Annotated in this window: 55 protein-coding genes and 1 pseudogene (2 of these 56 only partly in view); 21 read left to right on the top strand and 35 right to left on the bottom strand. The window is 44.0% G+C overall.

Going from position 1 to position 57671, the window contains the following annotated elements; all coding sequences use genetic code 11:
• Window positions 1-212, bottom strand: partial view of a Gfo/Idh/MocA family protein gene (locus tag A136_RS06175; RefSeq protein WP_017060561.1) — the 5' end (the start) only. The gene continues 769 nt to the left of window position 1, outside the view; only the first 212 of its 981 coding nucleotides appear in the window; it begins with the start codon at window positions 210-212; the stop codon falls past the left edge of the window.
• 219 nt (window positions 213-431) lie between these two features.
• Between A136_RS06175 and A136_RS06170 the strand changes: the two genes are divergently transcribed.
• Both A136_RS06170 and A136_RS06165 read left to right on the top strand, forming a co-directional pair.
• Entirely contained in the window at window positions 432-914 is a 483-nt protein-coding gene (locus A136_RS06170) for a GNAT family N-acetyltransferase (protein WP_017064907.1), read from the top strand.
• Between the two features lie 2 nt (window positions 915-916).
• Window positions 917-1690 (top strand): L,D-transpeptidase family protein, encoded by a 774-nt coding sequence (locus tag A136_RS06165; RefSeq protein WP_017064906.1) that lies wholly within the window; start codon window positions 917-919, stop codon window positions 1688-1690.
• Window positions 1691-1794: 104 nt separating this feature from the next.
• Here A136_RS06165 and A136_RS06160 read toward each other — a convergent pair whose 3' ends face one another.
• The 8 genes from A136_RS06160 to A136_RS06125 all read right to left on the bottom strand — a co-directional run bounded on the left by A136_RS06160 (window position 1795) and on the right by A136_RS06125 (window position 10176).
• Window positions 1795-2532, bottom strand: a complete 738-nt coding sequence (locus tag A136_RS06160) for a sulfite exporter TauE/SafE family protein (protein WP_017064905.1) — start codon at window positions 2530-2532, stop codon at window positions 1795-1797.
• Window positions 2533-2692: 160 nt separating this feature from the next.
• Window positions 2693-3412: a glycerophosphodiester phosphodiesterase family protein gene (locus A136_RS06155; protein ID WP_017064904.1), complete on the bottom strand. Its 720-nt coding sequence runs from the start codon at window positions 3410-3412 to the stop codon at window positions 2693-2695.
• Between the two features lie 56 nt (window positions 3413-3468).
• Window positions 3469-4779, bottom strand: a complete 1311-nt coding sequence (gene ugpC / locus A136_RS06150; protein WP_017064903.1) for a sn-glycerol-3-phosphate ABC transporter ATP-binding protein UgpC — start codon at window positions 4777-4779, stop codon at window positions 3469-3471.
• Complete coding sequence (ugpE, locus tag A136_RS06145; RefSeq protein WP_017064902.1) at window positions 4769-5611, bottom strand: sn-glycerol-3-phosphate ABC transporter permease UgpE; 843 nt, start codon at window positions 5609-5611, stop codon at window positions 4769-4771. Before ugpE ends, ugpC begins: the two co-directional genes overlap by 11 nt.
• A gap of 38 nt (window positions 5612-5649) precedes the next feature.
• Window positions 5650-6531 (bottom strand): ABC transporter permease subunit, encoded by an 882-nt coding sequence (locus A136_RS06140; RefSeq protein ID WP_017064901.1) that lies wholly within the window; start codon window positions 6529-6531, stop codon window positions 5650-5652.
• A gap of 242 nt (window positions 6532-6773) precedes the next feature.
• Entirely contained in the window at window positions 6774-8066 is a 1293-nt protein-coding gene (locus A136_RS06135) for an extracellular solute-binding protein (protein WP_017064900.1), read from the bottom strand.
• Window positions 8067-8371: 305 nt separating this feature from the next.
• Window positions 8372-8974 carry a 2OG-Fe(II) oxygenase gene (locus A136_RS06130; protein ID WP_017064899.1) on the bottom strand — a complete coding sequence of 201 codons (603 nt, stop codon included), beginning with the start codon at window positions 8972-8974 and terminating at the stop codon, window positions 8372-8374.
• Between the two features lie 170 nt (window positions 8975-9144).
• Window positions 9145-10176 carry an L-dopachrome tautomerase-related protein gene (locus tag A136_RS06125; RefSeq protein ID WP_017064898.1) on the bottom strand — a complete coding sequence of 344 codons (1032 nt, stop codon included), beginning with the start codon at window positions 10174-10176 and terminating at the stop codon, window positions 9145-9147.
• 354 nt (window positions 10177-10530) lie between these two features.
• On the opposite strand from A136_RS06125, the gene A136_RS06120 reads away from it, so the two are divergent.
• The gene (locus A136_RS06120; RefSeq protein ID WP_017064897.1) at window positions 10531-11319 is read left to right on the top strand and encodes an MBL fold metallo-hydrolase; all 789 of its coding nucleotides are present in this window, start codon (window positions 10531-10533) and stop codon (window positions 11317-11319) included.
• Between the two features lie 75 nt (window positions 11320-11394).
• Here the strand turns inward: A136_RS06120 and A136_RS06115 are convergent, their stop codons facing one another.
• Window positions 11395-11823, bottom strand: coding sequence for an ATP-dependent zinc protease family protein (locus A136_RS06115; protein WP_017064896.1), 429 nt, complete (start codon window positions 11821-11823; stop codon window positions 11395-11397).
• A 32-nt stretch (window positions 11824-11855) separates the two neighbouring features.
• On the bottom strand, window positions 11856-12761 hold the full coding sequence (rimK, locus tag A136_RS06110; RefSeq protein ID WP_004740040.1) for a 30S ribosomal protein S6--L-glutamate ligase: 906 nt from the start codon (window positions 12759-12761) through the stop codon (window positions 11856-11858).
• Between the two features lie 602 nt (window positions 12762-13363).
• Between rimK and A136_RS06105 the strand changes: the two genes are divergently transcribed.
• Together A136_RS06105 and A136_RS06100 are read left to right on the top strand one after the other, a co-directional pair.
• Complete coding sequence (locus A136_RS06105; RefSeq protein WP_017064895.1) at window positions 13364-15148, top strand: SgrR family transcriptional regulator; 1785 nt, start codon at window positions 13364-13366, stop codon at window positions 15146-15148.
• A 187-nt stretch (window positions 15149-15335) separates the two neighbouring features.
• The gene (locus A136_RS06100) at window positions 15336-16397 is read left to right on the top strand and encodes an MBL fold metallo-hydrolase (protein ID WP_029235265.1); all 1062 of its coding nucleotides are present in this window, start codon (window positions 15336-15338) and stop codon (window positions 16395-16397) included.
• Between the two features lie 147 nt (window positions 16398-16544).
• Here the strand turns inward: A136_RS06100 and A136_RS06095 are convergent, their stop codons facing one another.
• Window positions 16545-16970 (bottom strand): MarR family winged helix-turn-helix transcriptional regulator, encoded by a 426-nt coding sequence (locus A136_RS06095; RefSeq protein WP_017064893.1) that lies wholly within the window; start codon window positions 16968-16970, stop codon window positions 16545-16547.
• A 97-nt stretch (window positions 16971-17067) separates the two neighbouring features.
• Between A136_RS06095 and A136_RS06090 the strand changes: the two genes are divergently transcribed.
• The 4 genes from A136_RS06090 (at window position 17068) to A136_RS06075 (ending at window position 20417) form a co-directional block, all read left to right on the top strand.
• Window positions 17068-17559, top strand: a complete 492-nt coding sequence (locus A136_RS06090) for a DUF2798 domain-containing protein (protein ID WP_017064892.1) — start codon at window positions 17068-17070, stop codon at window positions 17557-17559.
• Between the two features lie 34 nt (window positions 17560-17593).
• Window positions 17594-17899, top strand: coding sequence for a DUF3861 domain-containing protein (locus tag A136_RS06085; RefSeq protein WP_017064891.1), 306 nt, complete (start codon window positions 17594-17596; stop codon window positions 17897-17899).
• A 205-nt stretch (window positions 17900-18104) separates the two neighbouring features.
• A complete protein-coding gene (locus tag A136_RS06080; RefSeq protein WP_017060576.1) occupies window positions 18105-18869 on the top strand; it encodes a hydratase in 765 nt (254 codons plus the stop codon).
• Between the two features lie 189 nt (window positions 18870-19058).
• Window positions 19059-20417 carry a Na+/H+ antiporter NhaC family protein gene (locus A136_RS06075; protein WP_017064890.1) on the top strand — a complete coding sequence of 453 codons (1359 nt, stop codon included), beginning with the start codon at window positions 19059-19061 and terminating at the stop codon, window positions 20415-20417.
• A gap of 104 nt (window positions 20418-20521) precedes the next feature.
• On the opposite strand, the gene A136_RS06070 is transcribed toward A136_RS06075, so the two are convergent.
• Window positions 20522-21082 (bottom strand): cysteine hydrolase family protein, encoded by a 561-nt coding sequence (locus A136_RS06070; RefSeq protein WP_017064889.1) that lies wholly within the window; start codon window positions 21080-21082, stop codon window positions 20522-20524.
• An 89-nt stretch (window positions 21083-21171) separates the two neighbouring features.
• Between A136_RS06070 and A136_RS06065 the strand changes: the two genes are divergently transcribed.
• Entirely contained in the window at window positions 21172-22104 is a 933-nt protein-coding gene (locus tag A136_RS06065) for a GlxA family transcriptional regulator (protein WP_017064888.1), read from the top strand.
• A gap of 110 nt (window positions 22105-22214) precedes the next feature.
• On the top strand, window positions 22215-23282 hold the full coding sequence (locus A136_RS06060; protein WP_029235264.1) for a helix-turn-helix domain-containing protein: 1068 nt from the start codon (window positions 22215-22217) through the stop codon (window positions 23280-23282).
• 21 nt (window positions 23283-23303) lie between these two features.
• Here the strand turns inward: A136_RS06060 and A136_RS06055 are convergent, their stop codons facing one another.
• The 4 genes from A136_RS06055 to A136_RS06040 all read right to left on the bottom strand — a co-directional run bounded on the left by A136_RS06055 (window position 23304) and on the right by A136_RS06040 (window position 28161).
• Window positions 23304-24317: an alpha/beta hydrolase family protein gene (locus A136_RS06055; protein WP_017064886.1), complete on the bottom strand. Its 1014-nt coding sequence runs from the start codon at window positions 24315-24317 to the stop codon at window positions 23304-23306.
• Window positions 24318-24441: 124 nt separating this feature from the next.
• Entirely contained in the window at window positions 24442-25602 is a 1161-nt protein-coding gene (locus A136_RS06050) for a multidrug effflux MFS transporter (protein ID WP_017064885.1), read from the bottom strand.
• 310 nt (window positions 25603-25912) lie between these two features.
• Window positions 25913-26293 (bottom strand): hypothetical protein, encoded by a 381-nt coding sequence (locus A136_RS06045; RefSeq protein ID WP_017064884.1) that lies wholly within the window; start codon window positions 26291-26293, stop codon window positions 25913-25915.
• 155 nt (window positions 26294-26448) lie between these two features.
• Window positions 26449-28161, bottom strand: coding sequence for an RluA family pseudouridine synthase (locus A136_RS06040; protein WP_017064883.1), 1713 nt, complete (start codon window positions 28159-28161; stop codon window positions 26449-26451).
• 291 nt (window positions 28162-28452) lie between these two features.
• Between A136_RS06040 and A136_RS06035 the strand changes: the two genes are divergently transcribed.
• Complete coding sequence (locus tag A136_RS06035) at window positions 28453-28905, top strand: NUDIX hydrolase (RefSeq protein WP_017064882.1); 453 nt, start codon at window positions 28453-28455, stop codon at window positions 28903-28905.
• 17 nt (window positions 28906-28922) lie between these two features.
• On the opposite strand, the gene A136_RS06030 is transcribed toward A136_RS06035, so the two are convergent.
• The 9 genes and pseudogenes from A136_RS06030 to A136_RS05990 all read right to left on the bottom strand — a co-directional run.
• Window positions 28923-29360 (bottom strand): bifunctional diaminohydroxyphosphoribosylaminopyrimidine deaminase/5-amino-6-(5-phosphoribosylamino)uracil reductase RibD, encoded by a 438-nt coding sequence (locus A136_RS06030; RefSeq protein WP_017064881.1) that lies wholly within the window; start codon window positions 29358-29360, stop codon window positions 28923-28925.
• Window positions 29361-29485: 125 nt separating this feature from the next.
• Window positions 29486-30040 (bottom strand): nucleotidyltransferase family protein, encoded by a 555-nt coding sequence (locus tag A136_RS06025; RefSeq protein ID WP_017064880.1) that lies wholly within the window; start codon window positions 30038-30040, stop codon window positions 29486-29488.
• The gene (locus A136_RS06020) at window positions 30040-30327 is read right to left on the bottom strand and encodes a putative quinol monooxygenase (protein ID WP_017060584.1); all 288 of its coding nucleotides are present in this window, start codon (window positions 30325-30327) and stop codon (window positions 30040-30042) included. Before A136_RS06020 ends, A136_RS06025 begins: the two co-directional genes overlap by 1 nt.
• 935 nt (window positions 30328-31262) lie before the next feature.
• Window positions 31263-32120 carry a hypothetical protein gene (locus tag A136_RS06015; protein ID WP_017064879.1) on the bottom strand — a complete coding sequence of 286 codons (858 nt, stop codon included), beginning with the start codon at window positions 32118-32120 and terminating at the stop codon, window positions 31263-31265.
• Window positions 32120-32974 carry an ABC transporter ATP-binding protein gene (locus tag A136_RS06010; RefSeq protein WP_017060586.1) on the bottom strand — a complete coding sequence of 285 codons (855 nt, stop codon included), beginning with the start codon at window positions 32972-32974 and terminating at the stop codon, window positions 32120-32122. Before A136_RS06010 ends, A136_RS06015 begins: the two co-directional genes overlap by 1 nt.
• Complete coding sequence (locus A136_RS06005; protein WP_017060587.1) at window positions 32971-33342, bottom strand: GntR family transcriptional regulator; 372 nt, start codon at window positions 33340-33342, stop codon at window positions 32971-32973. Before A136_RS06005 ends, A136_RS06010 begins: the two co-directional genes overlap by 4 nt.
• Before the next feature lie 223 nt (window positions 33343-33565).
• On the bottom strand, window positions 33566-35311 hold the full coding sequence (locus tag A136_RS06000; protein ID WP_017064878.1) for an EAL domain-containing protein: 1746 nt from the start codon (window positions 35309-35311) through the stop codon (window positions 33566-33568).
• 835 nt (window positions 35312-36146) lie between these two features.
• Entirely contained in the window at window positions 36147-36626 is a 480-nt protein-coding gene (locus A136_RS05995) for a type II secretion system protein (protein ID WP_017060589.1), read from the bottom strand.
• A 250-nt stretch (window positions 36627-36876) separates the two neighbouring features.
• A pseudogene (locus A136_RS05990) lies at window positions 36877-37981 on the bottom strand (putative bifunctional diguanylate cyclase/phosphodiesterase); the annotation flags it as partial.
• 182 nt (window positions 37982-38163) lie between these two features.
• Between A136_RS05990 and A136_RS05985 the strand changes: the two are divergent.
• Together A136_RS05985 and A136_RS05980 are read left to right on the top strand one after the other, a co-directional pair.
• The gene (locus A136_RS05985; RefSeq protein ID WP_017060591.1) at window positions 38164-38853 is read left to right on the top strand and encodes a response regulator transcription factor; all 690 of its coding nucleotides are present in this window, start codon (window positions 38164-38166) and stop codon (window positions 38851-38853) included.
• Window positions 38846-40195, top strand: a complete 1350-nt coding sequence (locus A136_RS05980) for a sensor histidine kinase (protein WP_017064877.1) — start codon at window positions 38846-38848, stop codon at window positions 40193-40195. Before A136_RS05985 ends, A136_RS05980 begins: the two co-directional genes overlap by 8 nt.
• A 123-nt stretch (window positions 40196-40318) precedes the next feature.
• On the opposite strand, the gene A136_RS05975 is transcribed toward A136_RS05980, so the two are convergent.
• Window positions 40319-40855 (bottom strand): GNAT family N-acetyltransferase, encoded by a 537-nt coding sequence (locus A136_RS05975; RefSeq protein ID WP_017064876.1) that lies wholly within the window; start codon window positions 40853-40855, stop codon window positions 40319-40321.
• A 226-nt stretch (window positions 40856-41081) separates the two neighbouring features.
• Between A136_RS05975 and A136_RS05970 the strand changes: the two genes are divergently transcribed.
• A complete protein-coding gene (locus tag A136_RS05970; RefSeq protein ID WP_017064875.1) occupies window positions 41082-42347 on the top strand; it encodes an HD-GYP domain-containing protein in 1266 nt (421 codons plus the stop codon).
• A gap of 134 nt (window positions 42348-42481) precedes the next feature.
• Here A136_RS05970 and A136_RS05965 read toward each other — a convergent pair whose 3' ends face one another.
• The 4 genes from A136_RS05965 to A136_RS05950 all read right to left on the bottom strand — a co-directional run bounded on the left by A136_RS05965 (window position 42482) and on the right by A136_RS05950 (window position 45225).
• The gene (locus A136_RS05965) at window positions 42482-42931 is read right to left on the bottom strand and encodes a PTS sugar transporter subunit IIA (RefSeq protein ID WP_017064874.1); all 450 of its coding nucleotides are present in this window, start codon (window positions 42929-42931) and stop codon (window positions 42482-42484) included.
• Window positions 42928-44184, bottom strand: coding sequence for a PTS ascorbate transporter subunit IIC (locus A136_RS05960; protein ID WP_017064873.1), 1257 nt, complete (start codon window positions 44182-44184; stop codon window positions 42928-42930). The genes A136_RS05965 and A136_RS05960 overlap by 4 nt, the downstream gene beginning before the upstream one ends.
• A gap of 10 nt (window positions 44185-44194) precedes the next feature.
• On the bottom strand, window positions 44195-44464 hold the full coding sequence (locus A136_RS05955) for a PTS sugar transporter subunit IIB (RefSeq protein WP_017064872.1): 270 nt from the start codon (window positions 44462-44464) through the stop codon (window positions 44195-44197).
• Between the two features lie 284 nt (window positions 44465-44748).
• Window positions 44749-45225, bottom strand: coding sequence for a hypothetical protein (locus A136_RS05950; protein ID WP_029235263.1), 477 nt, complete (start codon window positions 45223-45225; stop codon window positions 44749-44751).
• A gap of 613 nt (window positions 45226-45838) precedes the next feature.
• On the opposite strand from A136_RS05950, the gene A136_RS05945 reads away from it, so the two are divergent.
• From A136_RS05945 to A136_RS05935, 3 genes are all read left to right on the top strand, one after another.
• A complete protein-coding gene (locus tag A136_RS05945; RefSeq protein ID WP_017060598.1) occupies window positions 45839-47047 on the top strand; it encodes a NupC/NupG family nucleoside CNT transporter in 1209 nt (402 codons plus the stop codon).
• A 321-nt stretch (window positions 47048-47368) separates the two neighbouring features.
• Window positions 47369-47638 carry a hypothetical protein gene (locus A136_RS05940; protein WP_017064869.1) on the top strand — a complete coding sequence of 90 codons (270 nt, stop codon included), beginning with the start codon at window positions 47369-47371 and terminating at the stop codon, window positions 47636-47638.
• Window positions 47639-47683: 45 nt separating this feature from the next.
• Entirely contained in the window at window positions 47684-48301 is a 618-nt protein-coding gene (locus A136_RS05935; RefSeq protein ID WP_017064868.1) for a class I SAM-dependent methyltransferase, read from the top strand.
• 144 nt (window positions 48302-48445) lie between these two features.
• Here the strand turns inward: A136_RS05935 and A136_RS05930 are convergent, their stop codons facing one another.
• The gene (locus A136_RS05930) at window positions 48446-49588 is read right to left on the bottom strand and encodes a DUF3541 domain-containing protein (protein WP_017064867.1); all 1143 of its coding nucleotides are present in this window, start codon (window positions 49586-49588) and stop codon (window positions 48446-48448) included.
• 283 nt (window positions 49589-49871) lie between these two features.
• On the opposite strand from A136_RS05930, the gene A136_RS05925 reads away from it, so the two are divergent.
• On the top strand, window positions 49872-51227 hold the full coding sequence (locus A136_RS05925) for a diguanylate cyclase (protein ID WP_017064866.1): 1356 nt from the start codon (window positions 49872-49874) through the stop codon (window positions 51225-51227).
• Window positions 51228-51390: 163 nt separating this feature from the next.
• Window positions 51391-53040, top strand: a complete 1650-nt coding sequence (locus A136_RS05920) for a DEAD/DEAH box helicase (RefSeq protein ID WP_017060608.1) — start codon at window positions 51391-51393, stop codon at window positions 53038-53040.
• Window positions 53041-53594: 554 nt separating this feature from the next.
• Here the strand turns inward: A136_RS05920 and A136_RS05915 are convergent.
• Window positions 53595-55124, bottom strand: a complete 1530-nt coding sequence (locus A136_RS05915; protein ID WP_081090203.1) for a DUF3612 domain-containing protein — start codon at window positions 55122-55124, stop codon at window positions 53595-53597.
• A 169-nt stretch (window positions 55125-55293) separates the two neighbouring features.
• Here A136_RS05915 and A136_RS05910 point away from each other — a divergent pair, with 169 nt between their 5' ends.
• The gene (locus A136_RS05910; protein ID WP_017060610.1) at window positions 55294-55890 is read left to right on the top strand and encodes a malate synthase; all 597 of its coding nucleotides are present in this window, start codon (window positions 55294-55296) and stop codon (window positions 55888-55890) included.
• Window positions 55891-56020: 130 nt separating this feature from the next.
• Here the strand turns inward: A136_RS05910 and A136_RS05905 are convergent, their stop codons facing one another.
• A complete protein-coding gene (locus A136_RS05905) occupies window positions 56021-57037 on the bottom strand; it encodes a GGDEF domain-containing protein (RefSeq protein ID WP_017060611.1) in 1017 nt (338 codons plus the stop codon).
• A gap of 458 nt (window positions 57038-57495) precedes the next feature.
• On the bottom strand, window positions 57496-57671 hold the 3' portion of the coding sequence (gene cspE / locus A136_RS05900; RefSeq protein ID WP_004740083.1) for a transcription antiterminator/RNA stability regulator CspE. 37 nt of this gene lie beyond the right edge of the window; 176 of the gene's 213 nt are visible here — the last part of the coding sequence; its start codon lies beyond the right edge, outside the window; the stop codon is at window positions 57496-57498.

Raw genomic sequence — 57671 nt, 5'->3', positions numbered from 1 at the left:
GAAGCGATGTACACGGCTTCTACAGTGTTGTCATTGGCCAATGCGTCGAGTGAGTCATACGTGGTTTCAACGTCAAATTCTTGGGCGAACTGTGCCGCGCTGTCTAGATTTCGAGAGTAAACCGCAGCAAGTTGCATCGATTGAGATTCGTGCGCAGCTTGAACAAACTTTTGTGTAATCCAATTGGTTCCAATTACAGCAAACTTAATCATATAGGTATCCAGTCGTTAGTCGTCGTTAGTATATTGATTCTGCAGAGATAGTAGCACTCAACGGCTGGCAATGTGCCTGAGATTTACGGAACAATTTCCCTAAACATAGTGCCTAATATTAATGTTCAGCCTTCACAGAGCGTCTGAGTTGACCAGTGTAACGGTGCACAACTAAGCCATTTTTGCTAAGGTGTTATTGAATTCAAACAAGGTGATGATATGCAAATCCGGACGGCCAAGGTAACCGATATTAACGCGATCTTAGCGCTCTCTGAGCAGATAAACCGTCAACATCATCTTGGTGCGCCTATGGTATTTGCACCAGCGTCACAAGGCTTGGCCGACAGTGAAGAGTATTGGTTAGGTTTGATGCTTGACCCACTTGGCGCTTTCTTGGTTGCAGTAGACGACAAGCAAGTCGTTGGCTTTTTAGCGGGTAAGGTAACGCAGAACAAAGGCGTCAGTTTTATTCAGCCGCACAAGGTGGCAAGGGTCAATACGATTGTGGTGAACGATCAGGTTCAGAGCAAAGGTGCTGGTCGAGCGTTAATGAAGTCTTTTAATCAATGGGCGCAGGCGAGAGGAGCGATAGAACTTAGGTTGGAGGTAATGGAGTTTAACCAACAAGCTCAGGGTTTCTATGAGTCGTTAGGAATGGAAACTCAGTCACGAACCATGTCCATGCGTTTTGAGGAGATCTAAAGGTGCGTCTGTTTCTGCCTTTATCACTGTGTTTACTGTTTGTGGCTTCGAACGCGAATGCTGAGCAAGTCGTGGTCGAGAAAATAGTCTCTGACGCGACCGCTATCGAAACCATCGTATTCGAGTCTGCACCGGCTCATTCTCAACGTGTCTCAACGTCTTCATCTAACTCAACCTCTTCCACGAGCTCAAACTCCGAGCATGTGATTATTGTGGATGATGTTCTTAACAGTAGCCCTGATGAAAAGGTAGCTCAGTTTTCTCAAGGGTCATCGAAACGTCCACCTCAAAGTTCCTCTCGACAGTTTTACAACGTACCGGATAGCGCATCTGAGATAGATTCGCTGTCGCAAGTGGTTACGTTAGTTAAAGTCGATAAATCGAAACGTAGGATGTATCTGCTAAAAGGTGAAGAGGTGATTCAGGAGTTTCGTATTGCGCTAGGCAAACAACCGAAAGGGCATAAACGCTTTGAAGGGGACAACCGAACGCCGGAAGGGGAATACCAGCTCGATTATGTGATGGAAGAGTCGGACTTTTATCGCTCAGTACATATTAACTATCCGCAACCTTCGGATATGCAATGGGCAGAGCAAAATGATGTAGATCCTGGAGGAAACATCAAAATCCATGGCATCAAAAACGGCGAGCGTCGTTCGCCGAGCTTTATTCAAAGTTTTGATTGGACGGATGGCTGTATCGCGTTAACCAATCAAGATATGGATGAGTTTCTTCAACTTGTAAAAATGGGTACCCCTATCCATATCGAATGGTAGTCATTGGTACCCAGTTTTCTTAATCACTTTCCGCAGTCAATTAGCGCAATCAATTCGCGAAACCAATTCGTAAAAGCAACGTCCAAAATTAAACGCTAAAGCCGTTACAGTAAGACTCGACCTGCACTGAATATTGCAATCACAATCAGCAATGCAATGGTGACTGGCTTAAACTTCGCTCCACCAAATCTCTCGAACAGTTTAGAACCCACATAACCGCCAAGCATGCTGCTTGGTAGAAGCGCGAGAGTCAGCCAAACTACATCGCGGTCGACTAACCCAGCGATAGATGCCGAAACAAATGCAGTGGAATCCGCCAAGACAAAGAAGGCTATCAGTCCGGCTCTAGCAATGTGCGGAGCGACTGGGCTTGCCAATGCATGAGTGCCAATTGGAGGTCCTGACATCGAAGCCGCGCCGTTCATTACACCTGCAAGGCTGCCTAGAATATAGGGAGCAAATCTAGGTTCGCTTTTGTACTGGAAGCCTTTATAGATCATAAGCGCAGACGCAAAAATGAAGGCACTGATGATCAAGATGATCGTGTCTTGGCTAACGGATTTAAGCAGAAGTAGGCCGACTGGTGTGAAGGCAAAACAAGGGATAAATACCTTTAAAACCCAGCGCCAGTTAACATGCTTTCGAACTTTAGGCAGTAATTGAACATTGCCTAGGAGATCGATCAACATGAAGACGGGAACCAGTTCGATAACAGGCTCGAATAACGCACTTAATGGCAATGCCACTAAGGTGAAACCGAAACCTGAGAAGCCACGAACAATAGCGGCGAAAATGAAGATTGCACCCAAAATTGGGAAGGTTGGACTAAAAATGAGATCCATAAATTAAGTAACCAATGAAGCCGTCTAAATAGAGCGAGCTAATGAAACCAAGTGAGTAGCGGAATGTACTCCTACTCACTTGTGTTTGCTACCTAATTTTAAGGTTTCCCGAGAGTTAATTTTAAAGTCTCTCGGGGTTGTTTTTGCGGTATTTGCTTGGTCAATTTATAGAGGTAAATTGATTTGGAAAATCAGTGAATACGGCATCTACTTCTGAGATGAATTTGAAGTGAGACGGATCGTTTACTGTGTAGCACCATGTTTGGATGTTTGCTTCACTGAGTGTATCAAGATCGCTCTGATTCACATGCTCGTAGTTCATGTGACAGCTGAACGCTTTAACCTCGTCAATCAACATCAAGTCGGCTTGAGTCAGTTGCTCTGTGATCACACCTACGCGGTATCTCGGCAGGTGACGAGCCATTTCAGAAACGACTTGATGGCTGAAACTTGAAAGCAGAACTCTGTCGGTGTCTAGATTTGAACGAATCAACTCGGTATGCAGCAAATCAACGACATGAGGCGCTTGATGTCGACTGTCGACTTTGATCTCTAAATTCACGCTGAGATCATGCTGTTCAGCAAGCGCGAGCAACTCTTCCAACGTTAATATTCTTTCACCTGCGAACTGCTCAGACTTCCAACTGCCAAAATCAAGCTGACGCAGTTCTGCAAGGGTGTGTTCGTCGACACGCCCCTTGCCATCGCTGCAGCGCTCAAGGGTGTGGTCGTGACAAACCACAAGTTGATCATCCTGAGTTGGCTGAATATCTACTTCAATCCATTTCAAGCCGAGTTTAGCGGCTTGTTCAATGCTTGCTTTGGTATTTTCTGGGTGAGTACCTGCTACACCCCGATGACCTACGATGATAGACGACATAATTAATCCTTCTTAAAGACGCACCGTAAAAACGCATTAAATATCAGTGTACTCGATTAAGCGAGGGCTGTCGTTATGCTTGTCGTCTCTTCGCGTGACTCTTGTGAAGTAAAGTTATTCGGCTGAATACGCTTTCCACGACTGTCAAAAATATGCAGGTTAGATTTATCAATGCTTAATCCGAGCGGCAGTACTTGGCATAGTGTCGTTTCTGGCGTGACGGCGATAAAGGGTTGGTCGTTCACCAGGCCATGAACCAATTGATTCGGCCCCAATGGCTCAACCACACTGATACGCAGTTCGAGAGGCAAGGTGTTCATTTTTAATTCGGAACAAACCTCAGAGTGTTCAGGGCGAATGCCAAGCGTGATAGTCGCGTTCTTAACGTGCGCGTACTCTGGCAGGTACATTTGTTGATCACCGATTTCAAGATAGCCATCATCGAGCGTGGCAGTTAGGAAGTTCATCGCGGGGCTGCCAATAAAGCTTGCCACAAAGGTACTGGCAGGCTGGTGGTAAACTTCTCTTGGTGTGCCGACTTGTTCTATCTGACCTTTGTTGAGAACCACGATTCTATCTGCCAGTGTCATGGCTTCGACTTGGTCATGAGTCACGTAAATACTGGTTACGCCTAGCTCGCGTTGTAGCTTTTTGATTTCTAACCTCATGTGAGCGCGCAATGAGGCATCTAGGTTAGACAAAGGCTCGTCAAACAGGAACAGTTGAGGGTCGCGTACAATCGCTCGTCCCATAGCAACGCGCTGGCGCTGACCACCCGAAAGCTTGGCTGGCTTGCGGTCTAGGTACTCTTCGATCTTTAGTGTCTTGGCGACTTTCTCAATCTTCTCTTCAATTACGTGTTGGCTGACACCTCGGTTCTTTAAACCATAAGCGAGGTTTTTGTATACCGTCATGTGAGGGTAGAGTGCGTAATTTTGAAAGACCATTGCGATATCTCGTTGAGCTGGCTTTTCGTTATCAACACGGCGGCCACCTAAGTGAATCTCTCCGCCAGAGATGCTTTCCAACCCCGCAATTGAACGTAGGATAGAAGACTTGCCGCAGCCCGATGGGCCAACCAATACAAGAAATTCACCCTTTTCGATCTCAAGCGAGACATCTTTCACTGCACGATGACCATTCTCATAAGTCTTTACCAAGTTTTTGATGCCTAACATGGTAGGTGCTTTGTGCGTATGGTTGTGAGTGGCTTGGGTGTGCCCTAACGTTTGTTTTAACTTTGGCATCGGGGTGTCCTCTGTATTTTTGTGGATAGCTTGGTGAGAAGGCAGGTGAGATATCTTGTACTCAGCGAGTGATTGAATGCGGTTATCGTTCATTTGATTTTTGTCGTTATTATTTTTCACTTTCTACTAGCCCTTTTACAAACCAACGTTGAAATACAACCACCACTAAAACGGGTGGCAACATAGCTAAAATCACCATGGCAAAAACATAGTCGTAGCGCGGTAAACTGGTTTCATTGATGTTGTTGAGTACTTGTTTGATGCCCATCACGATGGTGTTGTAGCCTTCGTCCGTGGTCATCATGATTGGCCACAGATATTGGTTCCAACCCACCACAAACATGATGATGAAGATTGCGGCAATCATGGTTTTAGACAGTGGCAGTAAGATGTCGACAAAGAATCGAAACGGACCTGAGTTATCTAGCTGAGCGGCTTCTAACAATTCATCGGGGATGGTTTTGAAGAACTGCCTAAAAAAGAACGTCGCGGTGGCTGAGGCGATCAAAGGCAGAATTAAACCTGTGTAGCTATTAAGAAGCCCAAGCCCGGCGACAACCTCATAGGAAGGGATAATGCGCACTTCTAATGGCAGCAAAAGCGTCACGAAGATCAACCAGAACCAAGCTGTGGCATAAGGCAACCTGAAGTAGACCAAAGCATACGCGGCCATCATCGAAATGATGATCTTACCGATCGCAAAACCTAGCCCCATGATCATCGAGTTGGCGATCATTTTGCTTGCGGTGACTTCGCCACTGAAGCCCATGCTTTTGTTCCAAGCTTCGCTATAAATGGCCGTAAAGTTATCGCCTGGTAGCCATTGCAGGCCTTCGCTGACAATGGTGTTTGGGTTATGCGTCGAGCTGGCGAAGATGAGCCAAATAGGGACCAACATAAACAGCATCCCAGCAATTAAAATTAGGTGGTCAGAGACCTTATTACTTTTCATAAATAACTCCTGTCGCGTTAAAACCTAGCTGTAGTGGGTTAGTAATGAACACGCTTTTCTACAACGCGAAACTGGATAAATGTAAGAGTGAGCACCAATAGCAACAACACAACTGACTGCGCAGAGCTGCCGCCTAAATCTGCGCCAACAAACCCGTCTCGATAGACCTTGTACACCAACGACGTTGTGCCGCCACCCGGGCCTCCATTGGTCATGGTGTCGATCACGCCAAAGGTTTCAAAGAACGAGTAGGTGAGGTTGATGACCAGAAGAAAGAAGCCTGTAGGTGCGAGTAGCGGGAAAGTAATGGTCCAGAAACGTTTTGAGTCGCTGACACAATCGAGCATTGCCGCTTCTTTTACGGCGTAAGAGATCGATTGAAGTCCAGCTAGAAAGTAGATGAAATTCACCGAAACCTGTTTCCACACCGAAACCAAAATCAGAGCAAACGTGGCATCCACAGGGTCGGTTTGGAAGCTAAAGTCCCAACCTATAACCGCAAATATCTCGGTAAACACGCCAATGTGTGGGTTAAACAAGAAAGCACCGATTACGCCTGCAATCGCAGGAGCAACCGCGTAAACCCAAGTAAGAGTGACCTTGTAAGCGCCTTGTCCGTGAATGATGTTGTCGGCTTTAACCGCGAGCAGCAGCGCTAAGGCAAGCGATAAGAAAGAGACCACGATTGCGAACATTAATGTGAAGCCAATCGAGTTCAAATACTCGCTCGATTCGAATAGCATCTGATAGTTTTCGAACCACACGAATATCGATGAGGTGCCCCAAGGGTCTTCTAGCATGAAGGACAGGTAAACTGCCTTTGCCGCAGGGTAGATAAAGAAAACCGCAATGATGAGTATCTGAGGCGCCAAAAATAGGTAAGGCAGCGGAGAGTGAAAGAATTGCTGACGTCGTTCCACAGGGTAATCCCCAAAAATTAGTGACTGTTATCACTGTTAGTTACGGTGAGCACTAGCGCTATAGCAAAGGAATGCATCCAGTTGAGTTGTAGTTTTTGGAGCAAGAAATGGCGCTAGTGAAGAATCTCCTCACTCCTTGCCATTACGTTTTTAATGACGCAGTGACAAGTGGTGAGGAGCAATGAACGGCTTTGGTTTGTTAAGCCTTTAGCTCAGTAATCTGCTTTGGTTAAAAAGCCAAATTAGTTCATCGTACGAGCGAAGCGTTTCAGCAGTTTGCTGCTCTCATCTTCGACTTTATCTAGGCTATTCTCGACGCTAGAGCGGTCAGCGAAGATATTGTCGAACTCACGATGCATCACTTCACGAATTTGAGGGTAGTAACCTAAGCGGTAGCCCTTAGTCCATTCGCCCGATTTTAGGCTTAGCTGCTTAACGCCCACTTCTGCATCTGGTTGTTCGTTGTAGTAGCCAGACTCTTTCGCTAGCTCATAGGCAGCCGTTGTTACAGGTACATAACCAGTGGTTTTGTGCCAGTAGACTTGAGTTTCAGGCTTAGTCAGGTAATCAAAGAACGCTGCGACACCTTTGTCTTGTTGTTGGTCATGGCCATTGAGTGCAAACAGAGCTGCGCCGCCAATGAAGGTTAAGCCTGCGTCTGGGTTAACCGATTTCCAGTATGGAAGGTATGTGGTGCCGAGTTCGAAAGGTACGCGGTTACGTAAGCCACCGAATGAGCCTGAAGAACCCATCCACATCGCCACTTCTTGGCGCTCGAAAGGGGTTTGGTTTGCATCCCAGTCGCTGCCGTAATACTTGTAGTAACCTAGATCTGACCACTCTTTCATCTTGCTAACGTGCATCATCATGTCTTTGGTGTTGAACATGATCTTAGTGGACAAGCCATCGTAGCCGTTGTTTTGATCTGCGACTGGCAGGTTGTGGCGAGACTTAAAGTTCTCAAACATGATCCACGGCGTCAGAGATTGAGAAAACGCGATGTGTCCTTCAGCCTTCAGTTTCTTAGCGACCACTTCTAGTTCTTCATAAGTTTTAGGCGCGTCTGCACCCACTTCCGCGAGAAGATCTTTGTTGTAGTAAAGAACCGGTGTCGAACTGTTGAAAGGCATACCAACCATCTTGCCTTGGTTGTCGGCATAGAAGTTACGAACGCCTGCTAGGTAGTCGTTTGAATTAAAGTTGTAACCCGACTCAACCAGAATATCCTGTACCGGTTTCGCGACGTCTTTCGCGTTCATGATGGTTGCTGCGCCTGCATCGAAGACTTGCAGAATATTGGGTGCTTCACCTGCTCGGTATGCCGCGATACCGGCTGTTAAGGTCTCTGTGTATGAACCTTTGTAGATTGGCGTGATCTCGTAATCATCTTGTGACGCATTAAAGTCGGTCGCAATTTTGTTTACTGTTTCTCCAAGCTGGCCGCCCATTGCGTGCCACCAAGTGACTTGAGTCGTTGCGAACGCTGGCATTGCCGCTGTCGCAGAAAGAACGCCTGCCAAAATTAGCTTATTCATCTTCATTTCCTTTTGGATGAAATCGATGTCGAGGTATTGGATTAGAGTGTTAACGAGACGGTAGGGGTGTCGTTTGAAGCTATCTTGAACAGGGCGTATTTCACTTAAGTGGCTAAACCGTTTCACTGATATGAAAGATTCATTTCGATTTCATTTAAGAGAAAAGTTATTGATGGTTTTAATATTTATTGCGTGCGGTTTTTAAGAGGTATGTTGTTCAATACTCGCTCAATATTTGTTCCATAAAAAAGCCTCTCGAAGGAGAGGCTTTGAATAAGCTAGAGCTTGTTATAATCGGCTTTGTTCTAGTGTGCGATATCGAGTTGGTTGTCTTTCACGCCGTTAATACGGAACCAACCTGCAATACTGAATCGCTCTGTGTTTGTCGGCAGTACCTCGTGTGGGAACTGTTCAGATAAGAACACAAATAAGCGGCCTGACTTTGGTGGAATGGTCGTGATGTGGTTGTCTTTTAGGTCGTAAACCACAAGTTCACCAGCGTCTTCTTCTGTCCACTCATCATTCATATAGAACACAGTGGTCAGGCGGCGGTTTTCATTGCCCTTGAAACAGTCTAAGTGCTTCTGGTAGAAGTCGCCTTTTTCGTATTTAGCAAAGTGCGCTTCGTACTCGAACAGACCCAAAAAGAACGCTTGGTTTGCCGCTAAACGAATTTGTTCCATTTTGTCTAGGAACAGAGATGCTGGCTGACCCATATCGCGGCGCACCCATTGAATCTTGTCACTACGAATGGTCGACTCTCGCGTTACTTCATCGTTACGGCCAATCCTAGCCTTTTTCCAGTTCTCTGGAATGCAATCCCTCAATGCCACCACTTCTTCATGAGTTAAGAAGTCATCCCAAACGAAATAACCTTGGGTAGAAAGAGCATCGATTAGTTGGTTCATGTATAGCACTCAGACAATAAATTAGAGGCGCATATATAGTCCGAATAACTGAGGTCACCAAATCACATGTTTTGTCGTTACGATAAATGTCTTTCGTTTACTCGTAGAAATAGGGAAGGGGCTCTTCAGAAAGGAAAGTGAGCCAGTATAAAAGGCTCACTTTCGTTTGATTATCGGCCGGTCGTTCCTGTCGCCAGTGCTTTGATTTTTACGACTTCGAATGGTCTGATGCCAGTATCTTTGCCGTTATTTAAAGCTGCGGTTCGGTTCAGTTGATTGACAGTTACATAAACATAGCCATCAGGACCAAATGACATGCCATCAGGCCAAGTTTGGTTCTCTGACAGCGTCGCAATAATTCGGTACCCTTTTGGTGTGGACACACCAATTGCATTGTTCTCAATATCCGTAACATAAACGTTCTGAGCACTGTCTACAGTAATACCATCTGAATAAGGTTTGTCTGCGTATCTTTTAATATTGTCTGCGACAGTCTTTCCATCGTTATCGAACTCACTCGCTTTCACTCGATAAATAGTGCGTCCGTTGACAGCTCCGAAATAGACCCATTCGTAAGATGGATCGATCGTGATTGGGTTTAACGCAAAACCAGTTTTACTGTCGGCTTTCATAGATGGGTGGTTTTCTGCCACTCGAACCGCTTCTCCCGTCTTTAGGTCAACCGTTACAAAGGCTGGAATGGCTTCACTTTTTAGATCGTTCTGGGTCATATCAGCAATGATAATACGTTGTCTTTTTTGGTCCAGAGCAAAGTCTTGTAGAAAGCTTGTCGGTTTTAGAACAGAGGCGGGTATATTTATCGTTTTTACTAATGCTTCATTGCGAGTATCCCAGCCCGTTATGGTATGAGTTGCCAGATCGAGAATCCACGCGACTCCGTTATCATCGGTACGAATGGCAATGACAGCCTTAAATTGAGAGTTTTCACCTTGTGCATATTTCATCGTCGGATATGGCGTTTGATTTCCAGCCACGCTTAACTCGATGACTTTAGTCGTTGGATGATCGAGCGGGTGAACGCTTAATAATAAACGCCCATCTGGTGTAACCGAAGGGTTACCTGGGCGTTCAGTCATGGTCGCGACCACGGTAGCTTGTTTTGGAGTGATCTTTGTCTCTGCATGTGCATAAGTCGACAAAATTGCGCTCGCTAGTACGGTGTAGATTATTGTTTTTTTCATTTTCTTTCCCTTGATAATTTACGCAAATGTTACCAATGGGTTAACAATCATCAACAGCCTTGTATTTGTCACACTTTCAAAATAAATTTGATAATTAGCTTTAACCTATTCATATTGGTGCGTATTGATAATCAGTTAAATTGAACTTAGTTCTTAAAAATCATAATGATGAAGGGGTTGTAATATTGTGATTACCTTTTTCGAGTAACAGGTTCATCTTTTTGTTATCAGTGTCAGTAATTTTGAACTCACAAAACCACATTTCGTTGATCTTTGCTATATTCTGGTTAGACCACTTGTTGCTGAACTGTTAATTTGTTCTGAACGGCAGGAATAACGAATAGGAATACGGTTTTGCAACTCCATACCATCAAAGGCTATATCCAAGACATGTATCTCGTAGAGTACCCTGACAGGTTGTTGTTACTTGATGGTGCGTGCCGAGCTGATATTCCCCATCTTAAAGTTTTCATTGAAGATGATCTTGGCCGTGAATTTAGCGACCTACACACAGTGGTTGTGACGCACATGCATCCAGATCACGCAGGGGCAGCGCACAAACTCAGAAAGCTCACGAATTGTAATTTGGTTGCAGCAAATCGAGATAAGGATTGGTACCACGGCATCGATGGCATATTGATGCATTTGACCGATTTGGCATTAGCACGGTGGATGGCGAACCGATTGGGCAAGCCTAAAGCAAATCTATGGTATTCAAGAAAGTTAAAGCCTGATTACAAGCTTTCAGATGGGGATAGCATTCCGGGGTTCGATGATTGGTTGGTTCTAGAAACCCCGGGCCATACCGACCGTGATCTCTCTGTTTATTGCCCATCACACAGCGTTGCTTATGTGGCTGATTTAATGGTCGAGGTTAAGAAGAAACTGATTCCGCCTTTCCCAATTTTTCATCCCAATAAGTATCGAGAGTCGGTATCGCGTATTTATGACATGCAGCTCGAAACCTTGCTGGTGGCGCATGGGGGACAAGTGAACTTGAGTGAGCAAGCGTTTGAACATCTGCTGATGAGTGCGCCAAGAAGACCAGTGACACATTGGCGAGTGACTAAAATCAAACTCAAAGGTTTGGTAAAATCTGTTTGGCGGTTTGGGTTTAAAGATAAAAAAAATCGCCATAAATAATAAAGGCCAGTCTCAAAGACTGGCCTTTATTAATACGCGTTGTTGACTCACTATTTGAGCTGTGGAGCAGTTCAATTAGTGAGAAATTAGAAATTCGCCCGCTGGGTCAACAATCACTTTGTCACTCATGCCTTGACGACCAAGCAGCATCATATAAGTCATATCTTGACGGTTGCTTAGTGTGATATCGATAGGCCATTCCTGACCGCCGATTTTTAGCATGGTTTCAATCACACAACGGTGTTCAACTTCGCCGTTCGATGACTTGATTCTTTTACTTGTTTTCAGCTTCGCCTTGCAGCGCACTGTTTCTTCTAAGTGATAAACGTCTGGGTGAAGGTCGAACTCTACGAATTTCTCACCATTTGATTTAACACATAGTAGATTGTCTACGTGTAGAGAAGAGGTTTTAGCCCCTGTATCAACACGTGTATGTAGTCCAGTTATCCCTAACTCTGGTAAGCAAAGTGCTTCGGTATTCCCTATGATCATTTTATTGTTCATTTTCTTTCCAATCATGAGTTATCGGTATTCAATCAGCCCTTGCCACGAGTACGGTTAGCGTTTGGTTTTGCATTCTTCTCGATGAATTCGAAAATCATGTCTGCTACATCTTTACCCGTTGCTTTCTCGATGCCTTCTAGGCCTGGAGAAGAGTTTACTTCCATTACTACTGGGCCGTTCTTAGATTGTAGGATATCTACACCACATAGGTTTAATCCCATGATTTTCGCTGCATTGATTGCTGTTGCGCGCTCTTCTTTGGTTAGTTTAACCAGCTGAGCAGTGCCGCCACGGTGCAGGTTAGAGCGGAATTCACCTTCACCAGCTTGACGCTTCATTGCAGCAATTACTTTGTTGCCAACAACAAAACAACGGATGTCTGCGCCATTTGCTTCTTCAATGAACTCTTGAACCAAGATGTTCGCTTTTAGGCCCATGAACGCTTCGATAACGCTTTCTGCTGCTTTGTTTGTTTCAGCTAAAACTACACCGATACCTTGAGTACCTTCAAGTAGCTTGATCACAAGTGGCGCGCCACCTACGTTTTTGATCAGGTCTTGAATTTTGTCTGGGCGGCTAGCGAAACCTGTTTTTGGTAAGCCAATACCTTTACGAGACAACAGTTGTAGTGAGCGCAGTTTGTCGCGAGAGCGACTGATTGCTACTGACTCATTGATACAAAAAGTGCCCATCATTTCGAATTGGCGAACAACCGCAGTTCCGTAAAAGGTAATGGAAGCGCCAATACGTGGAATAACAGCATCGTATTGAGGTAGCTCTTCACCCATGTAGCGAATCTTCGGATTGTTACTCGCGATATCTATATCACAGTGCAACGTGTCGATAACATCGACCTGATGACCACGTGCTTCTCCAGCCTGCTTTAGACGAGCGGTAGAGTATAGATTTTCGTTGCGAGAAAGAATTGCGATACGCATGGCGTTTCCTTAGTTAATACCTGATTGGTAACTGCAAATAAATTAGTTGTTAGCTGAGCTTTCAGTTTTTTCTGAGGCTCCTTGCTTGCTTCGGGGCGAACCTTAAGGCTTTTCGTTCAACTAAGAAAACGAATTAAATTTGTCGAGTCGACAACGGAAATTTATCGATTGTGTGAGCTATTGGTACAGCAGGCTTGAGAGGGGAATTGGAATGGAAAAGCGAGTTGAAACCTAACTCATATTGGGGGTAGGAGCATATTAGGTTGTACCCAACTCGCGTTTACTCGGTGCTAAAAAGTGTACTAATAACGCCAGTTACATAGATCTATAAGTGTTCGTAGTGCTTCTCTTTCGAGCTTACTGCAGGTGCTTTTTAGCTTGTTAAGATAGTATTTTCTCATGGTCATTACTCTCTCTGGTTAGGCTTTATTTACAACCTATGGTTTGTTGCTGACCCGTTCATTATGGATAATTAAGAGGAACTAAAAAACAGATGTTATTTTTATTGGTTGTTCCTGTTTTGGTCGCATTACACTACTTTTTGATGAATGTGTTTTATAATGGGCTTAATTAGGAAGAGCTATCTTTAAAAGGTTCATTATTTGTCTGATCTAAACATGATGCGTTACTACACGCGGCTAGAGTCGTTCGAGCCAAACATTTCTCATTCAGTCACCCTAGCCGAAGTAGCGGATATGCTGTTTACAAGCTTGCGTCACGCTCGAACCTTACTTGGTAAGATGCATCAAGCTGAATGGGTGGTGTGGGAGCCAAAAGTTGGCAGGAATCAACGCTCTAACTTAACACTGCGTTTTAGCAATTCAGAGTTGGCGCAGCATGTTGCAAGTAAACTGATAGAGCAGGGCAAGTACGAAAAAGCACTTTCCATATTGGATAATGACCGCGCTGTGTTTGGTTCTTTACTGCAAGAAACTTCCGGCGCGACCATGCGTGAAGGGCTGCTGCACGTTCAATTAACCTATAAGCGTAAGTTTGAGGATTTGTTTCCGCACCATATACACCGCAGTAGCGAACGATTTTTGATAAGACAGGTTTTTAGCTGCCTAGTGACGTGTAATGGTAAAGGTGAGTTAAAGCCTGAATTAGCTCACCATTGGGAATATGACACAGAGCAACTGGTTTGGACTTTCTATCTGCGCCCCGGTCTGACTTTTCATGATGGGCAGCCAGTAGATGCCAAGCAGCTGGTTGCTTTGTTTACTGCTCTACAAGCTCTGCCTTTCTATCAAGCTGAGTTAGATCATGTCGCTTCCATCTACAGTGAGCAGCCATTAAGGATCAGTTTTAAATTAACCCAAGCGGACACCGGGTTCGCGGGCTTATTGGCTGGCGTTAAGTATTCGATTCAACCTGCTGCGCAAGTCACACGAGAGCCATCGCCATTAAATTCGGTCTCTCATGCTGTGATTGGAACCGGCCCCTTCAAAGTGGTTGAGACCAATAATGAACGAATCAAGCTTGCCGCATTTGAACACTATTATGGTTGCCGCTCGTTAACCGATGAGGTGACTATCTGGCAGTTTGAGGAATCAATGACGGGCACTGCTCGTTTCGATGACAGCCAAATGCACGTATCGCCTTATGGAAATTCTTCTTGTTTCCATCAATTAGGGAAAAGCGATGCGGAGCTTGTTTCTGCAGACACAGATGGCCTTCGTAGCCGAGTCGAGGATGGGTGCTTATTTATCCTGTTCAATCAGAATTCAGCGGCAACTCCGCTTAATAATGAGCAGCGAAAATACCTTTCACAACTGACCAACCCACAAGCGATTTTATCTCAGTTGGAAAAAAATAAGGGTTTGTTCAGTGTCTCTTTAGCTCAAAACATACTGCCAAGTTGGCAAAAACTGTATCGAACGCCTTCGAAAGAAGCACAATTACCGAAAAAGATGAGTATTGCAGTTTACGACTATTATGCGTTGTACCGATGTGCCATCTGCGTTTCAGACATACTCAAACGATATGGTGTGGAAGTGGAGGTGAACACCTACAGTTTTCGAGAATTGGCACAACTTTCTCAGAGTGGCGATTTAAAAGAAGACTTGGTGTTGTGCAACCTGAATCTCGATGATAATGCCCCGTCTTCGCTGTTTTCGTGGATGATGAATGATCCTGTTTTGCACTCTGCTTTGGGAGAGATGAACAGCGATTGGCTCAAGCAGCGCTTGGATAGTCATAAAGCATCCGTGGAACTGCCTAATTACTTGGCAGAGCTAGAACCCATCGCGTCTACTCTGATCTCAGATTATTGGTTAGTGCCTATGTTCCACCACTTACAGACCGTTCGTTTCCAAGGGATTCTGAAAAACGTGGCCATCACAAACTGGGGATGGCCAGACTTCAAGAATGTATGGTCTGCTGATTAATCTTTCTTACTAACTAAATAACTAAGTTAACTCGTTGCCAAAGTTGGTTTTTCCAAAATCGACTTTGACACGCTTACGTCTAGATAAATTAAAAATTACACTCTGTGGTTTACTTTTTGGTTTTGGTATGTAAACTAGTCAGTGTAGTTTTTGAGTTGGGTCTTTCCCAACGGTTGAAGAGATACCAATGAAAAAATATCTATTACCGATTTTAGGAGTACTTGCCGTGGTCGCTATCGTAAGCACAGGTTCACAATCAAACGACAATCTAGATAAGCTTCCAAAGAAGTTTGTAAACAGTGAGCTGGAATACAAATCGGGTATGTCTGATATTTTTTCAATCTTGAAAGCATACGTGACTGTGGAAAGAAACGAGCCCGTGCCGCGCGCTGCATTGCCTTTGATTCCAATGACAGCTGAGCAATTGATCGAAGAACAAGACGACGTTGCTTACCGCTTAGGTCACTCCAGTGTGATGATGAAACTGGATGGGAAGCTAGTGATGACTGACCCTGTGTTCAGTGATCGTGCATCACCCGTGCAATGGATGGGGCCAAAGCGTTTTCATCCAACACCAATTACGCTGCAAGAGCTACTCGATATTGATGTGGTGGTGATCAGTCACGATCATTATGACCATTTAGACAAAGGTGCCGTTAAGGTGCTCGCCGACAAAGTGGGGACGTTCTTAGTGCCATTAAGAGTGGGCGCACTATTGGAAAAGTGGGGCGTGGATAAAGAGAAGATCATCGAATTGAACTGGTGGGAATCGGCAACGGCCTCAGACATTGAGTTCACGTTAACGCCGACACAGCACTTCTCTGGACGTGGCTTGCTTGATCGTGACCAAACACTGTGGGGTAGCTGGGTTATTAACGCTTCAGACAAGAAAGTCTTCTTTAGCGGTGATTCTGGTTACTTCAGCGGCTTTAAAGAGATTGGTGAGCGCTATGGGCCGTTTGATTTAACCATGGTTGAAACGGGCGCGTATAACTCTCTTTGGGCGGATATTCATATGTTCCCAGAGCAGAGCGTTCAGGCCCACATTGACCTGCAAGGTAAGGTGATGATGCCAATCCACAACAGTACCTTCGACCTTTCTATGCACGATTGGCAAGACCCAATGGAACAAGCTCTGGCGATTAGCAAAGAGCGAGATGTGCAAATGGTAAGCCCCGTGATGGGTGAACGTTTGGTGATCTCAGAGCCGGTACCCGTTCAGGCATGGTGGAAACTGGCATCGAATTAGAGCTGTTACCTAATTAGAACGGACATCTAATTAATACTCTCATCTAAGTGAGAAGTAGTCATACTGCTAATCTATATAAAGCCAGTTGATACAAAAAACGCCACCGATCATTCGATTCGGTGGCGTTTTTTCGTTTTATTTTGAAGATCAGCTTTCTAAGTTCTGCGCCATTTTCTTCGCAATTTTTCTGAATTGCTCTAACTCATCTTCGGCCATGCCTTTGGTCATTCTCTTCAGCATGTCTCGATCGATATCCGAGACCTTAGTCATGATCTCTTGACCCTTATCGGTCAGAACCAATAACTGGCTACGCTTGTCTTCTGGGTTCGGAGATTTTTTCACAAGTTCCTGACTGATCAAAGCATTAACCAATCGAGTGACCTGTGCTTTATCGCGATTTAGGAAGTGTGCGATATCGATAGCCGTACATGGAGACTTCTTGGTAATGATCTTCATGACACGAATGTTCATTGGTGCGATCTCAGAATCCAAGCTCTCGATCTGCTCGCTCATTTGACGTTTCAAAGAGTGCACTAAACGAAAGATAGATTCTAGCGATGTGTTATCAGACATAAACGATCCTTAGAAATATAGTTGACATTATCAACCACTGTATTTATAGTTGACATTATCAACTTAATTGTTCATGAATTCAAGACAGGAAATAGATGTGACGATTCAAGCAACTCTAATTCCAACTCTTCCTGAGCAAAAAGGCACACCGGTTTTATACAAAATTTTGGTCATGGTGAGCTTAATGCTGACGATTGGCGGCAGCTTAACGGCGGTGATGACCTACATGAATATCGGATTCGGTGAGGCATTCATCGACAACTGGCTCTCTTCGTTAGCCCTAGTTGCCGTAATTATGATGCCAATTGGCGTGGCAATGATGGCTTTGGTTACTAAGTTGGTCGCCAAGGTATTACCCAATTACGGCGAGAAAGCTCGCAACCTAATCGTGGGATTGATTATGGCTTTTATCATGGAGTCCATAATGGCATTTGTAACAGCGGCAAATAATATTGGATTTTCGGATACATCGGCGTTTACCAGTGGATGGTTTAATGGATTTATTGCTGCGCTTCCTATTGGCCTTACGATCATGGTCGTGATGTCGATGACGGTTAAACCTAAGCTCGAACGATTCATGAAGAGCTAGCCAACACACTTTTTAAGCATTGTAGGAGATCCACATGACAGTATTCACAGGCAAACATAACAACTACCGTATCACTATCGAAGAAGTGAACATCAAAGAAGATCGTGAACTGCAAACCATGCAGTTTGAAATTGAAGACAGAGAAAACATGTTCGCGATTGTTGAGAAGATCAAACAAGACATCGGCTTAGACGAACAATCAGCAGCGCGACTAGGGGTGAGTATTCGTTTACTTGGCCCTATGATGATGCAAGATAGAAAGCACCCTCTGTTTGTTGATTTCATGCCTCACTTCAGAAACTTCATGCAGAATCTGAAGAAGACGTTGAAAGGGCAGTAAAGCCTGAACATCAGTAATACATCGAAAAGTCAGTAATCAAATTACTGGCTTTTTTACATTTAAATCAAAATAGTTTCAGTTGTTTGCGTCTAGAATATGCGAAAATTGATGGCTGAATTTTCGGTGTAGCACCGTTGTTGAATTGTCTATTCAAGCTTTAAGAAATCCGATATTATACTGGTCATAAAACTAAAGGTGGTATTATATGACAAATGTATTTAAACAAGCAGCTGAAGAACTGTTGAGTCGTCGTGTTGCTGGCACCAAAGCACCAAGATTGGACGAACAGTACCGTCCGAATAACTTGGAAGATGCGCTAAAGATCCAATCTTCAATGATCGATTTGAAAAGCGATAAAGTCGGCGGTTGGAAGTGCTTACTTCCTCTGGCTGAAGACAAGTTTGTTGTTGCGCCAATCTTCTCGGGCAGCGTTCAACAAGGCGAAGTTTGTGAACTGTTTGCTGACAACGGCGTAGTACGCGTTGAGCCTGAAATCGCATTTACGCTTGCTAAGAGCCTGCCTGCAAGCCAAGAAGGCTACAGCGAAGAGCAAATCAACGAAGCGATTGGTTCTTGCCACATGGCACTTGAGTTAATGCAGTCTCGTTTTGCGGATGACAGCGGCGCTGAGTTCTATGAAAAGCTGGCCGATGGCCTAGTAAACCAAGGTCTATTTATTGGCTCTGAGATTGATCGCGAAAAAGCGTTCACTTCTGCAGAGATCAGTATTGAAGTGACTCAAGGCGAGCAAGTTCAAGCATTCGACGGTAAGCACCCGAATACACTGCCACCAAGCCCAATTTACTGGCTGATTAACTACATGACACGTCGTGGTGTTGATTTCCAAGCGGGTGAAGCCATTATCACGGGCTCTTACTGCGGTATCGTGGAAATGGAATTCGATAAGCCAACGACCTTCCACTACGAAGGCATTGGTGAATACCAAGTAACGTTCAAGCAGAAACGCTAACTTCTAGCGGCGCACTATCTGTTATCGAAAGGCTGTTTACTGATGAGTAAATAGCCTTTTTTATTACGTGATGCTTAATAGGGTTCTTATTACTTTGCATTAAATTAGGCGTTTAGACGTCTAGACGTTGACAAGTTCTAAGTGTGACATTAGTCTGCTCACCTTCCTGTTCTATTGTGTTGTCGTTCCATGTCCAATTCAAAAAATTCTAACGCGGTAATTGCCCCTTCTGCAGTGGCGCTTATCCCTCTGATCGTTTTCCTTGCGCTGTTTATTGGCGTGGGTACATACCTGTCGCTACAAGGCGTCGATTTTGCTTTCTATCAGCTTCCAGCTCCGATTGCGGCTCTGCCTGCCGTGATGTTAGCGTTGCTATTGAGCAAAGATAAATTGAACCGTGCGATCGAGCAGTTCTTAGGTGGTGTGGGTCACAAAGACATTATTGCAATGTGTATGATCTACCTATTGGCGGGTGCTTTTGCGGCTGTAGCTAAAGCTTCTGGTGGCGTGGACGCGACGGTAAATCTTGGTCTATCTGCTATCCCAACGAGCATGATCCTACCGGGCATCTTCCTTATTTCGGCGTTCATTGCGACGGCAATGGGTACTTCTATGGGTACTATCGCTGCGGTTGCTCCTGTTGCACTAGGCATTGCTGACTCAGCTGGCATGAGTATTCCTCTAACCGCTGGCGTAGTGCTAAGTGGCGCTATGTTTGGTGACAACCTTTCTATCATCTCTGATACCACGATTGCCGCGACACGCTCGCAAGGCTGTGAGATGAGAGATAAGTTTAAAGAGAACATCCGCATTGCACTTCCTGCTGCACTTATCGCGATTGTTATCTTTGCTTTCAACAGCACGGCAACTCAAGTTCCTGAAACAGGCCCAATTGAATGGCTGAAAGTCCTTCCGTACATCACTATCCTAATCCTTGCGGTATCGGGCATGAATGTGTTCGTTGTGTTGACGATTGGTATCTTGCTAGCGGGTGGAGTGAGCCTAGGTTCTATTGAGAACTACGGTATGACGGATTACGCTCAAGATATCTACGCAGGCTTTGGCAACATGCAAGAGATCTTCTTACTGTCGATGCTGATTGGTGGTTTGAGTGAGCTGATGCGTCGCCAAGGTGGATTAGCATTTCTGACTAACTTAGTGAGCGGTTTGATTCGTGCATTTGGTTCTTCTCACTCTAAGCAAGCGAATGGTCGTGCGAGTGAGCTAGGCATTGCTGGCTTGGTATCTATGGTGAACCTATGTACTGCAAACAACACGGTAGCGATTATTGTGTCTGGTAGTGTGGCTCGTCAATTGGCGGAAGAGAACAATGTGTCTCCACGTCGTTCTGCAAGCTTGTTGGATATCTTCTCTTGTGTGATTCAAGGCGTATTGCCTTACGGTGCGCAGGTATTGCTATTAGGTTCGGTATTTAACCTATCGCCTTTGGATATTGTAGCCAACTCTTACTACTGTTTTGCTCTTGCAATCGTGGCTGTGGTTGCTGTGTTTATTAAACACCCAGCACGTCAAGTGGCTCAAGCTTAGTAACAATTGACCAAACTGAGTGCTCACTGGCTCTGATAAGAAGGCTCCTTAATAGGAGCTTTTTTGTGTTTGTAATGAATAGACTGAAAATTTGGGCTTACTTGTTAAAGAAGACTTTCAAGCTCACTGGCCGTTGCGACATTGCAGTAACCAAAGCTCAGTGCAGCCATGAATGCGGCATGAACATGCGCCGCTGGAACCTTAACGCCATTGAACTCCATGTCTAAGGTTGTGCAAGCGTCATGCGCTACGTGGCATTCATAGCCTAAGTCGGTTGCTGCACGAGTCACAGCATCAATACACATGTGGCTCATTGCGCCAACGATGATCAGCTTTTCAACGCCTTGCTCTTTTAGCACCTTGTTCAGTTCGGTGTCTCTAAAGCTATTGATTTGATGCTTTACTATGACTGACTCACCGTCTAGCGGAGTCACGCTGCTGTGGATTTGAGCACCGTCTGATTCTGCTAAGAAGAACGGAGCATCAACCGTCGGAAACTCATGACGTACATGAACCACAGGAAGTTGCTTGTCTCTGAAAGCGGATAATAACTGTGCACCTTTTTCGGCTGCTTTCTCTGTTTCAGACAGCGACCATTTTGCACCTTCGTATGAAGGGAAATAGTCATTTTGAAAGTCGATAAGTAGTAGTGCAGTGTTCTTCATATTCTATACCTTTGTATTTAGTGTGTTGCGGTGTAGGGATATTATGAATACTCTGTAGTTTTTATCGCACGTCAAAAATGACATACTCTATGGCAATAGTGACAAAATCAGTAATGGTCGAAATCATCGACTATCCAGGCTCTCTGCAAAGTGCCGTGTTTGGAGTGAAAGAGTTTTTGCAGATGGCAAATTCTCTTGAACCTTCGGTTGAGAAGACTCAATTCAACGTTCAGATCCAAGCGCATGACAGTGTTAGCGTATCGAACGCCGATATCATCATACTCCCACCGAATTTAGATGGTTGTTACTATCTAGAGCCGAGTGACACCTTGCTTGAGTATCTGATTGAGTCTCACCAAAGGGGGGCGATACTTTGCTCAGCTTGTGCGGGTGTGTTCATTTTGGCAAAAACAGGTTTGTTAGAAGGGCGAACCGTGACCACGCACTGGCAAGCGCAGCAGAAGTTTACGGAGCTTTACCCACAGATCGCCGTTGATATCGACAAAATCTTGATTGATGATGCGGATGTGATGACCGCTGGTGGCTTGATGTCGTGGATGGATCTCGCTTTGTTTATCCTGACTAAATACACAACACCGACCAATACTCGTAATCTAGGTAAATACCTAGTACTCGATACGGGCTTGAGAGAGCAGCGCTACTATCAGAGTTTTGTGCCGAACTATGCTCACGGCAATGACAAGATTGTCTCGGTGCAGCGTTTTATTCAGAAGCATCATCATCTCCCTTTGTCGCTCGATCAATTGGCAGAAGAAGCCTTCATGACACGAAGAACCTTTATCCGACAATTTACTAAAGCGACCAGTTTTACGCCTATCAATTATATCCAACACGTACGTATTCAAAGCGCATGCGAGTTATTGGAAAGCTCGCACAAACTGGTAGAACAGATCAGCTATCTAGTTGGCTATGAGGACGTGAACAGCTTTCGAAAAGTCTTCATGAAAATCATCGGGTTAACACCATCAAGATTTCGTTCTAGATTTCTTTCTGAGGAATGATTTACCATAGATTGATATTCAATACTTATCACTCGAACTGATTCAATGGTTCACTTACTGAATATGTGACGTGATATTGAAATGATCTTTTCTCGAACATAAATGGAATTTTGATGCTCGCTATTCCCTTGCCATTTGTTGCTGCTCTTTTGTTATTTATCACGGCCGTTTTGCTTCGATATCGTTACCCACAAACAAGTCAAAAACCATTTTGGTTTATCATGTTGTGTGCATTGATGATTACTGTCGTTGGGCTACGTTGGACGTTTGATATTGCACTGTTCCGTTTCTTACAACCGGTTCTAGGGGCAAGTGTACCGGTGGCTGCGTGGCTCTGCTTTGCGGGAGCTCATCGAAGTAAACCTTTGTCTCTTTTGCATTGCTCAGGCCCAGTCGTTGTTCTGGTTGGCTCCTTTTCTTATTCGTATATTTGGGATGGGACGATTGATCTATTGTTGATCTCGCTATATCTCAGCTATGGCTGCTTGTTGTTGAAATCATCGTTTAACTTCCCAGAGCACGTCAGGCTGAGTGATGTATCGAATGTTTTGTATGCTGAGCGTACGGCAGGTATAGCCTTACTGTTTTCGGCTCTCGTGGATAGCATTATTTCGTATGATATTTTGCTGCTTAACGCACAACACACCGACTTAATTCTGTCTATTGGTTACCTAGTTCTTATTCCCGCAATTGTTGGGGCTGCAGTCGTTGTGAGTACTAGCACGGCACCAATTCAGGAACAAAACCAACAGCAGAGTGAACTGACAACGTCAAACCATTATCCTGAAGCAATTGATGTATCTCCGGCATCGTCGACAAGCTTAAAAGTGGATGAAGAAGTCACGCAGATCGTCGCTAAGTTTGATGCGTTAATGAAGGATCATCAGGTGTTCAAAGATCCAGATTTGTCCCTGAATCGAGTGGCGAGAAAGCTAGGTATCCCAGCTCGAAAAATATCGTCTGCGGTTAATCAAACTCACCACCAGAACATTTCAAAGGTGATTAACGCCTATCGAATTGAGCACGCTAAGACTCTCCTGATGCAAAGTGATGAAGCGATAACTGACATCTTCCTTAGTTCAGGCTTTCAGACCAAGTCCAATTTCAATCGCGAGTTTTCAAGGATAACTGGGCAAACTCCGAGTGAGTATCGAAGTTCGCCGCAAGTGTTAGATTGAGTGTGTTTACTTTTCAGTTTATCAATTCAGAAAGCTAATGATGTCGTTTAAGATCAATTGATGTAGCTGGTCGCGTGATGTACCAACGCCATCTTTACAAATAATGCCATCGCCTGGCACTTCTTCTTCAAGCATCGGTACTGCCCCAGGTTTGCAGCTTTGAATGAAGCTGAAATGGGTAGCGCTTTCATAGACCTTATAACGTCTTAAATTAAGAGGCATGTGCTCAGCAATGTAGCCAGACTCTAATGCTTGAGGTAGGTCCCCAATATCAATCCCAGCCGCCAATATTAAGGTTGGCACTGTAATGTCATTTAAGTTGCCGACTGAGAAACTGCGAGCAAGCCCCAGATCAAGGCTAACTACACGTTGAATTCGAGGGTCTGAAAGGTTTTTACTGCTTGGTTCTGAGGGTTGGGCTTGTGATAGCCCTAATTCATCAGACAGCCCACAGGTACGCGGGTTAGGGTATATAAGACACTCGGCTTCAAAGGTCGCTCTATCTATTTTCGCTCCTGCCAATTGCATCACTGTCCAGCCTCCTAACGAGTGTCCGATTGCAGCGATATTGTTGGCGTTAACAGTTTGCTTCCATTGAACTTCGCTTAACAGGTAATCGATGGTTCGAGTGATGTCTCGCGGCCTTTCCCACCACTTGGCGGCTTGCTCTGGAGATTGGTCGAAAGAGGTGGTTCCCGGATGGTCAGTGGCCGCTACGATGTAGCCACGACTCGCAAGTTCGGTCGCCAACCAGTTTTGGTTTCGCCAGTTTCCTCGGTAGCCGTGTGATAGAAGTACTACTGGAAAAGTGCCTGATTGAATCTCAGCATCTTTGATGACTTGCGTACCGACGAAGGCTGGGTTATCGCCAATCAAGGTTGTGTCTGATACATCTTGTGTGGGATACCAAATGGCAGTGTTTAGCGGGCGATTAGGATTGTCAGTTAAGGTTACTTGAGTGAATCCGACACCGGAAGCGATGGATGGAGCACAAAGGAAAAGTAGGGATGTGAACAGTAAATGTATCCATTTCATGGTTTAACTCCAATTGAGGTGATTGGAGCCAATATGCGCTAAAGCCAGTGAGGGCGAGACCTCAAACACGATCGAGGACGCCCTAAATCGTGTTTGAGTACAAACTTAGCTATTTTGGATGTGCCTAATTCAGCTTATTAGTCACGAACTCTTTATTTCTTACCATCAGCCACATCAGGCCGCCTAGCGTACCGACGGATAATTGAATAAAGCCTAGGTTTTCAATTAGTGACTCTGGGCGTATTGAAACCAACACCATGCCAAGCGAGCCACAAATCATGCTGAAGAACTGTATCAGTGCGACGGCAGAGCCCGTGTCATGATCTTGTTGATTCAACATTAAGTTGGTGCCCGGTACTCGCATGATGATCGCCATTAATGTTGCTGGAGCAGCGATGAACATAAAGAACCAAGGGGACAGGTCGCCAATGGTTAGGGTGAAGATGCCCGCAAGCGCCAATAAAGCAAAACATCCTGAGATGACCTTTTGAACCGGCATTCGGTAGGACAACTTCATGTAAATTGTTGGACCAAATGAGGCGCATAATGCATTGAATGCGAACGCGTAGCTAAACTGTTGTTCGGTCAATCCAAAGTGATCGATGTAGATATAAGAACCCGCCGCAAGAAAGCCCATCAACGCCATCGGTATGATAGAGAAAATGACCAGTAGCTTGAGGAACGAGCGGTTTTTCATGACCACGCCCATTCTTCCCCATGAACGGAACATGGAACCTTGGTATTTGGTTTCGAGCGTTTCTCGGTAGCAGCAAGCTAATACTGACGCAAATGCACCAAAAATGGCGAGGGTGACGAACATCATTCGCCAAGACGCAATTTTCAGTAGAAAGGCACCAAATACAGGCGCAACCATTGGCGCGATGATCACCAGTGACATGATAGTCGCCATGATCTTTTCACGTTCTCGGCCGTCATAAAGATCTTTGACAATGGCGGTAGCGATAACGGTGATAGCACTGCCAGCAAAGGCTTGGAATACACGAGCACTAATCAACTGTTCGATGCTATTGGTCATCGCGCACAATATGCTCGCGACCATATAGCTCGCTAATCCAATTAATAGGATCGGCTTACGACCAAATTTTTCGCTGAGCGGCCCCCAGAACAAAAGACCGATGGCGTAAGTAACGAAGTAGCTGCTCAGGGTTAGGTTGACCATTGATCGGTCAGTATTAAACACCTCGACCATCTGCGGAAGCGCAGGTAAGTAAAGGTCGATGGTCAATGGAGGGAAAGCACTTATTATGACGAGAAAAAATAGCATACCGGTCTTTCCCAGTACTGGTTGTGGTCTCTTCAAGGTCGCTCTCCGTTGTCCAAGGTAGGTTTCTAATTGATGTGATATTGATATACAGAAGGTTAAGGCACGTCAGACAAGAAAGATAGAGTTGTTCAAGAATATGGTGAAAGTATCGATGAACTTATCTCTATGAGTCCGAATCTACGAAGTCGGTTTGTATACTGAATTGTATTACAAAACATTATTACTTTTATAGCTAACGAGTTCAATCAGTTAGTAGCAGGGTAGCTTGTGATCGCCAACGACACATTGTAATGATTATCGAGTTGGCTTGTTATCTTTTCTTTGGGCGCTTTTCGACTAAACCGTTACGCTCTAAACCGCGTCTAACACTGCTGCATAGCTTACCAAAGCGGCGCAGTTCCTCGAAGTTGGGGCCTTGGCCAATGGAAATACTGTGCTCCCAATACATTAACTCACTGTCGACCATCTCTAGTAGTTTCTTAGAGCAACCCGAGCAATTTCCTTTTGGACCACAGATAAACGTCTCTGACTCGTAAAGTGGGAGTTCGTTTTTAACTTCTTCAATTAAGTTAAGCATTGCCGAGTTTAAGTCTGGCTTTTTGGATGTAAGTGGCTTCAAGCTCGGTGCTTGAGTCGCAATTAATGGGGAAGTCAGTTTGTTAGGTTGTAAATTCAAAGCAGCTGATGACATATCAAAGGCCTCAAGGAGAGAAGAAGGTGGGCATGCTACTCTTCACAACAAAGTGAATCTTGATGTAGTGCAATAAGCGTGGATATATACCCAAAAGAGGTAGGAGCCACAAGCGGTTGTGACTCCTTATCAAAGCTCGGTACTAATGAGAGATTTTAGAATTCGGCGTCGAACTGGAATTCCATCCACTCTTTGGTGACTGGGTGGTGCAGCGCAAGTCTTTCTGCGTGTAAGTGCAATCGGTCGGCTTTATTGCCATACAAGCCGTCACCGACGATAGGCATGTTAAGGCCTTCTTGGTGTGAACAGTGAACACGCAACTGGTGTGTACGCCCTGTTTTAGGATGCAGGTAAACCTTAGTGGTTTGCCCGTTTCGCTCAATCACTTCCCATTTGGTTTCTGCTGGCTTGCCGTGTTCGAAGCAGACAATTTGACGAGGGCGGTCATACAAATCACCACGCAATGGCAGTCGAACATAGCCTTCATTTTCTGTTAGAACGCCTTCAATCATTGCCACGTAACGCTTTTCGACTTCACGAGTAATGAACTGCTTCTGTAAGCTCTTGTTCGCACGTCGTGTGAGAGCGAAGATTAGAATGCCAGAGGTCGCCATGTCTAAGCGATGAATCACAAATGGGCCTTCAACATCGGGATGCATTTCTTGAACACGTGTGTAGGCGGAATCTTTAATGGTTTTACCCGGCACGGATAGAAAACCTGCTGGCTTGTGTACTACCACGATGTGCTCATCTTGGAACAGAATATCCAGCTCTTTGCCTTCTGCTGGGTTCTCTAGCAATGGGTTTGGATCGACTTCTAGGCCTTTCATCATATGGCCTAAAATCGGCACACATTTACTCTGACAAGAAGCGTAGTATTTCTTGTGCTTGCGGATTTCCGACTTTGGAGAGCGGCCCCACCAAAATTCAGCCAATGCCAGTGGCGTGTAACCATGTAAGTACGCGTATTGCAGCAATTTAGGCGCAGCGCATTCGCCAGAGCCAGCTGGTGGTATCTTGTTTGGCGTGTTTTCAAAGATTTGGTTAAGGTCTTCAACGCTTCCTTCCGCATTTTGGAAAGCGTATTGTGAAAACAACTTGTGTTGAAGCTGATGAGAAATGTGTGCTCTTTGCTCTTTTAGCTCAGCCAGTTGAGTGTTGAACACATCAACTTTAGCTTGCAACACTTGCAGGGTCTGTTCCCAGTTAAGTTTTAGGTACTTCTGCTGGTTCTTGTCGGCAACACTGGCTTTGTTTAGCTCATTATTTAGCTGTTCGAAAGTTTGCTCATCAAGGTTTTCTTTACCTTGTTCACGTTGTTCTTTACGCGTTTTTCGGCCTTCAATAATCAATAGACGTTGAGCTTCAATCTCTTGCTCGGCTTGCGCTTTTTGCTGTGCCAGTTGCTCGCACAATTCAAGGTATTCAGTATTTGCTTGCAGCGCTTTAAACTCAGCGTTGACAGCCATCATGTCGGCTGTGTCTTGATGGAAAAAGCTGTCGCTGCTGAGCATGTCGAACACGGGCGGTACAAAGTGAGGCAGTAGGTTTTGGTCGGCGATTTTCCCTGAAAAAGCAGAGAAGTACCCCAATTCACCTTCAGGGCTTTTCACCAATAACACACCAAACATTTTGCCGCGACCAGCGTCAGAATCCAGTCCGAAGTCATGCTGCCAGTCGGTTTGAGTTTCTAGATATTGTTGAAGCTGATGAGAAGCGATTTCACACAGTGGGTGCGGTTCGTAGTAGAACGGGAATGTGAAACGCTCAGGCAACGAATATGACTCGATCGGCTGTTGAAAACGAGTGAAGCAATGCTCAGGTGTGTGGCTGTTTTCTGAGTCGTGCGTTGGTTTTGATGAGTGCATAGTCGTATTAATACTTATATCGTGGTGATAAATGGTTGTGAGTCTACTGTGTATGTTTAGAGACGTTAAACACAGTACAAGGCGGCGATTCTACTCTTTATCGAAAAGCGCCTCAAATAAGAAATGGTTCTATTACTGGATAGCTAAGCGAGACGGTTAATACTGAACCCATGAGTTATAGCTTGAACACCATTAATTGATGAGTAACTTCTCGTTTTTAATCATAGAAGACAATTTAACAAACCAAGGGTGGTAGCCTTGCTGCCCTCTTATGAAAACTAAGGTAACGTTATGATTCCACTCAATACTTCGATTGTTTCCGGTGTCGCTATTTCAGAGATCGACGGACAAATGAAAATGCTATTAATGAAGCGTGTTAAAGGTGAGTTTTGGTGTCATGTCGCAGGCTCGATTGAAGCGGGAGAAACAGGCTGGCAGGCTATCGTGCGCGAGTTTGAAGAAGAGACCCAAATTAAAGTGGAAGCTTTGTATAACGCGCAGTTTCTGGAGCAGTTTTATGAGGCGCACGTGAATGTGATTCAGCTAATCCCCGTGTTTGCAGTGCTATGCTCGCCCAACCAAGTGATTGAACTAAATGATGAACACACAGACTACCGTTGGTGCAATTTAGAAGAGGCAAAAGCGTTAGCGCCGTTCCCTAACCAACATGCCGTCTACGATCATATCTGGTTGTATTTTGTCGATAAGCCAGTCAATCCGCTTTACCGAGTGAAATTGAACTAATACTGGCTGTTTAAGATCTAGGACTTACCAAGGTAAGGGGTTAAAAAGGCGCTCACTTGCGCTTGGCATAACCCCACATCCACCTTCACGCCGTGCGATTCAAGGATCGCAACTCCACGACCATTATTACGAGGGTCTGGGTCTAGCATCGCCACCACTACGTGTTTTACACCTGCTTTAACCAATGTATTGGCGCAAGCGGGTGTTCTGCCGACAAATGAACATGGCTCTAAAGTTACGTAAGTGGTAACCCCTTCCATTGTTCCGTCCGTTTTGTCGTTATAGCTATTGAGCGCTTCGACCTCGGCGTGGTTTCCGCCGACTTTTTGCGTGTATCCAACAGATACCACCTTATCGTTCCTCACCAAAACGCAGCCTACTGGCGGGTTTGGTTGGCAATCAGGTAAGGCTTGGCGCGAAGCTTCGAGTGCTTGCAGCATGTATTGTTGGTTCATGGTCGTTACTCAGTATGACGAGGGCGCAGCAGTTGGTGAAGTGCGCGTTTGATTTGAGAAGTGGGGCATGTTCGATCTGATTGGGATTTTAGTCAATGGTTTTAGCATTTGAACTCTACCGCTAGTTAACTGTGACTCATCGTTAACTTGGGCCACTGGGTTAGCCAACCTTTGGATTGCACTCTTTGATCAAAGATATCTCGGTTACGCTTTGAATTGGGTGTGATTTGCAAATCAAACAAACTCTCTAAACCAAAAGATGAAATACACTCGACGTCTCCATTGAGGCTTTGCTTTACGGCGACGGCGGTTTCTTTCTCTGGCCAGTAACTCATCGCATCCAATGAGCCTTGGTAAGGTTCATCCCCATTTCTGGTGTGCATGCAGGCTTGATTGCGAACTTGCCAATTCAGTTCGGGTAACCGCTGTTTAAGCAGAGCCTCGTATCTAAGGTCCGATTCGTAGGAGGTATCAATGGGATCAAAGTAGATCACATCAATATCATTGAGTGGAGTCGGGGAGGCATAACCATGCTGGTGATCCCAAACGAGGTTTCTCACAAAGCCCGCAACGACGTAACACTGCGGTAAATCCAACTGAGCGACACAGTCTAAAACCTTCATTCGTAAGGGATCTTGTTTGATCAACGTGACGATGCGTTTGGCTAGCGGATGTATCATTATGATGTCGGAACATCAGTGACTTGGTAATGACGTGTCACGTTCTGGGAGATTTCACCCCATTCAGAGGCTTTTACTCGCTGTTGGTGCATTTCGAATGCTTCTCGGCTAGTGAATTCTTCATACACTTCAAAGCGATTAGGTTGAAGCGTGCTTTGACTGACTCGAAACACAATACAACCAGGTTCTTCTAGTGTCAGTTCTTTGTGCACAACCAAGGCATGTGTCACTGCTTCTAGGTCGTTGTCTGGCACTAGAATATGCCCTTGCAGAATTACTTTACTCATAATTACGTCCATTTAATTACGTCTATTTAATTTGGTCCATTATGGCTTTTTTCTATCAAAAGCTCTATCCGTTACAAACATAATCCCATTTTGATGTTGTAACGTATAGGCTAATGTGGCGATTATTAGTTCACATTGAATGCATTTTTTAGTTACACCGTAACTTTAAGGGTGATGTAATCAATAAATGATAAGACACTGGAACTAAATCAGCGTTGGTCCGGTCTATTAAATTAGTATCATTGAACTGTATTGATACTGAAATGAATTTGTCATCTGAGAGAACTAACCTTAATTTTGAACAGCGGCTCATAGGATTGATTTGAGCCATAGTTGATATCTAGGTCGTACTTTGATGTAAATGGTACTCAAAACTCTATATATTTTGTGATTTGTATCATTGATCTGGGCATCAAACACCGTTAGATTCGAATAGTTGGCAATAAAAATAGCTCATGAAGAGCAGTTAAAGAAAAGGAAATATCCCTTATGAAAAAAATGAGAAGAGCACAGCTTCATCGCGTTCGTATCCAATACTGGAAAGACACGTCAAAAGAAGCATCAAAGAAATAAGCTTTAATCGTAGAGCTTTAAAAGCTGAAAAGCTTAATCAAATGTAAAACGCAACAAACTGATTTCATTAGCACTCTCAAGGACCTTCATCTGGTCGGCGACTAACGAAATCATCCCCAAAGAGCTGGCAGGCATTAACAACAATGCAATTCAATGTCAGCTCATTAATACCTCCTCTAAGTTTATCTTCGTTTGTTAAACCTGTTACCCCAAACTAAAGCTTGTTCCTTGTTCCTTGTTATCGCATCCCTGTACTCGTTAACGTCTTGATAATAAAAAAGCTCCCGATTTCTCAGAAGCTTTGATTTAGATTTTGATATCTGATGTGACTGCTCGATAAAGGCTCGTGCTTAGGATAGACTCTAACGTTGGAACAGCGTCTTTAAGCTCACATCGTCCGTTCTATTTAGCTTTAGGCTCAGTAGATAGCCACCAACACCGATCAGTGCGTAAATACCTAAAGATAAAATCGGCGCTTCTGCAATCGCACTTAATGGGTTGCTTGCTATGAGTACATTCATTGGTAATGACGCGATGAGAGATAGGAAGTCATTGATGCCATAGAACCCAAACACTGCGACAGAGAGGAACTTAATCGCATAGCTTGAGATGAAAATGACAAGCAATGGAGAGTTTACCAGCTGCGAAATCGCTAGAGTGACGGTTGCCAGTGGCAATAAAACCAGTGCAACTAACATCATTCGTCCAAAAAACACGACCCAGTTGCTCAGCACATAAAACAGAGATTGTTGTTCAACCAATAGCGCCAGTTGTTGTTCACTTGAGACGTTCAATATCCAGAATAGAAAATCTGCGAACAGTACTAACAATGCACAGATAGCCGGAATCACCACTAAACCGAAGCCGAGTTTCACACCGTGAGTCATTACGTTAGATACCGGCATACTTCTCCAAAACATCGAACTGCCTTCTTGGCGCTCTTTACGCAGCGTTTTAGGGATGTAAAGCGTTGATAGGATCAGTGAAATAAGGCCCGCGCCAAAGTAGATCACTGAGTTGAGGTCTTGTGCGAACTCTCTGTGGATGTCGCTCACGTCACCGTTCACTTGCATTTCGAAGAAAAACTCATGCTGCGCTGCGCCATTGAAGAACAGACTAACGAACAGTAAGAAACCACATAACGCGACAAACAGAGGCAATCGAGTGTTAATTTTGTGCTCGATGAGTTCTTTTTCTAGCATGTAAAAACTTGGATGCATTATGCCTTCTCCGTCTGTGTTGCAAGGAATAGATCTGCGAGACCAACGTTATAGATGTTACCCAGTGATTCAACCTGCGCTTTGTATTGACCTTCCAATAACCACTTAGTGGTGCCCAGGCCTGATTGCGAGGTCAGTGGGTTGAGTTTCTGTATCTCGCTTGAATGGTTATTTGCGACTTCGATAATGAAATAGTCATTTTCGATGTCTTCCATGCTCTTTTGCAGCACACAATGGCCTTGTTTTAAAATCAGAACATCCGTTAATAAATGTTCAATCTCTGAAACCTCATGGCTTGCAATGATCATGGCGCGTTCGCCGTCGTGGAACCACTCAAGTAGATGGCGATAAAAAGTATCGCGGTACAGTAAATCTAGGCCAAGTGTAGGCTCATCTAAGATCAACACTTGGGTGTCAGTCGCGATGATGATCGCAAGGTGAAGTTGTACCTTCATTCCCTTAGAAAGCTGCTTGATAGTCGAAGAGAGCTTGATGTTGGTGCTGCTTAGCGTCTGTTCTGCTTTTTGCTTGTTGAAGCTAGGGTGTACACCTTGGGTGTATCTAAGCAGTTGCTTAACGGTCATCCACTCGGGTAACACGTTAACATCTGAAATGTACGACAAGTGCAGCATGAGTTCTGCATGCTGGTGGATAGGGTGGTAGCCATTAACCTCTATCTCACCTTGATAGCTGTGTCCACCAAGCAGTGATTTGATCAGTGTCGATTTCCCTGCGCCATTATGGCCCAGCAGTCCAAGCACTTGCCCCGGTTTTAACTCAAAGCTGATGTTCTCGACACCCACTTGATTTGAATAGGTTTTGGTTACGTTTTTCACGGAAAGTAACGTACTCATGACTTGTCCTTTATATGTTGTGCTAGCTGTTTCACGAGTTCTTCGACACTCATATCAATGATGCTTAGCGTCTCAGCGATGGCTGGGATCTGTGTGTTGATGAATGATTGGTGTGCGGACTCTTTCAATTTTTGAAGTGCCCCTTCGGCCACATACATGCCTTGGCCGCGTTTTTTCTCTACCAAGCCTTCATCCACCAGTAACTGGTAGCTTTTCATGACAGTAAGGTGGTTGATCTTGAGATCGGCGGCAACCGCACGCACAGAGGGCAATGCTTGTAGCTCTAGCCAAACACCCTGAAGAATTTGGTCACTGATCTTGGCGGCAAGCTGCCTAAAGATCGGCTGGTCGTCTTTCCATTCGGTCATAATTAAAACTGCATGGTGATATACATGTGTATAACACTAACCTATTTATTCGAGTTGGCAAGGATTTTATGAAAGTGCATCGGGTATTTTTATGTTTAGATAAAGCACGTTTGGTGGGGAGGGCACTTGAAGCCTACATCCTTGTGGGCTCTCAAGCAGCTGTATAAGCGATGATTATTTGAATAGGGAATGGTTGCTGATCAAGATTTCTATTAGGCTGGGCCTATTGCTCCTTTGAGTCATTAGGCCGGCTATACAGGTAACCTTGATGTAAGTTGTAGCCTAACTGACACAAGATATATTGCTGCCTACGCGTCTCGACACCTTCATAAATCATTGTGATATTTGATAGGCGTCCAATCTCCGAGATATTGAGCAATACACCCTGATGATGCTCTCCTGACTCGATATCCTTAACAAAGCAACGATCCAGTTTTAGATAGGCCGGAGAGATAACATTGATGATTTCGATGTTGTTATTGCCCGTACCAAAGTCATCCAGAGCGATAGTGATACCAAGCTTTTTGATATCCTTAATGTTATCGATAACCTCACACCCATAGCCAATGTTCGAATATTCAGTAATCTCTACGACAAACTCATTCGCTTCCATCGCGGCTAAATGCTCTCTGAGCCTTGCGAAGTTCGACCCTACCAAAGCACTCGGACACACGTTGACACCATAGATCTCATGGCTGTTGTTTAACTTCGCTTTTCTGACTGTCTCGATGAGTAAAATAGTATGAAAGGTGAGTAAATTGGTGCGTCTCATGGTGTTGATGAAGCTTAAAACGCCAACGTTACGCACACGAGATAACAACTCGTAGTAGAGAACGCAGTTGTCTTCGGTGTTGATGATCGGCTCTTCTTCAAAGGAGATGTGTTTCCAACGAAACAGGTAGATCACGAAACCCAGAATATAGGAGCGATAAAGCAGGGTGGCGAGTATCAGAGAAAGCGCAATCCATAGTGCAACAATGTCGTCACTGTAGAAGGTGATGGTTGCACCCGTTGGTAGGGAGGTTTGATAGATAGATTTACTCTCTTCGCCAAGGTTTAAGATGTGGTAACCATTCTTCTGGATGGAAATCGAATCGACTAATAGAGGCAATAGTGAGTTCTTGTATCGAGCTTCGATAGATCGTTTAGATATTCGAGCAACCATCTCAATGTCGTGCTCGGTATCCATGAAGCGTGAATAGGCAAAGTCAGCACTATCGTAGAAGTCGTCTAATTGATTGAGCTCTATCATCTTAGAACGTGTTTTAGAGATATAGCAGGAGTCATAAGGTGTGGTCATGACGACAGAATCAAGGTTGAGCGAGTGCCTTAGCGAGTGCACAGCCCCGTGGCTATCGCAACCGTAGTCCATGACTTCTGTGGCAATGTGTTTGGTGTTCTCACTGTATTCATTCGCAATCTTCGTCGTATAAAGGATTTGGGAAAAGTAGACAACGAATAGGAAAAAGGAAGAGATGGTGAACACGGCTATCAGAGCCTTAATCAGCTCTCGATGATAGGTGTTGAACATCAGTTTCAACATCTCGAACTGGCTGGGCTTGAACTGGTTGATGTCGTACTTAGGTGCGATACGGTTGGTTGAGCTTTTATCGAGATCGATAAAGTAACCTACCTTATAAAGGTTAGAGATAAGTTCGCTATTATTATCTACCTTCGCTTTCTTACATAAGCTTCGATATTTCTTTCTTATAGAAGCAATAATATTTTTTAACGCGTATAAGCTAAACTCTTCGTCAAAGTGTAATTTAAAAGATTCTTCAACATCTCGTGCAGATTGAGGGTTTGATATTGACGAGTGTTCAATAAGGTATTTGAAAACAAAACTCTCTTTACTATTAAGAGTTTCCTCTGATATCTTATTACTGTCTCTTTTTATGTATATTTTTTCTTCATTGTAGATTAGTTGCAAGCTCTCATTATTGTTATTTATATTGAAAGAACAGTGCATAGCTTAACTCCTAAGCGATAGTTATTATATTTGTGTGATGGATATGTGATGGCTGGGATTTTCATTCAACACAAGAGTTCGATCTAAATAATATAACCAAAATGTCACCATTTTATCTCAAGATGTTGATACTAATCGCAGAATTTGGGCTTTAATGAAAGGTTATGGAGATGTTCACCCAAATGTTGAATTTATAAATGAAAGCCAATGATTTACAAGGGGTAAGGGGGATTTATCCATTTGTTTTGGTATTTATCCATTTCACAGCTTCTACGCGGTAGGTTTAGCGACTGGATTTAGAGGTTTCTAATGTAGCTTCTGATGGTATTCATTCGGTTTATCGATGTGTGAGATTTATCATAATTTTTCATGATAAAATTAAATTATGTCATTTTATGTGATATTAATATAATTTATGTGGCGTATTGTTTTGGTGATTTAATTAAAGTAATCAATGATAGAATTAATTATATTTGTTGAATGATTGACTTTAATTTATTCTGTTACGAAATTTAAATAATTAAACTTTAAGGTGGGATATTTAAAATAGGGAAAGGATGATTTTTATCATGATGTGTTGATTAAAGAATTTTAATTGAATTATTATTGACATATGTATCAAATATGTGTCTATGTAAATATTAGTCGGCTAGTGATGAAAATAAGATATGAGTGAGGTTGGTGTTATACCATGAGCACTGCCTAAAAGTATAAGCAGCAGCAAGTTAGATCAATTAGTGTTATTTTTGAGCAAATGTTAGCGTAACCACATGATATTCAAAGATCTGTTGCGGTGGCTTTGTGTTAACTATGGAAGCGTGCAATCGTTGAGTATTTAACATGCACCATCAAGCACCACGATCTGTGGTTCTTTTTCTGGCTGATAAAGCACCTGACAAAAGTCTCCTTCTGGCGAATAGGTGTAGTTTTCGGTGTCGAAAGAGATGGCGGCTACTCTTTCTGCATTGCTGCCAGAGTCTACTTCTTTGTTGATGACATGAAGCTCTGTTGCGTCGATATTGAGCAGTCTTCTTAGTGAGTCAACATAGGCGATTGGGTAACCATGACAAACGTAGTAGGTCTCAATCTCCGTCTTTTCAACATAGTTGCACTCATCCTCAACGCCAGCAATCGCTGACTTCGCGTAGATCATATCGATACCCGTGCGAAGGTTACCAGCCACATCATGTATTTTACTCGCCCGAGCACTTCCTTGAACGTCTAAGAACTTGACCATAGCTGTCGCCGAAACGATCGCTAAAATTAATACAGAGATGATGAGTTCTAAAAGAGTGAAGCCGTTTTGTCTGTTCATGGTTACCGATTATTTACTCTGCTAAAGGGACGGAATGAGGGTAATCTAAATACCAAAGTCATTACAATTAGTGGGTATAATGGTTTGGTGTTTTATTGTGTGAATTTCTAAGTAATTTTCTTTATAAACAATAGCTTAATTATTTCCTCTTACTGTTAAACGCTATGTAAGCATACGTAAGCGTACACACCCACAGCAGCCGATTGTTTAGGAAGTATTCAAACGACTTAATTTATTGATAAATAAGTCTTTAATTGTAGGATTGTCGACCATTCAAAAACTGACTTTCGACTTCATTTGAGGGAATTGGTTTACTAAATAAAAATCCCTGAAGATACTGGTATCCACAATCGATTAAGAACGCTTTTTGCGTTTCGGTTTCGACACCTTCAGCAACCACTTTTAGCCCCAATTTTTCACAGATAGCATGGGTGGCTTGGACAATCGCTTTGCTCCCTTTGTGTGAACCGTGGACGAAGCTTTTATCGAGTTTCACGGTGCTAATCGGTAAGTCATGCAACATCGACAGTGACGAGTAGCCTGTGCCAAAGTCATCAAGGTGAAGCTCTACGCCCAATTTAGAAATATCGCTTAACGCTTGCCTGACTTCACCATGCTTGAAGATCATGGAAGATTCGGTGATCTCAAGGGCGATGCTTTGAGGTTGGATATTGTAGAAGTTCAACATTGCTAATAGCTGCTCGGCAAAGGTCGCGTGCATCTGAATACTCGAAATATTGATACTCATCATCAACTCACTATCAAACTCACGTTGCCATATCGATAGCTGTTTGAGTGCAGAGTTCAGAACCCATTTCCCGAGCGGTACAATCTGCCCCGTCTCCTCCGCTAAGCTAATAAACTCATCAGGGCCTATGTTACCTAGCTCTTTGTCTGACCATCGAAGAAAGGCTTCAAACCCTTTCACCTTGTCGCTGTTGGTGTTCATGATCGGTTGGTAGTGGGATATTTTGATTTCGGCAGGTGTGGGCAATCACAATGAATTCGTCGCCACCAAATCGCCCAATCATACACTTCTCATCTACCAGCTGTTTTAGACGCTCACCAACCTGTTTTAGTAGTTGGTCTCCGACAGTGTGCCCATAAGTGTCATTTACTAATTTGAAGCCATCAAGATCGACAAACATCAATTCAAACGGTGAGCGATAGGCAATGCTGGTTTCTAGAAGGTTGGTGATGCCACGGCGATTATAAAGCTCCGTTAAACAGTCGTGTTCTGCGTTGTATCTAGCTTTTATCAGCTTCTCTTTTTGCTTAGTTGTACAGGTTAGGTTTAACAGTAGTTCGCTTTTATCAAAGAGCCACTTTCCTTGCACATCAAAATGGTGTGCTCTGAAGGAGGAAACCTTGATAAACCAAGGCGCACCGGTTGTTGGTTCTCTATTCTGTAAACGTGTATGTACAAAAGTGATTACTATGTTTTGCGTACGGTAAATGTAGGGCTCTGATTCCAATATTGATGATCTATGACCAGTATATATACTGCCTTCGCTTTTAATAAATACTGGTGATAGGAATGTCGAAAACCAAAGTGCTCATTGTTGAAGATGACCAAGAGATAGCTCGTCTAACGACGCTTTACCTCGAAGCTGAAGGTTACAATGTTAGCGTTGTTCATGAAGGGAACTTGGCACTTGAAGCGATCCGTAGTATTGAACCTGATTTAGTGCTGTTGGACTTGATGCTTCCAGGGATGAGCGGCGCGCAAATTTGCCGTCAAGCCCGTGAGTTTTACAATGGAATGATTTTAGTGCTAACGGCTTCCGCCGATGAAATGAGCGAGGTCAGCTTGTTTAAATTTGGTGCGGACGATTACGTTGCCAAACCGATTCGTGGCCATGCCTTGTTAGCGCGAATTGAAGCGTTATTGCGTCGAGCGACTCCCGTAAAAACTGCGCAAGAAACTACGGCTGAAAAACAGTGCGATATTGTAATCAACAGCTCTGCTCAAAGTGCCACGCTCTACGGCCAAAACCTCAAGCTTACTTCTGCTGAATTTGAAATCTTAAACCTTCTCGTTAATAACATCTGTCAGGTCGTGACTCGAGACCAGTGCTGTCAGTTATTTAGAGGGATAGATTACGCGTTCAACGACCGCTCGATTGATATGCGCGTGTCTGGGTTACGCCGAAAGCTGCGCATTCACGCAAAAGACAAACAGTTGATTCGTACGGTTCGCAACAAGGGGTACATGCTGGTTGCGTAAGTTCATTGCTACGAAGCTTCGCTCGGTTTCGATGTTTGCTCGCTTATACCTTGGGATTGTGACTGGGATGTCGGCAACGATATTTTTGTTCTTGAACCTTGGTGAGGGGTACATGCGACGCACCGAGATCGAAACCTTCCTCAATGATGGCATCTACTTTGCGGAGCAGTATGTTCGTCAACACAATCAAGAAAACTCACTCTATAAAGAGCTCGATAGAACAGGCTACCAACAATTTTATATCTTCAATTTACGCCTGTTGGAGAATTGGTCGGGCGAGGCGCCTTGCCAACAATGTGAGTTATACACAACCTTAAACGGTGTGCCGATATATCTAAGTGATGACAACCTCTATTCGACCGTGTTTCAGCTACCAAACTCTAAATTCAGTTTTGGGTTCAGTGAGGTAGGGGACTTTTTCTCTCCTGACATTGAATGGTACGAAGACTCAGAACGACACTTTTTGTTAGGGCTGTTGTTGGCTGTGATTGTGGCGATTGGAGCAAGTGTTTACTTACCTGTGAGGCGTTTTCAAGAAAGAATAGAGTTGCTCGTCGAGAAGCAGAAACAGTTTGGTAAGGGCAAGCTTAGTACTCGATCTGACATGGACGACATCCATCCTGTTTCTGATTTGGCTAGCAGTTTTAACTTCATGGCTGAAGAGATCGAAAGCAAAGTAAAACAAAGTCATATTTTCGCTCAAGCTATCCCACACGAAGTACGAACTCCGCTAAGTCGTATTCAACTGGCGACCGATATCCTAAGAAGGGGAGCCCCCGATAATCATCAGGTTCTTTTCGATGACATTGATACCTACATTGAGGATATCAACGAGCTCACGTCAGAAATCATCATGCTGTCGAAGTTGAATGTCATGGATAACTCTTTCTTTGAGCTCGTTAAAGTGACCTCCGATCTTCGTGAGTATTGCCTAGACCGAATTCGTTACTCGAAACTAGACAATGCCACCTTTGAATCTAAGGTACAGCTAGAGTGCAAGATTAAGTGTGATTGCTCAATGGCACGCTTGGTGTTCGATAACGTTCTCAAGAATGCGGGTAATTACACACAAGACAAAGTGTGGATGACGCTGGATGAGAACTCAGAAAACTGGCTGGTGGTGATTGAAGACAATGGTTCTGGAATACCAGAGAATAGGCGTGATGAGGTATTCCTTCCGTTCTCTCGACTAGACTCAAGCAGAACGTCGACCAACGGTGGATTGGGGTTGGGCCTCGCGATTGCTCTATCGGCGGCTAAAAAACTTTCTTGGGATATCAAAATCGACGACAGCAACCATGGTGGTGCCAAGTTCAGTATCGTGATTCCTAAGATCGCATAAACTGTAGCTTTAAGAACTCTTCAGGCTCGTCAAATAACAAAGCCACGGACTAATACCGTGGCTTTTTCATATTCCGATTTACAAGCTAGTGACTTCTTAGTACTACTGCTTAGAGCTTAGAGCTTAGAGCTTAGAGCGATGAAGGCCATAAATAGCGTGGTCAATGATGCGACCATTCAAGTTTTCGTTACGCGTGATGATACCTTCTAACGTGAAATGTAAGCGCTCACAAACCTTACGGCTGCTTTGGTTACCGGTTGCGGCTGATATCTCTACCTTTTCCATATCTAACTCATTGAAAGCAATATCAATCAGCTTCTGGACAACGCGCGTCACAATCCCCTTTCCTTGGTATGTCTCAGATAACCAATAACCTATCGTCACCTTTTGCTTATCATGATCAATAGTATTGAAACTGCAGTTACCGACGACCTTGTCTTGATACACGATTGCACAAGTCATGCTTTTACCTTCGGCATAATCGTGTAGCGAGCGTTGGATGAAGATCCTAAAGTCTTGCTCGGTTTTACAATGTGGCGGCCACACGAGCCATTGACTTAGGTACTCATTCTGGCTTTGTGAGATTTCCGCGTAGTGAGAAGCGAAGCTCTCTTCAACCAATGCGATGGAGAGTTCGTTGTCGATAACCGTTTTAAACATGTCTTTCCTTTTCTTATGGCTGCTTATTTAAGCGAATCTTAGTCGGCAGGCTATAATGTCGTATGATTTTTAATATGCAACCATTTGTAGCACGGATTTTTCGTGATACGTTGGTTCTATCACGAAACTCATTAAACCTTACAATAGTTGTGTATATAATCATTAGCTATGCATTAGTATTAGCGGCCTAAATATATAAAAAATATAAAAATGCTAGGCTTAAATAATGAATCAACATTGCCAGGACGTGACCGTGGACTTAAGGAAGGCTCTATTCGGTATTGCTAAGGCGCTTGATAACGTCGGTTTCGAAAGTAAAAATCATGGACAGAGAGTGGGCTATATCGCGTATCGATGTGCTCTGAGTGTGGGGTGGGAAGAAGAGCAAGCGCAGCTCGCGTTTTCGTTAGGCTTGATTCACGACTGTGGTGTCTCGCAAATTGATGAACAGCTCAGTTTAACGTCTGGGTTTGTACCTGACTCAAGCTATCACCATTGTCAAAAGGGCTACCAAATATTAAAAGAGTGCCCAGTTCTTTCTATATTCGCTAAGCCGGTTCTTTATCACCATACTCCGTGGTCTGAGCTAAGGGCTATTCATATCAGCGAGTTAGAAAGAGAACTAGCTGCCATCGTGATGCTTGCCGATAGAGTCGATTATCTATACGGCATAACCTCTTCTGATCGTTATGGAAACCTAACACCAGATGGCAAAGCGAGCATCATTGAACGTTTGACTGAACAAGCGGATGAGATGTTCGAAACCAACCTTGTGCAACACATGTGCGAGTTGGTTGATTTGGATGACTTCTGGTTTTCTATGGAGATTCCATACATCGAGAACATGAGGGATAACTTTGAACCTGTGCCATTTTTCTCCCAGCAAATGTCGCTGGATGAGACGGTGGCCTTTGCCGAGTTTATCGCCAATGTTGTTGATACCAAAAGTTCGTTTACCTTTAAGCACTCTTTAAGGGTTGGGCAGCTTTCAGAATACCTCGCCAAACAGCTGGGTTATTCCTACACCACTCAGCGCAAACTCTATCTGGCTGGGTTAGTCCATGATATCGGTAAACTGCAAACCCCTAATGACATTCTGCATAAGCCGGATTTACTCACTGAAGAAGAGTATTGCTGTATTAAACGCCATGCAACGGACACTCGATTCGCATTGCAGGAGTTGTTCAGTTCACCTCAGGTTTGTCAGTGGGCATCTAATCACCATGAAAGGTTAGATGGTTCGGGTTACCCAATGGAAAAAACGGCGGAAGAGTTGGATCAACCCAGTCGAATTGTTGCTGTGGTGGATGTGTTTCAAGCGCTAACTCAGTCTCGACCTTATCGTGGAGGCATGACGTTAGAAGAGACTCTCGCTATTTTGAGGGACCACGTTGATAACTTTAAGTTGGATCGAGAAGTGTTTGAGTGCCTTAATAAACACGCGCAATATTGCTTTGAATTATCGACAGACAAACGAATGTACGCGTTTTAACGCCACTGAATGCTTTCGAGGTGTGACGCCTAAACTCATACTCGGTCGAAATGACTAAACACCAGAAACAGAAAAGCGATAGCCGAGGCTATAGCTTTTTTTAATGGGGGCTTATCAGGATTTTTAGATCGAGATTAGTATCGCTTTAAGATCTCGATGATCGCTTGCTCAGTTTCCGCTGCGATGATGGCATCAATGTCATTATCATTTTGGAACAACTCTGATAGCGCCATAATCGTATGGATGTGGCTATCTGAGTCCATCGCTGCCAGAGTAATCGAAAGGTAAACGTCACCGTTGTCTTCTGACTCTAAATCAACACCCTTCTTGAATACCGTTACTTGCAGTGATGCTTCGTTCACACCATCTTCAGGGCGAGCATGAGGCATCGCAATCTTTGGTGCTAGAACATAGTACGCGCCAATATCCTTGTGTTTTTGCTTGATAGCTTCAACATAGTTTGCTTCGATTTTGTTGCTCGCTAGCAGTGTTGAACAGGTCACATCTATCGCAGCATCAACCGTTAGGTTCTCTTCAGAGTTGATGATAACGCCTTGGTTACCAATTAAATCGAATAAGCTCATGAAACAATCCACCCTAGGATAAGACCAACAACGCCGAAGTCGAAGTCAGCAAACGTTGTCGCTTCAAGACCAAGGCCACCCAGTACTGGAAGCAGTAGCATTGGTAGGAAAGAGATACACAGACCTTGCGTGAATGAACCGAGAATTGCACCGCGTAGACCGCCTGTCGCATTACCGTAAACGCCTGCTGCACCACCTACGAAGAAGTGTGGAACGACGCCAGCTACAATGATTGTCCAGCCAAGCGCGCCTTGAACTGCCATTGCTAGTAGGCCAGCAGCGAAAGAACAAAGGAAACCGATAAGTACCGCGTTTGGTGCTACAGGGAATACCATAGGGCAGTCTAGAGCAGGTTTTGCGCCCGGTACTAGCTTGTCAGAGATACCTTTGAATGCAGGAACGATTTCAGCAATCAGCATCTTCACACCTTGCAGTACGATGTAAACACCACCGGCAAACACAAGAGATTGCATGAAGGTGAATACTACCCAGTTTTGACCGCCTGATACTGTTTCAACAAAGTCACCGCCAGCAACAATTGAGGCAAACATAAAGAAGATAGCCATTGTTGTTGCTACAGCAACTGGCGTATCACGCAGGAACATTAGGCTTTTAGGTACGTTGATGTCTTCTGTTGATTTTGAAGTGTCACCAAACTTGCTACCAATGTAACCCGATACTAAGTATGAGAACGTTGAGAAGTGACCCATCGCCAACTGATCAGTACCCATCACTTTCTCTGTGTATTTTTGAGCAAGTGCAGGCATGATAACCATCAGTGAACCCACAATGATCGAGCCGATTGCAACGAGAGCAGTGCCTTCGATGTTAGCTGTAGACAGGATTACCGCTACCAGCATAGACATGAACATTGTGTGGTGACCCGTTAAGAAAATATATTTTAAAGGTGTTAAACGAGCCAATAAAATATTCACAACGAATGCGAAGAACATAATTAGAGCCATTTCATAACCGAATGCTTCTTGTGCTAATGCAACAATTGCTTCGTTATTTGGAATAACACCACTTACGCCGAATGCTTCAGTAAATACAACAGAGAAGTTATTTAGTGCGCCAACAAGAGCGCCAGCACCAAAACCTAAAATTAGGAAACCCATTACGGTTTTAATTGTGCCTTTTAGAATGGTAGAAACATCTGCTTTTTGTGCAACCAGGCCGATAAAAGCAATTAAACCTACCATGATCGCCGGCTCTTTTAATAAGCCGAGCATGAACTCGAAAAAGTTTTGCATAATTTTGACCTTACATGAAAGTTTTTAGTTGTTCTTCAATAGATGCTTTGTCAAAAATATTTTTAAGGCTGATGATATTCTCTTTACCAGCGTCTTTTAGTTGGTTTGCAACGTCTGTTGCTGCAACCCAAATATCCGCATTGCTTGATGCTGCAGATGATAGATCTTCGTGATCAACTTCTGCTTCGAAACCGATTTTTTTAGCGACTTCTTTTACTGCCATTTCCATCATTAGAGAAGTACCAAGGCCGTTACCGCAAACTACAAGAATCTTTTTCATAATATTTGTCTCAATTGGATTTTAGGGGTTGAGAAACTTCGTTCTCTTATTGTGTGAGAGCATAGTAATGGAAGTATTCAGATTTCAATAAGATCCCCATCACAAAACTAAAATGAGATTGTGATGGAGATCTCGTTAATTTGTAGTAAAGATCCAGAGTGAGACTTTGATCAAATTTAACTTTTCACTCGAATATGCAACGTATTTTATTGAGAAAGGCAGGCTTAACTAGTTTTTATATTAGAATATAAATCTATAGAGGCTTTATTGTTGAAAACAGAGAGTTAATCGTATCGACCGTAGTCAGTAAGCATTTTCTTAAGCATGCTATTAACGTCTTTGGTCTTTTTATTTCTTTTAGTCAGTTCGCTAAGAGAGGTTGGTTTTGGGGAGGCAATATTTTCACTGTCGACTTCTTCTGTTTTATCTTTCATTTTCTGTACGGCAGGCAATAACATTCTAATTTCTTCGTTATTGGCATTGGTCAGTACCACAATATTTTCAGATTCAACTTGAGTAATGGTTAGTATCCCGTGTTTAACCGATTCAACCTTTTCACCAATCATAATTGATTCAGGCGCGACAGAACGATCGGTGAGTTGACCTGTACGTAATTTCGCCGCACTGATAGCGCGGATATTTCCAGTATTTTCAAACGCGACAATAACAGTATAGGTATTATAATATTCAACTACTGTCACATAGCCGTGTCTATTTGTTTTGAATCTAGCTCCATTGTTCATGTCGTGCGGAGCTTCCATTTTCTTCACGTGTTTCCTCTCTTAGTCTCGATGGCTGTTATATCTAATCAGCTCTATTGGTATTTTATAGATAATTATTTGGTGAGGTCATACAAAGTATATACGCATCTAAACTTAAGATGAATCTTGAAGTCTCGGGAAATGAGGCAGAGCACAGAAAAGTAGTAAGAATCACACAGAATTAACCGAGTGATTACGCTCACACACTTAAAGACTTAACATTACAAATTCAACTCCCTACAGATTGTTTACAGTTTTGAAGCTCGAAAACGACGACAAACAATACATTTTGCTTAATCCTTGATCGCGCGATCGTTTGCGTTAAAAAATGTGATGAAAGTCTCACTTAACTGTTTATACTTCTCTTCCGGTTTTAAGCCGGTGCTTAGCCAATACAAGCCGTCACATGGATATGTGAATGACCCCACGGACCGGACCAGCTACGTTCCACTGCTTGTATAAGGTGATTTTTTACATGAACAACTCGTTGTTACATTCGCTAACCCTGTTAGCTCCTTCATCGCGTAGCGTTTTGCTTGCGGTTTTTTGTCCTGTTCCTTTGATGTCATTTGCTTGGCTCATGTTCACTCTTTAAGGATTACTAGGACACATTATGAATATTCTATTTGGTTTTGTCGGTGTTCTTGCACTGATTGCTTGCGCGTACCTGTTATCTGAAAGTCGTTCTTCAATTAACTGGAAAACGGTCTCTCGTGCACTATTACTTCAAATCGGTTTTGCAGCCTTAGTATTGTATTTCCCTTGGGGACAACTGGCGTTAACAAGCCTAAGTAATGGTGTTTCTAGCCTGCTTGGTTTTGCAGACGTTGGTATCGCATTCCTTTTCGGTGACCTTGCTACTGAAGGCTTCATTTTCGCGGTTCGCGTACTTCCAATCATTATCTTCTTCAGTGCTTTGATCTCTGCGCTCTATTATTTAGGCGTTATGCAGAAAGTGATTCAAATCTTGGGCGGAGCGGTGCAAAAACTGCTGGGTACAAGTAAAGCTGAATCTCTGGTTGCTACAGGTAATATCTTCCTTTCTCAGGGTGAGTCTCCTCTTCTTATTCGTCCCTTTTTAAAGTCTATGACTCGTTCGGAACTGTTTGCTGTAATGGCAGGTGGTATGGCGTCGGTAGCGGGTAGTGTACTTGGTGGTTATGCTGGCCTTGGTGTTGAGCTTAAATACCTTATCGCTGCAAGCTTTATGGCGGCTCCGGGTAGCCTGTTAATGGCGAAGATCATTGTTCCTGAGCGCAGCACACCAAGTGACTACGACCACATTGAGCTCGATAAAGCTGACCAAAGCAACGTGATTGATGCATTGGCAAGCGGCGCGATGAACGGTATGAAGGTTGCAGTAGCGGTTGGTACAATGTTGGTTGCCTTCGTGAGTGTGATTGCGATGGTCAACACTGGCCTAGAAAGCCTAGGTGAAACGTTCGGTTTTGCGGGCATTACGCTGCAAGCTATCTTCGGTTACCTGTTCTCGCCTCTTGCATGGCTGATCGGTATCCCGAGTGATGAAGTATTGATGGCAGGTTCTTACATCGGTCAGAAGATCGTTATGAACGAGTTTGTTGCTTTTATCGACTTCGTTGAGAACAAAGCTCTGTTATCTGAACACAGCCAAGTGATCGTGACTTTTGCTCTATGTGGCTTTGCTAACATTGGTTCTATCGCGATTCAGTTAGGTTCAATCGGTGTTATGGCACCAGAGCGCCGTGCTGAAGTTGCAAACTTAGGTTTAAAAGCTGTAGCTGCTGGTACGCTAGCAAACCTAATGAGTGCATGCTTAGCGGGTATTTTCATCCTGCTTTAAGCTATATTCAGTTAAAGCGGACACTTTACTTACGGAGTTAACGTAAGGAGGGTGTCCGCTTTTTTGTGCCTGTTAATCAGGCGAAATCAGGTTTTGGCCGTCGACTGTGATTTGTCTATCGTGAGTAAAAGCTCACTCGGAAGAGTAATAGAGCCAGTTCCTTTTATCCGATATACTTGAATATCATCAGGTTGCGATTAATAACATTCGGCTTCGATTAAGAACATTCGATTTCGATTGAGAATATTCGGTTCCGACTAAGCATATCCGCTTTCGATTAGGAACAATGGCAACCAAGCTAAATTAATCAAGGGTCTCTCCATGAACATTCGCGTTCTCATCGGTCTTATTGTTACCTTCATTGGCTTGTTTGCGATGGTTTACCTAATTGCTGGCGGCGCTCAGTTTCCTATCTACCAGTGGCCAAAAGAGGCTTATCTCGGTTTGGTGTTCAGCGTGGTGTGGGGGGCTGGTGTCGCAGCGTCTGTAGCGTATTTCTTCTCGGCATTGGTGTTTGTTACTGTCGCCGTGGTTTGCTATGCGATCGGTTATAAAATCGGTGGGCTCTTTTCTTCAAGTTCTAAAGCTTAATCTTATCAAGGTGTGCTGATGTTCATTGAAGTAGGGCTGATTTGAATGCACTGGCTCGATCGTTGGAAGGTGTATCGCTATCATCGGAAACAAACTAACCGCTCGAATGGCGACAAGGCTAAAGCTTTAGGTTGGACTAGCGAAGAGAGTCAATTGTGTCGCTTTGAAGTAATCGCTCGTGCGGCGGACTTCGAAAAGAAGAGTGTTTTAGATTTGGGTTGCGGCTATGGCGAGCTGTTTGAACTGCTCGACAGCATCTATCGTATTCAATCTTATACCGGCGTTGACCAACACGCAGGCTTTCTTAAGAAGGCGAAGCAAAACTACACAGAAGATCGTTGTCAGTTTTTGGCGGGTGATATGAGCAAAATGAACCTTGAGGCGCACGACATTGTCATCGCTAGTGGTTCACTGAACTACATCTCTCGTGATTCTGATTATCTGACAAACATGATTACTCGCATGTATGAACTGGCGAATCAGACGGTGATTTTTAATCTTCTCAACTCAAGCCAGTATCCTTCGCGTAATACCTTGATGAGTTATCACCCTCAAGGTGTCTATCGTTTCTGTAAAACGCTCTGCGATGATGTCTCTTTAACGGAGGGCTACGCAGAAGGGGATTTTACGATAGTGATGAACAAAGCCGTGTCAGGAGCTTGATGTCGTCTTTGTTTTTATCTTTACGCAGGTTTTGATATTAACAACTTTTGATACGAGTACTGACGTAGTAAACAGCAAAAAGCCGCAGCCTTGAAAGGTATGCGGCTTTTTGGGTTCTATGACCAACCTAGGCTAGGTATGCTGCTAGTTCTTCGGTGGTTGGTTTTTAATAAGTCCGTAAGGGATGTTAGTAAATACCTTAGGGTTGCCTTCATAGGTCGGCGCTTCATTCACTTGCTGCCAATCGAGTAGCATGATTGCTAGCACATTGCGGTGTTCACCGTACTCAAGATCAAAATCACCAGTGATAGAAGGGATCATGCCTTGTTTCTCATCGATAGAAGCTTGAATCGCGAGTCGAGTTTTCTCTAGAACTGGGTCATCTTCTAAACCTGCCAGTAAGAAGGTCAATCCAACCTCAGCAATCACATCTTCTTTCGCACGCAACAGAATCGTATCGATGTTTTCTCTGAAGTAATCGTAGATCCATTGATGATCTTGCTCGCTCACTTGATGCTGATAGTACTCGGAATCGCCAAAGATGACGTGTGTCATGCCGTAGAGTTTGTTGCCAAATTGCTGACTTGAAAGCTTCTTATCTTCATCGTCTGGGTACGCTTTTTTGAAGGTTTCGACAAACTCATCAACGACATCTTGTTCACCCAGTTGGCGCAGCCAGTAGACTTGATTGGCGAGTTGAGCCGCCCACGCTTTCACCATGTCTTCATTGGTCACGTATCGTGAGAAGTCATAGCGACGAATGATTTCGCGTAGCTTGGCATCGTTCTTGTGTTCTAAACCGTATTCGTTAGCACGAGCCATAGAGCCTAGAAGGTCAACACCAAGGTAAAGGTATTCAGGCATGTGCTTGGTGATGTTGTAGCGTCGAATACTGCGCTCATCGTTATCACCAATATAAGATGCAACTCGCTTCTCTGAGTAGAGTACGATTTGTTCCATGGTTTGAACGTCATTCGACAGGGTGCTGAGCTTGCTTGCCACTCGAGCCATGTCGCTCCACACCGCCGCTGAATACTTATCGTCTAATGTTTGACGATACATGCGCAGCCCGTAGTGACCTTCTTTGAATGCAGGCAGGGTGTAAAGCTGGCTTTCGTAGGTGGTGCGAATTAGGTCTGCAGATTGCTTGAAAGATTGTTCTTGAGAATTGAGCGAATCTGCTTGGGATTGAACGTTCACTGCGGTTGGCGCTTGAACGTTTTCTTGTGCGTGAACGGCAACCGAGGCTGATAGCAATGTACACAGTGTGATAGTTTTTAACTTCATGTCGTGAGGTACCAAGCTGATTATTAGTCTATGTAAAATAACATTGATGAATCCTTTAATGTAAGCGTTGAGTCAATACAATGTAAGCTTTATAAGGTTCACTAACCCTTTTTGATTAAACCATTCGTTTAGTAAAGAAGTTTGAAGTGATGGATCACCCAATATTTGATAGATAGTCGACGTTAGTATGGATTTTTAATGACTTAGCGGCATACTGGAGCAATAAGCCAGAAATGAGCCGTTATAAGGCAGTATATAGAACAATAGTGTTAGAGGTTCGTAAATGCCAAGTGGTTCTAGCAAGCAGTGGTCTGCCAGAGTAGTAGCTTTTCTTTTTTTTCTTGCGATAGTAAGCGCAATTGAGTTCTTTCATGCCAAGCAATTAACTTTTCTTAAAAACGAATCGTATTCAGAGGCAAAAAAGCAACTATCCATTATTCGTTCTCGGATTGAAGCCGCGATCGTGTCAGATATGTATATCCTCAATAATTTCTCGACCTTAGTGACCATCAACCCCGATGGAGAGGTAAAAAATTGGGATAAGATTGCAGAGAATATCATTCAAGATGGCTTCCATATTCGACTTATCGGACTCGCCAAAGACGACATTCTAAATTTTGTTTACCCGATGGAAGGTAATGAGCAGATTCTCGGTATTAATTATCGTGATCACCCAAATCAATGGGAGTCTGTTGAGATAGCCCGTAATTTTGGCAACACCTTTATTGCTGGTCCTTTTGAGCTGTTTCAAGGTGGGCAAGCCCTTATTACACGTACTCCGATCTTCCGAGAACCGCCTTTTAATCAAGATTATTGGGGTGTCTCCAGTGCTGTTATCGGTTTAGATGAGCTGTTTGAAGATGTTGGAATCGGCAAGATAGAGAACAAGTATGAATTAGCAATTCGTGGTGCAAACAGTTCAGGGAAAGATGGCGCTGTCTTTTATGGTACTCAGGATGTGTTCGATAATGCGTTTGCCACTGAACAGGTGAGTTTTCCATACGGGGGTTGGTACCTTGCTCTCTCCGGTAACGAACATGTATTGATGGATGAGCCTTGGTATCGCATCCAAGCGGTAAGGCTGGTGGGCTACTCCATAATATTAGTGCTGGCGTTTGTTTTCTTTACTATTTATCGCCTTTACCGCATTGCAGATAGCCGCTCTATGCATGATGAGTTAACGATGTTGCCGAATCGTCGATACTTCATGTATAGCCTCAAGCAGGCCTTCAAAACCACTCAAAAACAGAGAGCGAGAACCTTTGCTGTTGTAAATATCGACCTCGATGGGTTTAAAGCAATCAACGACACTTATGGTCACGCGGCAGGCGATCAGGTATTGATCGAGTGTGCTAACCGCATAAGAAGTGAGCTGCGTGTTTCAGATATCGTCGCAAGGATAGGCGGTGATGAGTTCTTGGTCTTGTTGCCACGCATTATCGATGATCAACACGTATCGTCGATCGTGACTAAACTACGAAAGGCGATATGCTCGGCACCAGTTGTGTACGACGCGCACTCTATTTATCTCAGAATCAGTGTGGGTTGGGTTATTCACAATAACAACTACAATGATGTCGATGCGCTCTTAAAAGCCGCTGATGAAAAAATGTACGAACAGAAGCGACAAGTTATCTAGGTTGAATTTTAGCTGCGATTAGAATTTAGTTGCTGAATGGGGGGAAAAGCCTCAGAATACCGCGCTTTGCTCCGTATCAATGTATTTGATGAGCAAAAGCTGAAGCAACGCACTTTTTAACGTGTTGCTCATACTAAATGTTATTCAACTGAGAAAATAATCTATGAGTTTTACCTCCCTTGGCCTTTCTGAACCGATCCTTAAAGCTATTGAAGCACAAGGTTACGATAAGCCATCACCAATACAAGAGAAAGCCGTGCCAGCTGTCCTAACGGGCAAAGATGTTATGGCCGCTGCTCAAACAGGTACAGGTAAAACTGCAGGCTTCACGCTACCTATTCTTGAAATGTTATCGAAAGGTACTCGCGTACGTCAGAACCAAGTTCGTGCGCTCGTGCTAACGCCAACTCGTGAGCTTGCTGCGCAAGTGAATGGCAGCGTAGTGAAGTACGGTATTAACTTACCGCTGACTTCGACGGTCGTGTTTGGTGGTGTGAAGATTAACCCTCAGATGCAAAAACTGCGTAAAGGTAGTGACGTGTTGGTGGCAACACCTGGTCGTCTACTTGACCTATACAACCAAAATGCAGTGCGTTTTGACCAACTAGAAATCCTAGTGCTAGATGAAGCGGACCGCATGCTAGACATGGGTTTCATCCGCGATATTCGTAAGATCTTAGCTTTCTTGCCTAAGAAGCGTCAGAACCTACTGTTCTCAGCGACGTTCTCTGATGATATCCGCAGTTTAGCGAAAGGCTTAGTGAACAATCCTGTTGAGATTTCAGTAAGCCCTGCAAACTCGACGGCAAAAACGGTTGAGCAAAGCATCTACCCAGTAGACAAAAAGAAAAAGAGCGCAATGCTAGCGAAGCTAATCAAAGATAACGATTGGCAACAAGTGTTGGTGTTCAGCAAGACGAAACACGGTGCGAACAAGCTTGCTCGCTTCCTTGAAGAGCAAGACATCACTGCTGCACCTATCCATGGTAACAAGAGCCAAGGTGCACGTACTAAAGCCTTAGAGAACTTCAAAACAGGTAAGGTACGAGTACTTGTTGCAACTGATATCGCCGCTCGTGGTATCGATATCCCGCAACTGCCTCAAGTAGTTAACTTCGATCTTCCTCATGTATCAGAAGACTATGTACACCGTATCGGTCGTACTGGCCGTGCAGGTGAAGTAGGTAAAGCGATTTCATTGGTTTGTGCTGATGAAGTGGGTGAGCTGTTCGGTATTGAACGCCTGATTCAACAAGTGCTAGAGCGTCGTGAACTGGAAGGTTTCTCTCCAGTAAATAAGTTACCTGAGTCTCGCTTGGATTCACGTCCAATCAAGCCTAAGAAACCGAAGAAAGCAAAACAGCCACGTGAACATGCTGATGGTCAACGCTCTGGTGATAACGCTCGCGGGCACAAGCCAGCAGGTAAGAACAAGCGTCATGTAGCTGGTAATGGTTCGGCTCCAAAGCGTAAGCCGACATCTGGTAAGAAACCTGCTGAAAACAACTCAGCTGCGACAACTGAAGATAAATCAGTAAGAAACAACGGCAGCAACTTTAAACGCGGTAGTGCGGGCAATAAACCTGCTGCAAATAACGCAGGTGCTCAGAACACTCTGAGCAAACCAAGCGGTGCGGGTAAATCTAACGGTACTGGTAAGCCAAACAACGCGGGTAAACCTGCAGGCAAACCTAAGAAGTCTGGTTACGGCGGTAGCTACGGCCCAAGCAAGTCGTCAAATAAGCCGACAAGCAACAAACCTTCGACAAACAAACCGTCTCGAAGCCGTTCTAAGCCAGCTCCTCAGAAGTAATCTTTTCTGAGATATTGAAAGAGCAACGAACATGAGTCGCTTTATAAAAAGGCGTCTCGTGGGTTAAGTTCTTTCTGTCATAGAAATCGAATAAGCGCGAATATTGAATCTCAATGTTCGCGTTTTTTTATGGGCGTTGTTTATGTTGAGTAACCGTATAGCTTGAGTAAGCTAGGGGAGGTTTATTGCTGTTTAAAGTGATTGAATCTAAGGGAAATATGATATTTTTGGGAAGGGTAATGAATCTTTAATTATTCATTAATAATAACATAATCTCTAGCGTTTTTGTTGAATTTTGCAATTTGCAATTCCAGTTTGCAAAACAAACAAGGATATCCGGCCAATACGTGTCCAGATGCGTAGTAAATACGTGTTTTAAAAGTTGGCACGCATGCTGCATTAGTAATGGTGACCCTTCTTAAGCCGAGGGTCACCTAGCCAACTGACGTTGTTAGTGAACCTTTTTTGTTCACACAAAATATATGACCAATCACCCTTATTGTGATTGGTTTTTTTTGCCTGAAATTTAGGTTCTATTTTTTGTTATTACTTTTTTACTCACCACACTTAGAGTAACAGCTTGGTTGGCGTGGGCATTCTCCACCTCTGGAGCAGATAAGCCTCGCCTCTGTCTCAATCCCACGTTCAATCCAATTTATATTTAGAATCTTGGCTATTGTCGTGAGATCTTTTTTGATGTTACGCGGAATTGCCACAGAGCCACCATTGTTAACGCATGACGCTTTAAGCTGCTCTGCTATGTCTCTTGAATTACCGCCTTGAGCATCAATCGCAGGGTTGAGATCTATACCAGCACACAACACACGATTGTTACCCGCAGGATCCGTCATATTGATGGATTCACAGCAGTAGATTCTTGGCTCATCACCCACGTTCAAAATGGAGATTTGAGCCGAGCTTCCCGCTCGAGGTTCTGATAATCGACGGAACACAGCCCAATGTTGACATGGGTCAGCGACCGTTCTCATATTTCCCCAAGGTAGCGGAATCCCGTTCCCGCGATATACCGCCTTGAGTTTCCCCGGCCCATAAGCATCAAAGTAGTGCCAGTGAGGGTAGGGCGATACTACAGTCATTCGACGCATCGCAACAGAGGGGGAAACCCCTGCTCTTTTGTGAACGTCGATTTCGTAACCAGTGCGGTCAAGTAGCTGCCTAAACGGGACTTTCGGGCACAGAAGTGCGCCAGCAAAGAAGCTGGATTCGAAGTCTCGCCATGCTTGAAGAATATCTTGGGAGTTGAGCTGTGAAGAGCCTGATACCTGGTTGTCGTCCCACGTGTTGTTGTTACCGACCGACAACACACTCTTTAGGCCTTCTTTGCTGTGCAGAATGCAATGACCGATATAAACCGAAAGGTCGTATTTCAGACGAGTTGGATACTCTTTAAGAATCTCGTTTAAGAAGATAGTACCGGGAGGCTCAAAGAAGGAGGTCACTAACTGCTTAGCGTTAATTCCGAGCTCATCGACGACGTCTTGCGGCGTGCGCGTCACCCAGCGGATGTTGATTCCTAGGCTTCTAGCGATGTCTATCAGGTCTTCTACGCTGAGGTTAAGACGTTTTAAGCCTACTTCTTCCGCAGCGCGCTCAAGGTCAGGGAAGTGGTTCTGGTTGCTCTCTTGGTGTGCTCGAATCAAGAGGTGCGCAAACTGGCGGCCTGAAATGCCCGTTTGTGACAGCATCTCAGGAATCGCAATTTGCAGGATGTCGTTTGAGAATAGGAAGCTCGGCTCGAGCGCCATGCCACTTATCCCACCACGATTCCCCTTATCAGGAGCAATGGCTTGTTGTTCAGATTCGTCGTCGAGGAACCACGTCGGATTCTTCTGAAAGACCTGTGCAATCACTTCCAGCATATCGATGCTCGGAACCCGCTTTCCACGTTCAATCATTGAAAGGTAAGAAACGGAAGGAGCACATTCTGGGTCGATTCTAATACAACGCGCAGACAGGTCTTCCATCGTTAAATGGTTACGTTTTCTTAGGTTACGTATTTTCGTACCTAGGAAATGTGACTGACGAACTAAACTTTTTGACAAGGCCATATTTGTAAAATTCACATTGTAAAATTTTTGTTGTGAAATTGTATGTAAAAAAGCGCTAATCTACAAACTAAGCAATTCACAAAATGACAAATAAATTAAACGTTAGTTTGGAATAATTGCTCTAGGACACATTTTTGCTGTAGAAATCGGTGGTTATCACCGGACTGGTCAAGAGGGAAAGACTATGAATATGCTTACATTCGATAAAACAGAAATCCAAAAACAATCAAAGCCATTTATCGCTGAAGCTGTCTTTGCCGTGGAGACAATCAATGCTAATCAGCAAACTGAAAAGCAAGTGAAAGCAAAGCAGCTGCTTGATCGACTATTCCCACTAGAGAATGGCTCACATCAAGACGTAACCAGCTACGTAGTCGATTACCGCCATATTATGGCTTACTTTAAAGACGGTCAGCACAGCGGTCTGAAGCACCCTAAGCAGTTTGTAGCGTACATGGGTGAGAAGAACGACCCAGACTCTATCTTGTTTCGAGATGGCAGTGGCAGCCACCTAGAGGTGATGTTTGGTTGCCACAAAGGGACAGGTTGTATTGAGCTAGTAGAAATTGATGATATTCAGTTGGAATCATGCACCACGTTTGGCCAATCACCAATGGAAGCAACAACCACAATGCGTGAAGAGACCATTGCAGCGATGCGCCACTGGATCAGTTTGATTCAAGGTGACGCAAAGGGTAAACCAAAGGCATGCAGTGAAGATAAAGAGTTCAGAGCAAAGAGTGGTGAAGACTACTGCTTGAATTATTGCTTCCAGATCTAACGGTGAATCCTAGTTAGCTAAAGTAATTTATACAACTAAAGAAAAAAAGCCCCGAAGATAATGAACTTTGGGGCTTTCTAGTCTCAATACGAGCCGACTAATATGTCGATAAGAGCATTGTTGGTGTGTTTTACAAAGGCATGACTCGGTTACGGCCAAGTGATTTCGCTTCATAAAGTAGCTTATCAGCACGTTCAATCAGCGATTGAGCTGATTCGCCGGGTTCAAGTTCAGCGACACCAAACGATGCAGTGATACTGCCGACTTGTTGACCACTGCGGCGATCTTTAATCGACAGCTTTTCTAGAGAGCGACGATTGGTATCAGCGAGTTGACGAGCAATACGCAAAGACTTGTTAGGCACAATCAGCGCGAACTCTTCACCACCAAATCGATAGGCAGAAATACCTTCACGGCAACTTAACTTCAGCTTGCGAGCGATCGCTTTAAGCACCATATCGCCAAACAAGTGGCCATAGGTGTCGTTGAAATTTTTAAAGTGGTCGATATCGAGAAGAATCAGACACAAAGATTGTTGTGCTTCACACAGGGTTTCTATGTCACGGTCGAAAGAGCGACGGTTATAGAGTGTGGTTGTACTATCGAAAAGCGCATCTTTCTGAACTTCTACTAACTGGGTTTTTAGCTTGGTGATCTCTGAGGTTGCAGAGTTTAGCTGAGAGTTTAAAAACTGAGTAGAGTGACGAATATGACGGGATTCAGACACCAGCTGTCGAACCAAGGACATCACTTCATCAATAGATAAGCTTTCATTATCAACACGAGCCAAGTCCTCGAAGCTTTTATCGATCATGTCAGAAAAAGCGGAGGTGTCGGTCAGGGTGTCATTCATTGAATTGGAAACTTCAGAAACTAACAGTTCCAAATTAGCGCGAAGGTCATTGATATTGGTTTCGGATTTGCTGGCAACATAATTGTTGTATAGCTGCTCACCAACGGCAGGAGGACAAATACCGTAGTGTTCTAAAACACCATCCATGTCTTGAGTTAGCTGGGGAATAGCGTTATCGACATAGGTGTACCAAAGTGCGTAATTTGCAGGTGTCGTTGACACCCTGTTCTTCATCATAAGAGGCACCGCTTTTTTTAGATTTGCGGTGGATTTCTGAAATTCGTCTTTGTTCATTATTTTTACTGCAGATACCAAAACAACTAAGCCACTTGCGAACAAGGTTAGCGGATTTCGAAGGTCTTTGCTTTAAAAATTATATAATTAGTGGATGAGGATTGGATAAACAACTCATTTTTATTATGAATATCGATTGCGTATTCATAAGTACAATCTAATGGATTGTTCTTTAACCATATTTGGGCTTATCAAACTTTCGGCGTAGCGTGAGTTAGTATCAAAAGATTGCTGAGAAATGAGTGTTGTTGTCTCTGGAAGTGCATACAAAAAGTGAAGTTATTTGGGCGTCGAGCTTTAACTGAGAGTGGTTAGATTGGGAGGCTTGGCTGGTGATTTGTATTTGTTCAGAGTTAACGGGTGAAGCTTGCATCAAGAGGGGAAATGTTTATGAGCAGGCATAAAAAAGCGCCGATAAAAATCAGCGCTTTAAAATTCTTTTTAGCTATAAGAGCTAATTATTGAGCAACAACGTTTGCTGCTTGTAGGCCTTTTTGACCGTTTTCAACTTCGAAAGAAACCTTTTGGCCTTCTTTCAGAGTTTTGAAGCCTTCAGAAACGATTGCACGGAAGTGTACGAATACGTCAGCGCCGCCGTTGTCTTGAGAAATGAAGCCGAAACCTTTCTCTTCGT

Source organism: Vibrio crassostreae 9ZC13, assembly GCF_000272045.2.
Lineage (GTDB): Bacteria > Pseudomonadota > Gammaproteobacteria > Enterobacterales > Vibrionaceae > Vibrio > Vibrio crassostreae_C.
This window is presented reverse-complemented; position numbering and strand designations above follow the sequence as displayed.

Bases quoted from the DNA above. Each gene is read 5' to 3' on its own strand.
- A136_RS06025 (WP_017064880.1), bottom strand. From the start codon at position 30,040: ATGATACATCCGCTAGCCAAACGCATCGTCACGTTGATCAAACAAGAT.
- A136_RS05985 (WP_017060591.1), top strand. From the start codon at position 38,164: ATGTCGAAAACCAAAGTGCTCATTGTTGAAGATGACCAAGAGATAGCT.
- A136_RS06170 (WP_017064907.1), top strand. From the start codon at position 432: ATGCAAATCCGGACGGCCAAGGTAACCGATATTAACGCGATCTTAGCG.
- rimK (WP_004740040.1), bottom strand. From the start codon at position 12,761: ATGCGTATCGCAATTCTTTCTCGCAACGAAAATCTATACTCTACCGCT.
- A136_RS06100 (WP_029235265.1), top strand. From the start codon at position 15,336: ATGAAAAAATATCTATTACCGATTTTAGGAGTACTTGCCGTGGTCGCT.
- A136_RS06085 (WP_017064891.1), top strand. From the start codon at position 17,594: ATGACAGTATTCACAGGCAAACATAACAACTACCGTATCACTATCGAA.
- A136_RS05960 (WP_017064873.1), bottom strand. From the start codon at position 44,184: ATGCAAAACTTTTTCGAGTTCATGCTCGGCTTATTAAAAGAGCCGGCG.
- A136_RS06115 (WP_017064896.1), bottom strand. From the start codon at position 11,823: ATGAACAATAAAATGATCATAGGGAATACCGAAGCACTTTGCTTACCA.
- A136_RS05910 (WP_017060610.1), top strand. From the start codon at position 55,294: ATGAATATGCTTACATTCGATAAAACAGAAATCCAAAAACAATCAAAG.
- A136_RS06130 (WP_017064899.1), bottom strand. From the start codon at position 8,974: ATGAACCAACTAATCGATGCTCTTTCTACCCAAGGTTATTTCGTTTGG.
- A136_RS05940 (WP_017064869.1), top strand. From the start codon at position 47,369: ATGAACATTCGCGTTCTCATCGGTCTTATTGTTACCTTCATTGGCTTG.
- A136_RS05930 (WP_017064867.1), bottom strand. From the start codon at position 49,588: ATGAAGTTAAAAACTATCACACTGTGTACATTGCTATCAGCCTCGGTT.
- A136_RS05975 (WP_017064876.1), bottom strand. From the start codon at position 40,855: ATGTTTAAAACGGTTATCGACAACGAACTCTCCATCGCATTGGTTGAA.
- A136_RS06020 (WP_017060584.1), bottom strand. From the start codon at position 30,327: ATGAGTAAAGTAATTCTGCAAGGGCATATTCTAGTGCCAGACAACGAC.
- A136_RS06160 (WP_017064905.1), bottom strand. From the start codon at position 2,532: ATGGATCTCATTTTTAGTCCAACCTTCCCAATTTTGGGTGCAATCTTC.
- A136_RS05995 (WP_017060589.1), bottom strand. From the start codon at position 36,626: ATGAACAGACAAAACGGCTTCACTCTTTTAGAACTCATCATCTCTGTA.
- A136_RS06125 (WP_017064898.1), bottom strand. From the start codon at position 10,176: ATGAAAAAAACAATAATCTACACCGTACTAGCGAGCGCAATTTTGTCG.
- A136_RS05970 (WP_017064875.1), top strand. From the start codon at position 41,082: ATGAATCAACATTGCCAGGACGTGACCGTGGACTTAAGGAAGGCTCTA.
- A136_RS06055 (WP_017064886.1), bottom strand. From the start codon at position 24,317: ATGAAATGGATACATTTACTGTTCACATCCCTACTTTTCCTTTGTGCT.
- A136_RS05925 (WP_017064866.1), top strand. From the start codon at position 49,872: ATGCCAAGTGGTTCTAGCAAGCAGTGGTCTGCCAGAGTAGTAGCTTTT.
- A136_RS06035 (WP_017064882.1), top strand. From the start codon at position 28,453: ATGATTCCACTCAATACTTCGATTGTTTCCGGTGTCGCTATTTCAGAG.
- A136_RS06015 (WP_017064879.1), bottom strand. From the start codon at position 32,120: ATGCATCCAAGTTTTTACATGCTAGAAAAAGAACTCATCGAGCACAAA.
- A136_RS06135 (WP_017064900.1), bottom strand. From the start codon at position 8,066: ATGAATAAGCTAATTTTGGCAGGCGTTCTTTCTGCGACAGCGGCAATG.
- A136_RS06070 (WP_017064889.1), bottom strand. From the start codon at position 21,082: ATGAAGAACACTGCACTACTACTTATCGACTTTCAAAATGACTATTTC.
- A136_RS05905 (WP_017060611.1), bottom strand. From the start codon at position 57,037: ATGAACAAAGACGAATTTCAGAAATCCACCGCAAATCTAAAAAAAGCG.
- A136_RS06000 (WP_017064878.1), bottom strand. From the start codon at position 35,311: ATGCACTGTTCTTTCAATATAAATAACAATAATGAGAGCTTGCAACTA.
- A136_RS06080 (WP_017060576.1), top strand. From the start codon at position 18,105: ATGACAAATGTATTTAAACAAGCAGCTGAAGAACTGTTGAGTCGTCGT.
- A136_RS05965 (WP_017064874.1), bottom strand. From the start codon at position 42,931: ATGAGCTTATTCGATTTAATTGGTAACCAAGGCGTTATCATCAACTCT.
- A136_RS06065 (WP_017064888.1), top strand. From the start codon at position 21,172: ATGGCAATAGTGACAAAATCAGTAATGGTCGAAATCATCGACTATCCA.
- A136_RS05935 (WP_017064868.1), top strand. From the start codon at position 47,684: ATGCACTGGCTCGATCGTTGGAAGGTGTATCGCTATCATCGGAAACAA.
- ugpE (WP_017064902.1), bottom strand. From the start codon at position 5,611: ATGAAAAGTAATAAGGTCTCTGACCACCTAATTTTAATTGCTGGGATG.
- A136_RS06155 (WP_017064904.1), bottom strand. From the start codon at position 3,412: ATGTCGTCTATCATCGTAGGTCATCGGGGTGTAGCAGGTACTCACCCA.
- A136_RS06075 (WP_017064890.1), top strand. From the start codon at position 19,059: ATGTCCAATTCAAAAAATTCTAACGCGGTAATTGCCCCTTCTGCAGTG.
- A136_RS06040 (WP_017064883.1), bottom strand. From the start codon at position 28,161: ATGCACTCATCAAAACCAACGCACGACTCAGAAAACAGCCACACACCT.
- A136_RS06045 (WP_017064884.1), bottom strand. From the start codon at position 26,293: ATGTCATCAGCTGCTTTGAATTTACAACCTAACAAACTGACTTCCCCA.
- A136_RS05920 (WP_017060608.1), top strand. From the start codon at position 51,391: ATGAGTTTTACCTCCCTTGGCCTTTCTGAACCGATCCTTAAAGCTATT.
- A136_RS06005 (WP_017060587.1), bottom strand. From the start codon at position 33,342: ATGACCGAATGGAAAGACGACCAGCCGATCTTTAGGCAGCTTGCCGCC.
- A136_RS05950 (WP_029235263.1), bottom strand. From the start codon at position 45,225: ATGGAAGCTCCGCACGACATGAACAATGGAGCTAGATTCAAAACAAAT.
- A136_RS06030 (WP_017064881.1), bottom strand. From the start codon at position 29,360: ATGAACCAACAATACATGCTGCAAGCACTCGAAGCTTCGCGCCAAGCC.
- A136_RS06010 (WP_017060586.1), bottom strand. From the start codon at position 32,974: ATGAGTACGTTACTTTCCGTGAAAAACGTAACCAAAACCTATTCAAAT.
- A136_RS05945 (WP_017060598.1), top strand. From the start codon at position 45,839: ATGAATATTCTATTTGGTTTTGTCGGTGTTCTTGCACTGATTGCTTGC.
- A136_RS05955 (WP_017064872.1), bottom strand. From the start codon at position 44,464: ATGAAAAAGATTCTTGTAGTTTGCGGTAACGGCCTTGGTACTTCTCTA.
- A136_RS06050 (WP_017064885.1), bottom strand. From the start codon at position 25,602: ATGCTATTTTTTCTCGTCATAATAAGTGCTTTCCCTCCATTGACCATC.
- A136_RS06095 (WP_017064893.1), bottom strand. From the start codon at position 16,970: ATGTCTGATAACACATCGCTAGAATCTATCTTTCGTTTAGTGCACTCT.